Annotated in this window: 55 protein-coding genes, 1 tRNA gene and 1 pseudogene (1 of these 57 running past the window's edge); 15 read left to right on the top strand and 42 right to left on the bottom strand. The window is 42.3% G+C overall.

Features of this window, described 5'->3' with window-relative positions:
• The 7 genes and pseudogenes from ECA1_RS14255 to ECA1_RS14225 all read right to left on the bottom strand — a co-directional run.
• Positions 1-61, bottom strand: the start of a protein-coding gene (locus ECA1_RS14255) for a GNAT family N-acetyltransferase (protein WP_060792847.1). It extends 212 nt beyond the left edge of the window; 61 of the gene's 273 nt are visible here — the first part of the coding sequence; the start codon lies at positions 59-61; the stop codon falls past the left edge of the window.
• A gap of 17 nt (positions 62-78) precedes the next feature.
• Positions 79-1,035 (bottom strand): alpha/beta hydrolase, encoded by a 957-nt coding sequence (locus tag ECA1_RS14250; protein ID WP_015510185.1) that lies wholly within the window; start codon positions 1,033-1,035, stop codon positions 79-81.
• 140 nt (positions 1,036-1,175) lie between these two features.
• Positions 1,176-3,899, bottom strand: coding sequence for a Cna B-type domain-containing protein (locus tag ECA1_RS14245; RefSeq protein ID WP_060792846.1), 2,724 nt, complete (start codon positions 3,897-3,899; stop codon positions 1,176-1,178).
• A 527-nt stretch (positions 3,900-4,426) separates the two neighbouring features.
• Positions 4,427-4,549 (bottom strand): annotated as a pseudogene (locus ECA1_RS17300) (hypothetical protein); the annotation flags it as partial.
• Positions 4,550-4,872: 323 nt separating this feature from the next.
• A complete protein-coding gene (locus ECA1_RS14240) occupies positions 4,873-5,157 on the bottom strand; it encodes a hypothetical protein (protein ID WP_060792845.1) in 285 nt (94 codons plus the stop codon).
• 2 nt (positions 5,158-5,159) lie between these two features.
• Entirely contained in the window at positions 5,160-5,534 is a 375-nt protein-coding gene (locus ECA1_RS17935; protein WP_236596117.1) for a hypothetical protein, read from the bottom strand.
• Between the two features lie 297 nt (positions 5,535-5,831).
• On the bottom strand, positions 5,832-6,398 hold the full coding sequence (locus tag ECA1_RS14225) for a recombinase family protein (protein ID WP_060792842.1): 567 nt from the start codon (positions 6,396-6,398) through the stop codon (positions 5,832-5,834).
• A 1,106-nt stretch (positions 6,399-7,504) separates the two neighbouring features.
• On the opposite strand from ECA1_RS14225, the gene ECA1_RS14220 reads away from it, so the two are divergent.
• Positions 7,505-8,419, top strand: a complete 915-nt coding sequence (locus ECA1_RS14220) for a hypothetical protein (RefSeq protein ID WP_060792841.1) — start codon at positions 7,505-7,507, stop codon at positions 8,417-8,419.
• Positions 8,420-8,435: 16 nt separating this feature from the next.
• On the opposite strand, the gene ECA1_RS14215 is transcribed toward ECA1_RS14220, so the two are convergent.
• The 8 genes from ECA1_RS14215 to rpoN all read right to left on the bottom strand — a co-directional run bounded on the left by ECA1_RS14215 (position 8,436) and on the right by rpoN (position 17,523).
• Positions 8,436-9,011, bottom strand: a complete 576-nt coding sequence (locus tag ECA1_RS14215) for a tyrosine-type recombinase/integrase (RefSeq protein WP_060792840.1) — start codon at positions 9,009-9,011, stop codon at positions 8,436-8,438.
• Between the two features lie 269 nt (positions 9,012-9,280).
• Positions 9,281-10,216 (bottom strand): tyrosine-type recombinase/integrase, encoded by a 936-nt coding sequence (locus ECA1_RS14210; RefSeq protein ID WP_060792839.1) that lies wholly within the window; start codon positions 10,214-10,216, stop codon positions 9,281-9,283.
• 139 nt (positions 10,217-10,355) lie between these two features.
• Positions 10,356-11,657 (bottom strand): surface-displayed alpha-enolase, encoded by a 1,302-nt coding sequence (gene eno, locus ECA1_RS14205; protein ID WP_005234360.1) that lies wholly within the window; start codon positions 11,655-11,657, stop codon positions 10,356-10,358.
• Positions 11,658-11,769: 112 nt separating this feature from the next.
• Positions 11,770-12,525 carry a triose-phosphate isomerase gene (gene tpiA, locus ECA1_RS14200; protein ID WP_060792838.1) on the bottom strand — a complete coding sequence of 252 codons (756 nt, stop codon included), beginning with the start codon at positions 12,523-12,525 and terminating at the stop codon, positions 11,770-11,772.
• A gap of 63 nt (positions 12,526-12,588) precedes the next feature.
• Positions 12,589-13,779 (bottom strand): phosphoglycerate kinase, encoded by a 1,191-nt coding sequence (locus ECA1_RS14195; RefSeq protein ID WP_005234355.1) that lies wholly within the window; start codon positions 13,777-13,779, stop codon positions 12,589-12,591.
• Between the two features lie 99 nt (positions 13,780-13,878).
• The gene (gene gap, locus ECA1_RS14190) at positions 13,879-14,880 is read right to left on the bottom strand and encodes a type I glyceraldehyde-3-phosphate dehydrogenase (RefSeq protein ID WP_008380858.1); all 1,002 of its coding nucleotides are present in this window, start codon (positions 14,878-14,880) and stop codon (positions 13,879-13,881) included.
• 40 nt (positions 14,881-14,920) lie between these two features.
• Positions 14,921-15,958, bottom strand: a complete 1,038-nt coding sequence (locus ECA1_RS14185; protein WP_005228675.1) for a sugar-binding transcriptional regulator — start codon at positions 15,956-15,958, stop codon at positions 14,921-14,923.
• Between the two features lie 245 nt (positions 15,959-16,203).
• Positions 16,204-17,523 (bottom strand): RNA polymerase factor sigma-54, encoded by a 1,320-nt coding sequence (gene rpoN / locus ECA1_RS14180; RefSeq protein WP_172462581.1) that lies wholly within the window; start codon positions 17,521-17,523, stop codon positions 16,204-16,206.
• Positions 17,524-17,574: 51 nt separating this feature from the next.
• On the opposite strand from rpoN, the gene ECA1_RS14175 reads away from it, so the two are divergent.
• Positions 17,575-17,646 (top strand) — tRNA-Arg (locus tag ECA1_RS14175).
• Between the two features lie 165 nt (positions 17,647-17,811).
• Here ECA1_RS14175 and rpoE read toward each other — a convergent pair.
• Both rpoE and ECA1_RS14165 read right to left on the bottom strand, forming a co-directional pair.
• Positions 17,812-18,420: a DNA-directed RNA polymerase subunit delta gene (gene rpoE / locus ECA1_RS14170; RefSeq protein WP_060792836.1), complete on the bottom strand. Its 609-nt coding sequence runs from the start codon at positions 18,418-18,420 to the stop codon at positions 17,812-17,814.
• A gap of 84 nt (positions 18,421-18,504) precedes the next feature.
• Complete coding sequence (locus ECA1_RS14165) at positions 18,505-18,942, bottom strand: YwiB family protein (protein WP_005228669.1); 438 nt, start codon at positions 18,940-18,942, stop codon at positions 18,505-18,507.
• Between the two features lie 223 nt (positions 18,943-19,165).
• Here ECA1_RS14165 and ECA1_RS14160 point away from each other — a divergent pair, with 223 nt between their 5' ends.
• Genes ECA1_RS14160 through yidA form a run of 3 tightly spaced genes read left to right on the top strand, consistent with a single transcriptional unit; the run spans position 19,166 to position 22,169 of the window.
• The gene (locus ECA1_RS14160; protein ID WP_060792835.1) at positions 19,166-19,987 is read left to right on the top strand and encodes a lipoate--protein ligase family protein; all 822 of its coding nucleotides are present in this window, start codon (positions 19,166-19,168) and stop codon (positions 19,985-19,987) included.
• Positions 19,971-21,341: an HD domain-containing protein gene (locus ECA1_RS14155; protein WP_010749809.1), complete on the top strand. Its 1,371-nt coding sequence runs from the start codon at positions 19,971-19,973 to the stop codon at positions 21,339-21,341. Before ECA1_RS14160 ends, ECA1_RS14155 begins: the two co-directional genes overlap by 17 nt.
• A 9-nt stretch (positions 21,342-21,350) precedes the next feature.
• Positions 21,351-22,169, top strand: a complete 819-nt coding sequence (gene yidA / locus ECA1_RS14150; RefSeq protein ID WP_060792834.1) for a sugar-phosphatase — start codon at positions 21,351-21,353, stop codon at positions 22,167-22,169.
• Positions 22,170-22,214: 45 nt separating this feature from the next.
• Here the strand turns inward: yidA and ECA1_RS14145 are convergent, their stop codons facing one another.
• Positions 22,215-22,658, bottom strand: a complete 444-nt coding sequence (locus ECA1_RS14145) for an NUDIX hydrolase (protein ID WP_060792833.1) — start codon at positions 22,656-22,658, stop codon at positions 22,215-22,217.
• 147 nt (positions 22,659-22,805) lie between these two features.
• On the opposite strand from ECA1_RS14145, the gene gloA reads away from it, so the two are divergent.
• A complete protein-coding gene (gene gloA, locus ECA1_RS14140; protein WP_005228659.1) occupies positions 22,806-23,180 on the top strand; it encodes a lactoylglutathione lyase in 375 nt (124 codons plus the stop codon).
• A gap of 87 nt (positions 23,181-23,267) precedes the next feature.
• Positions 23,268-23,981, top strand: a complete 714-nt coding sequence (locus ECA1_RS14135; RefSeq protein ID WP_060792832.1) for a gamma-glutamyl-gamma-aminobutyrate hydrolase family protein — start codon at positions 23,268-23,270, stop codon at positions 23,979-23,981.
• 71 nt (positions 23,982-24,052) lie between these two features.
• On the opposite strand, the gene ECA1_RS14130 is transcribed toward ECA1_RS14135, so the two are convergent.
• The 8 genes from ECA1_RS14130 to zapA form a co-directional block, all read right to left on the bottom strand.
• Positions 24,053-25,306, bottom strand: a complete 1,254-nt coding sequence (locus ECA1_RS14130; protein ID WP_005228656.1) for an ABC transporter permease — start codon at positions 25,304-25,306, stop codon at positions 24,053-24,055.
• On the bottom strand, positions 25,299-26,198 hold the full coding sequence (locus tag ECA1_RS14125) for an ABC transporter ATP-binding protein (protein WP_060792831.1): 900 nt from the start codon (positions 26,196-26,198) through the stop codon (positions 25,299-25,301). The genes ECA1_RS14130 and ECA1_RS14125 overlap by 8 nt, the downstream gene beginning before the upstream one ends.
• A gap of 17 nt (positions 26,199-26,215) precedes the next feature.
• A complete protein-coding gene (locus tag ECA1_RS14120) occupies positions 26,216-26,896 on the bottom strand; it encodes a DUF2812 domain-containing protein (protein ID WP_060792830.1) in 681 nt (226 codons plus the stop codon).
• Positions 26,883-27,209, bottom strand: coding sequence for a PadR family transcriptional regulator (locus ECA1_RS14115; RefSeq protein WP_015510192.1), 327 nt, complete (start codon positions 27,207-27,209; stop codon positions 26,883-26,885). The genes ECA1_RS14120 and ECA1_RS14115 overlap by 14 nt, the downstream gene beginning before the upstream one ends.
• A gap of 282 nt (positions 27,210-27,491) precedes the next feature.
• The gene (trxA, locus tag ECA1_RS14110) at positions 27,492-27,806 is read right to left on the bottom strand and encodes a thioredoxin (protein WP_005228645.1); all 315 of its coding nucleotides are present in this window, start codon (positions 27,804-27,806) and stop codon (positions 27,492-27,494) included.
• 96 nt (positions 27,807-27,902) lie between these two features.
• Positions 27,903-30,266: an endonuclease MutS2 gene (locus ECA1_RS14105; RefSeq protein ID WP_060792829.1), complete on the bottom strand. Its 2,364-nt coding sequence runs from the start codon at positions 30,264-30,266 to the stop codon at positions 27,903-27,905.
• A 78-nt stretch (positions 30,267-30,344) separates the two neighbouring features.
• Positions 30,345-30,899: a CvpA family protein gene (locus tag ECA1_RS14100; protein WP_016612652.1), complete on the bottom strand. Its 555-nt coding sequence runs from the start codon at positions 30,897-30,899 to the stop codon at positions 30,345-30,347.
• Positions 30,900-30,922: 23 nt separating this feature from the next.
• A complete protein-coding gene (zapA, locus tag ECA1_RS14095; RefSeq protein ID WP_005228634.1) occupies positions 30,923-31,363 on the bottom strand; it encodes a cell division protein ZapA in 441 nt (146 codons plus the stop codon).
• Between the two features lie 216 nt (positions 31,364-31,579).
• Here zapA and rnhC point away from each other — a divergent pair, with 216 nt between their 5' ends.
• Positions 31,580-32,506 (top strand): ribonuclease HIII, encoded by a 927-nt coding sequence (gene rnhC / locus ECA1_RS14090; RefSeq protein ID WP_060792828.1) that lies wholly within the window; start codon positions 31,580-31,582, stop codon positions 32,504-32,506.
• 89 nt (positions 32,507-32,595) lie between these two features.
• Here the strand turns inward: rnhC and ECA1_RS14085 are convergent, their stop codons facing one another.
• The gene (locus ECA1_RS14085) at positions 32,596-33,576 is read right to left on the bottom strand and encodes an ROK family protein (RefSeq protein ID WP_060792827.1); all 981 of its coding nucleotides are present in this window, start codon (positions 33,574-33,576) and stop codon (positions 32,596-32,598) included.
• Positions 33,577-33,734: 158 nt separating this feature from the next.
• Here ECA1_RS14085 and ECA1_RS14080 point away from each other — a divergent pair, with 158 nt between their 5' ends.
• From ECA1_RS14080 to ECA1_RS14070, 3 genes are read left to right on the top strand one after another with little or no spacing between them, the layout of a single operon-like run.
• Positions 33,735-34,127, top strand: a complete 393-nt coding sequence (locus ECA1_RS14080; protein ID WP_008380837.1) for a VOC family protein — start codon at positions 33,735-33,737, stop codon at positions 34,125-34,127.
• Positions 34,128-34,140: 13 nt separating this feature from the next.
• The gene (locus tag ECA1_RS14075; protein WP_060792826.1) at positions 34,141-34,782 is read left to right on the top strand and encodes a sugar O-acetyltransferase; all 642 of its coding nucleotides are present in this window, start codon (positions 34,141-34,143) and stop codon (positions 34,780-34,782) included.
• 19 nt (positions 34,783-34,801) lie between these two features.
• Positions 34,802-35,638 carry a histidinol-phosphatase HisJ family protein gene (locus ECA1_RS14070; RefSeq protein ID WP_060792825.1) on the top strand — a complete coding sequence of 279 codons (837 nt, stop codon included), beginning with the start codon at positions 34,802-34,804 and terminating at the stop codon, positions 35,636-35,638.
• Positions 35,639-35,757: 119 nt separating this feature from the next.
• Here ECA1_RS14070 and ECA1_RS14065 read toward each other — a convergent pair whose 3' ends face one another.
• The 4 genes from ECA1_RS14065 to ECA1_RS14050 all read right to left on the bottom strand — a co-directional run bounded on the left by ECA1_RS14065 (position 35,758) and on the right by ECA1_RS14050 (position 40,726).
• A complete protein-coding gene (locus ECA1_RS14065) occupies positions 35,758-37,482 on the bottom strand; it encodes an ABC transporter permease/substrate binding protein (RefSeq protein WP_060792824.1) in 1,725 nt (574 codons plus the stop codon).
• The gene (locus tag ECA1_RS14060; protein ID WP_005228609.1) at positions 37,475-38,689 is read right to left on the bottom strand and encodes a quaternary amine ABC transporter ATP-binding protein; all 1,215 of its coding nucleotides are present in this window, start codon (positions 38,687-38,689) and stop codon (positions 37,475-37,477) included. The genes ECA1_RS14065 and ECA1_RS14060 overlap by 8 nt, the downstream gene beginning before the upstream one ends.
• Positions 38,690-38,824: 135 nt before the next feature.
• Complete coding sequence (locus ECA1_RS14055; RefSeq protein WP_005234303.1) at positions 38,825-39,478, bottom strand: GntR family transcriptional regulator; 654 nt, start codon at positions 39,476-39,478, stop codon at positions 38,825-38,827.
• 54 nt (positions 39,479-39,532) lie between these two features.
• A complete protein-coding gene (locus ECA1_RS14050; protein ID WP_060792823.1) occupies positions 39,533-40,726 on the bottom strand; it encodes an NAD(P)-dependent oxidoreductase in 1,194 nt (397 codons plus the stop codon).
• Positions 40,727-40,820: 94 nt separating this feature from the next.
• Between ECA1_RS14050 and ECA1_RS14045 the strand changes: the two genes are divergently transcribed.
• Complete coding sequence (locus ECA1_RS14045; protein WP_060792822.1) at positions 40,821-41,444, top strand: DapH/DapD/GlmU-related protein; 624 nt, start codon at positions 40,821-40,823, stop codon at positions 41,442-41,444.
• 194 nt (positions 41,445-41,638) lie between these two features.
• The gene (locus tag ECA1_RS14040; RefSeq protein ID WP_060792821.1) at positions 41,639-43,177 is read left to right on the top strand and encodes an AMP-binding protein; all 1,539 of its coding nucleotides are present in this window, start codon (positions 41,639-41,641) and stop codon (positions 43,175-43,177) included.
• Between the two features lie 72 nt (positions 43,178-43,249).
• Here ECA1_RS14040 and menC read toward each other — a convergent pair whose 3' ends face one another.
• Genes menC through menB form a run of 6 tightly spaced genes read right to left on the bottom strand, consistent with a single transcriptional unit; the run spans position 43,250 to position 50,590 of the window.
• Positions 43,250-44,377 carry an o-succinylbenzoate synthase gene (gene menC, locus ECA1_RS14035; protein ID WP_060792820.1) on the bottom strand — a complete coding sequence of 376 codons (1,128 nt, stop codon included), beginning with the start codon at positions 44,375-44,377 and terminating at the stop codon, positions 43,250-43,252.
• 15 nt (positions 44,378-44,392) lie between these two features.
• Positions 44,393-45,232, bottom strand: a complete 840-nt coding sequence (gene menH / locus ECA1_RS14030) for a 2-succinyl-6-hydroxy-2,4-cyclohexadiene-1-carboxylate synthase (protein ID WP_060792819.1) — start codon at positions 45,230-45,232, stop codon at positions 44,393-44,395.
• Entirely contained in the window at positions 45,229-46,941 is a 1,713-nt protein-coding gene (gene menD / locus ECA1_RS14025; protein WP_060792818.1) for a 2-succinyl-5-enolpyruvyl-6-hydroxy-3-cyclohexene-1-carboxylic-acid synthase, read from the bottom strand. Before menD ends, menH begins: the two co-directional genes overlap by 4 nt.
• Positions 46,934-48,298 (bottom strand): isochorismate synthase, encoded by a 1,365-nt coding sequence (locus ECA1_RS14020; RefSeq protein ID WP_060792817.1) that lies wholly within the window; start codon positions 48,296-48,298, stop codon positions 46,934-46,936. The genes menD and ECA1_RS14020 overlap by 8 nt, the downstream gene beginning before the upstream one ends.
• On the bottom strand, positions 48,276-49,775 hold the full coding sequence (gene menE, locus ECA1_RS14015) for an o-succinylbenzoate--CoA ligase (protein ID WP_060792816.1): 1,500 nt from the start codon (positions 49,773-49,775) through the stop codon (positions 48,276-48,278). Before menE ends, ECA1_RS14020 begins: the two co-directional genes overlap by 23 nt.
• Positions 49,775-50,590 (bottom strand): 1,4-dihydroxy-2-naphthoyl-CoA synthase, encoded by an 816-nt coding sequence (gene menB, locus ECA1_RS14010; RefSeq protein ID WP_005228595.1) that lies wholly within the window; start codon positions 50,588-50,590, stop codon positions 49,775-49,777. Before menB ends, menE begins: the two co-directional genes overlap by 1 nt.
• Before the next feature lie 188 nt (positions 50,591-50,778).
• On the opposite strand from menB, the gene ECA1_RS14005 reads away from it, so the two are divergent.
• Both ECA1_RS14005 and ECA1_RS14000 read left to right on the top strand, forming a co-directional pair.
• Complete coding sequence (locus ECA1_RS14005; RefSeq protein WP_016612672.1) at positions 50,779-51,147, top strand: PaaI family thioesterase; 369 nt, start codon at positions 50,779-50,781, stop codon at positions 51,145-51,147.
• Between the two features lie 201 nt (positions 51,148-51,348).
• Positions 51,349-52,548, top strand: a complete 1,200-nt coding sequence (locus ECA1_RS14000; RefSeq protein WP_060792815.1) for an AI-2E family transporter — start codon at positions 51,349-51,351, stop codon at positions 52,546-52,548.
• A gap of 46 nt (positions 52,549-52,594) precedes the next feature.
• Here the strand turns inward: ECA1_RS14000 and ECA1_RS13995 are convergent, their stop codons facing one another.
• The 5 genes from ECA1_RS13995 to ECA1_RS13975 form a co-directional block, all read right to left on the bottom strand.
• Positions 52,595-53,539, bottom strand: coding sequence for an ROK family protein (locus ECA1_RS13995; protein ID WP_060792814.1), 945 nt, complete (start codon positions 53,537-53,539; stop codon positions 52,595-52,597).
• A complete protein-coding gene (locus tag ECA1_RS13990; protein WP_060792813.1) occupies positions 53,536-54,174 on the bottom strand; it encodes a GyrI-like domain-containing protein in 639 nt (212 codons plus the stop codon). The genes ECA1_RS13995 and ECA1_RS13990 overlap by 4 nt, the downstream gene beginning before the upstream one ends.
• Before the next feature lie 276 nt (positions 54,175-54,450).
• The gene (locus ECA1_RS13985; protein ID WP_060792812.1) at positions 54,451-55,131 is read right to left on the bottom strand and encodes an amino acid ABC transporter permease; all 681 of its coding nucleotides are present in this window, start codon (positions 55,129-55,131) and stop codon (positions 54,451-54,453) included.
• A complete protein-coding gene (locus tag ECA1_RS13980; protein ID WP_060792811.1) occupies positions 55,131-55,982 on the bottom strand; it encodes a transporter substrate-binding domain-containing protein in 852 nt (283 codons plus the stop codon). The genes ECA1_RS13985 and ECA1_RS13980 overlap by 1 nt, the downstream gene beginning before the upstream one ends.
• Before the next feature lie 12 nt (positions 55,983-55,994).
• Positions 55,995-57,446, bottom strand: coding sequence for an amidase (locus ECA1_RS13975; protein WP_060792810.1), 1,452 nt, complete (start codon positions 57,444-57,446; stop codon positions 55,995-55,997).
• Between the last annotated feature and the right edge of the window lie 225 nt (positions 57,447-57,671).

Below are 57,671 nucleotides of genomic sequence, written 5' to 3'. Positions count from 1 at the left end.
CTCCCACCTCTTTTTCTCCATCATACAAAGCAAAACGTTTATTTTCTTCTTTGATTTCCATTGCTTTCTTCCTTTCTATCAGACGATGTCTGTATTTTGTTTGATATTCTCAATGAATTGCAAAACGGTTGGCCAATATTCTGGTGCATCTTTCACTGCCTGTAAATGTCCCATATTCGCAAAGAGGACTTTTTGTTTCGGTCCAGCCGTTGCTTCCATTAAGGTATTGATCTCTTTTTCCGAAAGAAACGAATCTTTTTCTCCTTGTAAAAACAGCACAGGTAAATGGTTGCTGCCGACTTGTCGGGTCACCGAGATCTGCAAGAAGGGATAACCGACTAATTGTTTGCTATAGCGATTCGCTAAGCGCAAAAAGCGTTTGATCGGTAACCGAGAAAATTGCGGCAAGCTTGATCGGATCGCACTGTAAACGGACGTATAGCTGCTGTCTGAGATCAACCCAGCCACTTGCACAGGCATGACTTCTCCACTAGCCAGCAGCAAAGTCGCAGCCCCCATTCCTAAACCATAGAGGAAGATTTGTGTTTGTGGGTCTTTTTCCAAAATCTTATCGATCCACAAAAGCAGATCCATCCGATCTAGCCACCCTAAACCGATCTCTTTGCCTTCACTGCGGCCATGTCCACGTAAATCAGGAACTAAAACATTGTAACCGGCAGACCAGAATTTCTCGGCTGCCTCTTGACAATCTGCTTGTCCATCACTGCGATACCCGTGCAAGCAGATCACCCACGTTTTTGCACACTGATCAAAGACTTCCGCTGTTAGGATCAGATCATCGGCGGTCGTTACCGTACAATCCGAACCTTGTGCCCAAAAAGCTGAACTCTTTGTTGCGATCCGCTCTTTGTATGGAATCCCCAGTTTCTTTCTGCCTTCTTTTTCATACCATTCATTGTTTCGCATAATGATCGCCGAAACAAAATAGCGTACGCCCTTTTTCAAAACAGACGTGCGATAAACATAGTACACCAAAAAACCAAAAATAAGCAGTAGTAGCAATAGCCAAACCATAGGATCCCCCCTTCATTTTAGTTTACCATTTACAATGGATTTCAGCCAAAGTTTTGTCGCAGGTCTTAAATAAGTCCTATACTTTTAAAAAAAACTTTGCCCTGCTTATCTGTTAGAAGTCAGGGCAAAGTTTTGATTGGTTAACTATGTTTTCGTCGATAAAGCATGCCAACGCTTGTAACGAGTAAAATACTTCCAAGGATACTCCACACATAAGAAGAGCGCTCGTTTGTCTTAGGCAATCGTTTTTCAGTAGTCGCATGGTTTGCGTCATTCTTGTTGTCATCTTCCGGTTGTTTAGATGTATCTGGCTTTTTAGGTGACAACGGGACCTGCGGCTTTTTAGGATCACTCGGGGTTTTCGGTGTCTCTGGCCCTGTATAAGTGTTGACTAAGTTATAGCCATTTATTTTGGTGGTGTAATCTGGAACTTTTCCTTCTTGGATCCTGTAGGTATAGGCTTTTCCTTCGGCATCGTATTTTGGCAGATCGTCAAAGCGATAGGTCCAGTTGCCTTGGTTAACTGCTTTTACGATTTGTTTGTCAATCTCTTTACCGTTTTGCATTAAGTCGACAGTGATACTTTCTGGACGTGTGTTGAACTTGTTTTCGTAGTCATTCCATGTTTTCGTTCCTGATACTTTTGTCGTTTCAGTATTACGGTAGGTGTTGACTAGGTCATAGCCATTTACTTTGGTGGTGTATCCTTCAACGGGTGTTTCTTGAATTGCGTAGTCATAGGTCTGACCAGATTCGTCGGTTGTCGGTAGATCAGTAAATTCATAATGCCATTCTCCCTCTTTATTTTGGGTAACCGTTTTTGTTTGGAACACTTCACCATTTTGCAGTAATTGAACCGTAATGCTTGTCGGACGGGTATTAAATTTGTTGTCATAATCGTCCCACGTTTTGGTTCCGCTGACTGTCGTTGTATCAAGAGACAGCAGGTGATTCATTGCAGCTAATTTGATTATCGGTACAACCGTTTCATTGGCTTGAAGATCCCAGCGGTGGGTTTCCGCATTGACCAATACCGTATCAGCAATGATACTGCCGTCAACATTTTGGTGGACATCAACTGTATCACCAACAGCCAAAATCGTTCCTTGGAAGGGACTATTGATCGAAATCATTTGATTTTCTGGCTGATTAATAAAATTCCACAGGATAACGGCATCATCAAACGCTTCTGTTTCATGACTATTGCGCATCGTGCCATCTGTATATTCTAGTTTGATTTGCGACTTGATATTAACGGTACTTGCTCCTTCAGTATCCACATTGATGAGTACAGGAGACGTGCCTTTTGTTAGCCCTTTGATGGTAATGGGTGTATCTTTTTCTAATTCTGTTTTTGAAAGAGTAACGACTACCTTTTGATCTTCTTCATCAATAGTATCTGCCGAAAAGGAAATTGGTTTCTTGTCGATTAGATAACCATCTGGCGCTTCTGTTTCAACAAAGGAATAGTCCCCTTCTGGAAGATCCGTTTCGATTACTTGTCCATCATCATTTGTGACCTCTTCATCAACCTCTTTATGTGTCTTTTTATTTTGAAGTTCGTAAACACCGTCATCAAGCGGGTTTCCTTGTTCATCCGTTAAGGTCAACACAACCTCTTGCGTATCATTTTCAGCACGGGCGGTATTGATGACCCGCTGATTATTATCAGTAAAGTCTTTGGTTACACCGGGTGTTTGCGGATAGGCTCCTAGCCTTTCTGACGTCGCCTGTAACGTTGAAAATACCTTTTTAAAATCTATATACGGTTCACTTGCAGATTGATCTTGGAAAACTTCGGAAGTTTTCAAGTGATCCATTCTCTGTCCATTTACAAAAACGGCAGGTTGTTGATTTTGATCTGCTAAATCTACTGTGACTGATGGGCCAAAAACAACTTTGTTTTTTCTGCTATCAGTTCCTGACACAAAGGAAGAATTTGCGATCGTATTGACCTTTTGAATATAATTGATTTCTGTTGCCAACGAACCATCCTGAATACTGGTTCCAAAATTGACATTTCCATTTAGTTCTCCCACTGCTAAGTTTCCGTTCGTGTGGGTATTTAGCGTCGCATGGTTAGCAAAAATATGAAAAAACTGGGCTTCTCCTAGAAGTACGTCATCAACTTCTGGCACATCATTTTTAAAGCTGCCGCCACTTGACAGTTTTGAAGCTGCTGGTGCACTTGCTTGTGTATTAAGTGGTGATTCTATGGCTGTTGATGCGGTAGTTGACTCTGCTTGTGGTTGTGACTCGCTGCTTTTTGTTGCAGGCTGTTTTTCGGAAGCCCCTGTTTGTTCCTGACTGTCAGCAAGCACTGCTTCGGCACTCGTTGCTTCTGTGGATTCATTTTCAGGTAGAACAACTGCTACATCTGTTGAATTGATGATGTCTTCTTTCACTTGTCCATTTTCTTCCTCTGTTTGAAGAAAGGCGGATTTGATTGTCAATGTTTCAAGAGCTTTTGTTTGAAACGTTAGCGTCATTTGGCTAAAGGAGCTGCTAGTACTTTCTTCCATCAGCTGCTGTCTTTGCGGATCATATGTAAATGGCGTGCCGTTGCTTTGGATTGATTCTGGCAGAACCGTTTGTTCTCCTTCACTCAAACTGAATGCTAGTTGATTAGCAGCAGACTGCTGATTCTTTTCTACCTCGATCGTCCAAGTGATTTCTCCTGTGGTAGGATCTGGTAATGAGGTCACTTGCGCAGTGCCCTTTTCGTTTTGAAATAGGATTGTTTTGGGATTCTCCTCGGTGTCCGCATTGGCTGTGATGACTGATAATAAAGGCGCCAAATAGGATAACATAAGTAAGGACAGCATGAACATTGGGTAAGCTATTTTTTTCACATAAGTACACATTTCTCTTCCTCCAAACAACAAATTTTACTCAGGTGATTATCCTAATCGGAAAGAAGAAAAAAAGCAAAGCTAATGAAATTTCGATTCTGTGAAAAAAGTGAGAGAAACCATTGATACCTGTCTTTTGATTCCAAGCGAATTCGTGAAGATGAAATAGGATTTCTTTAAAATCAAAATGTAAAAGAATAATATTTTCATAAAAAATAGTCAAAATCGATAAAGATTCTTTTGATCGTGACCAAAGTCTTTTTGTTTCAACTCAACTAACCAAAGCCTTTGCCGCTCCTTCAACAAAATTTCACTTGTTAGAAAATATCATTTTGAAAATACCGATGAAAACTTTCATAAAACATCCATTTATTTTCATTTTATATTAAAAAAATTTTAGCAGATTCTTTAAAACCTTATGGTTATTTTCTGTCTATTTATAAGATCTCTTAACTTTTATTAAACAAAAAACTCTGATGTCGTGGCAGCTGATAAGAATCAGCCGCCCACAGAACATCAGAGCAAATCAATGAAATTGATTATTTATTTTTTAAGTTGTAGAAAGCTTGCAAGCCTTTGTATTCAGCAACTTCACCAAGTTGGTCTTCGATACGTAGTAATTGGTTGTATTTTGCAATACGGTCAGTACGTGAAAGAGAACCATCGAATAACGTTGCTTCGCAAGTTATTCCCTTTGATTTCACCAGCGGTTCGTTGCAACAGCACTTAAAATTTCCTTTTGTTCTTCTACTCAATGAATGCTGATAAATCAGCATTTTCAATCGAGAAATCATAAATACGTGGTCAGCTATCTACAATCTTTAGGCTGCATTTCTTATGTCTCTAGCATCTTATCAAACAATGTCTAGATTTTCCAGTATATAATGGTAGAAACATGAAATTTATTGTTTCTACTTTGCAATACTAGAAATTTTACATAACTGATTATTATTTCATATATTAGAGATTTAAACATTTCAAATAACTAGTTAATAAATCTTCTCTTATCTTTAGGAATTAAATTGATGAATAAAACTGCTGAAGGATAATGCTTTTGCATATATTCTATTACACCTAATACGTGTGCATCTTCAGAAGTATATAATTCCTCTTTTAATTGAGACATATCTATTTGAATACTTTCGCCTAGAAAATCCACTGCATCTGTAAATTCCTTGTCGGTATAGAAAGTATTGTAAAAATCTGAAAGTTGTTTACAAGTAACTACTCCATTTATCGTTAGTTCTATTAAAGCTTTCTGGATATTCAAACTTATCTACTCCAGTCTGTTTTCGAGAATACTTCTTTCAATTCCTCTAACGATTTTACTCTTTTAGATAAATCTGCATTCATACCAGAATCTATAAGCTTCTCTACTTCTTTATTTTTATTATTATTCAGATTCTTTCTCCCAGTCATTATATAAAAAATCACCTGAGTTAACGCATAAATTTCATGTTGAATAGTGTATTTATCCGCTCCCATAATTTTCAACTGTGGGTCATTTAAACTTCCTTGAAATTCAGTGTTTTGACGAGTCAGTATACTATTCCAGCAATAAATAAAAAAGAAATAAATAGATGTTGGAAAACAAAATCCAATACATGTATCAAAATGGTTATGACAATTACTAATAATACTATCCAACCAATGCAGCCACACCCTTTTTCTTTTTCGTCAGGTACTTCTATCATTTCTTGAAAAATCCTTCCGCCCTTTAACGCCATTATTTCAATCCTTTCTAACTATTATTCGATGTAAAAATTCAACGTTTTTGCCACAACAAAATAAGACCACCATATCAACTACAGAAATGTTGATACAATCGTCTTTTTTATGTATTTTATTTTTTTAAACAGTGTCGGTAAAAAACGTTGATTTATTGCCGGTAAAATCTTGCTTCCCTCCAATAATGTTACCCTTAGATTGATAATTTATCAAGTCTCATTTTCTGGACAAACCAGCTTTTTTAGCAATGTTATAAACAGTTTTCTCAGACACACCACATTTGTTTGCAATTTCTTTTAAAGATAGATGATTCCCCTTATATAAAACAATGATTTTCTTACGTTTACTTTGTTTTATTGGTGGTCTTCCCAAGGTCTTGTCAGTATTAGCTAAGGCTTCCTTTGTTCTGATGCTAATATTTTCAGCTTCAAATTCCGCTATTCCAGCTAAGACAGTATAAAATAATCGTCCACTTGCTGTTCTGGTATCAATCGATTCTTGAATACTTTTCAGATAAATTTCTTTCTCATTCAACTCTGACATCAGATTCACCAATTGTCGAGACGACCTGCTTAATCTTGCTAAATTATAAATAAGTAAAGTATCTCCCTTTTCTAATCGGTTCAATGCTTTCTCTAACTCCGTTCGATGTTCTTTTCTCCCACTAATTTGTTCAGAAAATAATTCATCTGGTTCATAGTTTTCTAAAGCCTTCCTTTGCACTTCCAATCCTAAATCTTGCGTGTTTTTACTTGTTCGTATATAGCCAATAGTTCTTGTCATACAAAGCTCCTCCTTCCCTTCATATTAGTGTAACGATTTATTTGTAGTATTAAAAATACCCTGACTTCTCTTAGAAGTCAGGGTAAATAAACAATACACAGAGATGATTTAAAATACTTCTCGTTAAGGTAATTTAATTATTACATCAAATATAACGATTGTCCAGCAATTAACTTATGCCTTTACTTTTCTATTATTTACCTTTAAAGTCAGTAGAAAACACTGTTATAGTAATGTTTTATAACCAATAAGAAACGCTAGGATTTGTAAAACAGTTTAAAATAGATATATTTTCGGAAAACAATAAAATAACTAATAACGGAGACTTTTTTATGACAAACGGAACAAGTCTTGGACTTTCAGTAGTTGTTATAATCATAACTAATCGGTCGTAATACCTCAATTGCTGTAAATCTTTAATCAAGTGTATCCCTGAGGACCATTTCTTTCATACTTTCACCTAGATTCTTTTTGATACCAAGATTATACAATTTCTACTTCCAAATAAATTATTTTTGTGTCTATAAATAATAAGTGTTACAGAATTAGAATACACAAAAATCTAAATAACACTAATTTATTAATCATACATCACTTTTATAGACAAGTAGACTTACACACAACACTCAAATTTCCAGTACTAAGAAACGGATGTTATAATGAAGGGGTAATGTAGGCGTGGGATAATTTTTAAAGGATACTTATAAGATAGATATTTTCGTAAACCAGGTATACTTTACTAAATTATGCCCCCCTTCATAACCCCTACATCTATTGATTTTCATACCTTACCTAATCCCTACATCAACCCTAAAAAAGAGGTTTTTTCAAAAAATCAAATGATAACAAAATGATAACTTTTGTGATAACTTTTTGAAAACTATGTCATTTATGAGGTGAATTCGGAGAAATTACAATGGAAACCTCCGTGAATTTTCCAAAACAGCTGCATAAGCAAAAAATGGAAAAATTTTCTATCTGAATACCATCACCAAATGATGGATAGAAATGAAAATGGATAGTTATGAGTGTTGGGTTACTAATGGATAGTTACGAGAATGGATACTTTTAAAAATAAAACAGATAAATTATAGGAGGGAGCGAACATGAACACACTTATTGTAAACAATCGGGCTATTGATTATGAGGAATTATTAGATATCATTGCTCAATCGAACGGAATATATGAAAACACCTTGATTAAGCTGTTACAATGCAATCGCATCAGCTTAGAGTCACGATTAAAGACCTTAAAAAAGAATAAAATAATATCTAGAGGAAAATTAAATAAACACTTCTATTATGTTAATAACTATGACTTGAAACATATGAAAGATTTAGACTTGCAGTCAATGGTCGTTCAATTTTTGGTTACAATTGGCTTGTATATCAATAAAATTCAAGTAATTGATTCACCATATAAAAACAAACAGCTCTATCTTTCAGTATATGCCTCAGGCAAATATAACTATAACAATGATAAAGTTATAAAAAAGCTTGCAAATATGCGAGTCAATCAATTAATTCATGAACAAGACAGAAAATATTTTGCCCATTTTATCGTCAACGAATTGACTAAATTCCCAATTAGAGTAGCTTCTTTTTCAGATATACTACAAGAAAAATACTATACAACTTCTATAGATACTGTAGATATTCTTGCACTACCTAATAAAGAATTTATCCCAGCAATACAATCCAACTTAGCAGATGTATCATTTAGAAATCTAGAAAATAATAGCACTCTCATTAGAAATGATATTTTGATTTTTCTGAATGATTCTAATGAACTTTGTTACTTTGTGAAAGAAAATAATCAATATAAGTTACAAGCAATTCCCTGTATAGTTGATTTCTTCTATTATTTAACCTTACACAAAAATTCTAAAGATGCCATTTATATTTCTGATAATAAAACTGAGTATGATAATGCAGATAACTTGTATTTTCAAAGTTATTTGAATAAGGAAAAGTATAATACTGTTCAATTAAAAAAAGACAAGAAAAAAGCACAATCTTAAATGATTGTGCTTTTACTTACTTAAATGGGTCAAAGTCTTCAAGCTTAGCTTTTATATCTTCCTCTTCAATCCCTGCATATCTAAGCGTAACTGCTTGGCTACTATGATTTAAAATCTTCATCAGCGTAACAATATCCCCTTTGTTTTGCTTTAAAAAGAAGTAGGAAAATGTTTTTCTAAGTGTATGTGTGCCAATATAATCTAACCCTAGATTATCTGCAATTTTCTGTAAGATTTTATAATACTGATGACTGGCTAAATGTCTACTACTATCTGTTGGACTTGGAAATAGCCACTCAGATTCCGCACTATGTTCTGTATTTAAATAATCAATAATGTTTGATGTTAATGATTTCAGATGAAGAGTTCTTTTTTTACCAGTCTTTATTTCAATAATTTCTGCTTGCGTCTTGTTTTTCACATCAGATACCTTCAGGTTCAATATATCTGAAATCCGTAACCCTGTCTTTATTCCAATTGCCATAATCAAACAATCTCTTTTTCCGTGTTTGCCCTTTTGTAATTCTTTTCCAAATTGAATTAGCGTTTCCTTATTTTTTATCGGTTTGACATTAATCATTTTTTGTCCCATAAATTACCTCCCTAAGATGCACTATTTATGGATACTTTTCTATAGAAATAGACTATAAGTATCCATCTCCCTATAAATCAAAAATAAAATATTGATAGAATAGGATTTATGGTGGATACTAATTATAAAAGTATCCCTGCTAGGGTCCTTTATAGCATCATAATTTGGAGGTTGCAAATTTGTAGAACACACAATCACAAGTGATTAAATATATGAAAATCAAAAGGAGAACACTATTTAAGCATTTTCTCCTGAATTTGACTACTAATTTAAAGTATACTACCCAAAGGACTTGTCTTTACCGCTTTATCTACTAGTTGTTCATCCGTGATACTACTGATATAAATTTTCGTTGTATCTAGTTTGGAATGCCCCAACATCTTACTTTTTGTAAAAATATCTTGACCCATCTGCAAATTCTTTACCGTCCAATAATGCCTTAGCGTATGGGGACTGCATCTAACAGTTGCCCTAACGCCTACCCTCTTACCTGTTTCTTTCAATATCAATTCAATATTCGTCACCGTTTTAATTTTTCTTCCTGTTTTCCCTAAAAATAGCTGTTCATCTAATTTCCTTGTTTTGCCGTGATAATTTCTAAGTGTATAAAAATTACTATCTCGAATCCTTCTATATCGAGTAATAAAATAATTTAATTCAGATGAGATTGGCACTACTCGCCATTTACTCCCCTTTCCTAATATTCGGATATAGTTTTCAGCTAAATCTGTATCCTTTAAATTTAATAGTTCAGATACACGTATACCTGTATCTGCTAAAAGAGCAATAATACACTTATTTCTTGCTCCTAAATAGGTATCAAATTTCCACACATTCAGCATATCCTTTACTTCTTTATCATTGAATGTAGTTAATAATGGCTTTGTTTCCTTTAATAACCTTATCGTTTCCAGAGGACTAACTTTGACTACTTTCTCAGCTACTAAATAGTTCCAGAAAGCTTTGTGAGTTTTTAAAATTGCATTTATATAACTACTTTTTAATTGGCAATCCAATAAAAAACTGATGAACAACTTATAATGAATTTTCGAAACATCTTCAATTAAAAGCGGTGAACTAATTTCTTTTCTGTAATAGTCTATAAATTTTCGATGATGTTGTTCATAAGACTCAATCGTTCTTTTTGAATAATTTTCCAATTTCAATTCTAACAAGTATTCCTTTACTAATCGTTCATAGTGCATAAAAAAATGCCCCTCTCATGTCATTAGTTGACATAAGAAAGGCACTTAGCAATAATACTAGAACATAAAAGTAGAAACACTTTTTACACTAATTTTATCATTTCTGAAAAATTGGTATAGCTGCTTTTACATTACCAGATTATTTATTTTTCAAGTTGTAGAATGCTTGTAATCCTTTGTATTCAGCAACTTCACCAAGTTGGTCTTCGATACGTAGCAATTGGTTGTATTTTGCAATACGGTCAGTACGTGAAAGAGAACCAGTTTTGATTTGGCCAGCGTTTGTTGCAACTGCGATATCAGAGATTGTTGAATCTTCTGTTTCACCTGAACGGTGAGAAACGACTGCAGTGTAACCAGCTTCTTTCGCCATTTCGATAGCATTGAATGTTTCAGTCAATGTACCGATTTGGTTAACTTTGATAAGGATTGAGTTACCGATACCGTTTTTGATTCCTTTTTCAAGGATTTCAGTATTTGTAACGAACAAGTCATCCCCTACTAATTGAACTTTGTCGCCTAAGCGTTCAGTTAATAGTTTCCAACCATCCCAGTCGTTTTCATCCATACCGTCTTCGATAGTGATGATTGGGTATTTGTTAACTAATTCTTCTAAGTAGTCAACTTGTTCAGCAGCAGTACGTTTTACGCCGTTTTCGCCTTCAAATTTAGAGTAGTCGTAAACACCGTTTTCGTAGAATTCTGATGATGCACAGTCAAATCCTAGGTATACGTCTTTACCTGGTTCTAAACCAGCAGCTTTGATTGCTTCTAAGATTGTTTCAACACCGTCTTCAGTTCCTTCAAAACGAGGAGCGAAACCACCTTCGTCACCTACTGAAGTTTCTAAACCACGTTTAGACAAGATTGATTTCAAAGCGTGGAATACTTCAGTACCCCAACGTAAGCCTTCTTTGAATGTAGGTGCGCCTACAGGCAAGATCATGAATTCTTGGAAAGCGATTGGTGCGTCAGAGTGAGAACCACCGTTGATGATGTTCATCATAGGAGTTGGCAATACTTTTGTATTGAATCCGCCTAAGTAGTGGTATAAAGGTACTTCTAGGTAATCAGCAGCTGCACGAGCAACAGCGATAGAAACACCAAGAATCGCGTTTGCGCCTAATTTGCCTTTGTTAGGAGTTCCGTCTAAAGCGATCATTGCTTTATCGATAGCCATTTGGTCACGTACATCGTAGCCGATGATAGCTTCTGCAATGATGTTATTTACATTGTCAACTGCTTTCGTTACACCTTTACCGCCATAACGAGCTTTGTCGCCATCACGTAATTCAACTGCTTCGTGTTCACCTGTTGAAGCTCCTGAAGGAACCATTCCGCGGCCGAAAGCACCTGATTCTGTGTAGACTTCTACTTCGATAGTTGGGTTACCACGTGAGTCTAAGACTTCGCGTGCGTAAACATCAGTAATAATTGACATGTTTTGTCTCTCCTTTGAGTTTGTTTTATCTTAAGGGGAATGCCCCTTGCGAACAACTTAATTGTAGTGAAAAAATGACGATTCTGCAAATGTTATTTTCATGAAAATGAAATTATTTTACAGCATCTAATAATGCTAGGAATGAATCAGCTTGCAAGCTTGCGCCGCCAACTAATGCTCCGTCAACATTTTCTTTTGCCATATATTCAGCAATGTTTTCAGGTTTTACAGAGCCGCCGTATTGGATACGTACGCTGTCTGAAACTTCTTTGCCGTATAATTTTTCAACGGTTTTGCGGACAACGCCACAAATTTCGTCTGCGATGTTTGCATCCGCTGATTTACCAGTACCGATCGCCCAGATTGGTTCGTAAGCAATCACAAGATTACTTACTTGACCGTCTGTTAAACCGTCTAAGCCAGCAGTGATTTGTCCTTCGATCCACTCCGCTGTTTTGCCAGCTTCATAGGTTTCTAAAGATTCACCACAGCATAGGATTGGGATCATGCCGTTTGCAAAGATTGCTTTGGCTTTTTTGTTGATGTCTTCATCTGTCTCATGGAAGTATTCACGACGTTCTGAATGGCCAATGATGACATAGTCAACACCTAGATCTGCTAAAGCTGCTGGTGAAGTTTCGCCAGTAAAGGCACCTTCATTTTCCCAGTAACTGTTTTGAGCAGCAATTTTTAATTCTGTTCCTTCAGCAGCATTCACTAATGTTTCTAAGAATAAAGCTGGCGAACCGATCACAGAGTCAACTGTATCGTTGCTAGGAATTTTTGTTTTGACTGCTTCAGCAAATTCTTTTGCTTCTTTCGCAGTTTTGTTCATTTTCCAGTTTCCGGCAATAATTGGTTTGCGCATGTTCTGGCACTCCTTTTCGTTATCAAGCGTGCAAAGGAGATCCTTTGCACGGCTTGTCATTGATTATTTATCGTTGATCGCAGCTAGGCCAGGAAGTGTTTTTCCTTCTAGCAATTCAAGGCTGGCACCGCCACCTGTTGAGATGTGGGTAAATTTGTCAGCAAAACCTAATTGTTCTGCTGCAGCTGCAGAGTCACCGCCACCGATGATCGTTGTTGCATCTTCAAGGTTGGCAATTGCTTCACAAACACCGATCGTACCGTTTGCGAAGTTAGACATTTCAAACACACCCATAGGTCCGTTCCAAACAACTGTTTTTGCGCCTTTTAATGTTTCAGCAAACAAAGCGATAGTTTCAGGTCCGATATCTAAGCCCATTTGTCCTTCAGGAACATCACCAGTATGTTCTTCTGTTGGGACATCATTTGAAAATTCAGCAGCAGTGATTGAATCAACTGGTAATACTAATTTATCGCCAGCTTTTTCGATCAATTCTTTTGCTAATTCTACTTTGTCTGCTTCCACAAGAGAATTACCGATTTCCATACCTTTTGCTTTGTAGAACGTATACGTCATTCCGCCGCCGATCAAGATTTTGTCTGCTTTAGGAATCAAGTTTTCGATTACGCCGATTTTGTCAGATACTTTTGCTCCACCAAGAATCGCGATCATTGGACGTTTTGGTTCTTCGACTGCTTCACCGATGAATTTGATTTCTTTTTCCATTAAGAAACCAGCAACTGTTGGGATACCTGTTGAAGCGATCCCTACGTTTGAAGCGTGTGCGCGGTGTGCGGTACCAAAGGCATCATTTACAAAAACATCGCCTAAAGAAGCCCAGTATTTACCTAGTTCAGGATCGTTTTTGCTTTCTTTTTTGCCATCGATGTCTTCGAAACGAGTGTTTTCAAAAACAACGACATCGCCATCTTGCATGTTGTTGATCGCTGCTTCTAATTTTTCGCCACGGGTTTCATCCACGAAAGTTACTTCTTTGCCTAACAATTCGCCTAGACGTTTCGCAACTGGCGCTAAAGATTTTCCAGCTTTATCTGCTTCTTCTTTCACACGACCTAAGTGTGAGAAAAGAATTGCTTTTCCGCCGTTTTCGATAACATAATTGATTGTTGGTAATGCTGCTTTGATCCGTGTATCGTCTCCGATCACTCCATCTTTCAATGGAACGTTGAAGTCCACACGTACAAGAACTTTTTTATCTTTTAAATCGATATCTTGAACTGTCATTTTCGCCATGAACAGATTCCTCCTAGCATAATTGTTAAAAAAAGCGGAGAAGCGCGATGCTTCCCCGCTTTCTCTTGCGATGGTTTAAATTAAAGTCGTTCGCAACTCTTATAGGTTAGCGAAGTATTCTAAAGTACGTACTAATTGTGCAGTGTATGACATTTCATTGTCGTACCAAGCAACAGTTTTAACTAATTGTTTGTCGCCAACAGTCATAACTTTTGTTTGAGTTGCATCAAATAATGAACCGTAAGTCATACCAACGATATCAGAAGAAACGATTTCGTCTGTGTTGTAACCGTAAGATTCGTTTGAAGCTTCTTTCATTGCTGCATTGATTTCATCAACAGTTACTTCTTTGTCAAGAACAGTAACTAATTCAGTTAATGAACCAGTTGCAACAGGAACACGTTGAGCAGCACCATCTAATTTGCCGTTCAATTCTGGGATTACTAAGCCGATCGCTTTAGCAGCACCAGTTGAGTTAGGCACGATGTTTGCAGCAGCAGCACGGGCACGGCGGAAGTCACCTTTAGGGTGTGGTCCGTCTAGAGTCATTTGGTCACCTGTGTAAGCGTGGATTGTAGTCATTAATCCTTCAATCACACCAAATTTGTCGTTCAATGTTTTCGCCATAGGAGCTAAACAGTTTGTTGTACATGAAGCACCAGAGATAACTGTTTCTTCACCTGTTAAAGTTTCATGGTTTGTGTTGTAAACGATTGTTGGAACATCGTTTCCACCAGGAGCTGAGATAACTACACGTTTTGCACCAGCTGTTAAATGTTTTTCAGCAGCTGCTTTAGAAGTGAAGAATCCAGTACATTCTAACACGATTTCAACACCTAATTCGCCCCAAGGCAATTCTTCAGGGTTGCGGTTAGCTAAAACTTTGATTTCGTTTCCGTTCACATTGAATGAACCTTCGTGAACTTCAACTGTACCGTTGAAACGTCCTTGTGTTGTATCATATTTTAACAAGTGAGCTAACATTTTAGCGTCTGTTAAGTCATTGATAGCCACAACTTCGATTCCTTCTACTTCTTGGATACGACGAAATGCTAAGCGTCCGATACGTCCAAATCCATTAATACCTACTTTAACTGTCATTTAAGATTTCCTCCTTATGAAAATCATAAAAATATTTATTTTAAAGGGTTGCCCCTTTTAAAATCTCATTTGCGCAAGCTTCATCGGTGATGAGCCAGGTTTGTTTTGGTGCATTTTTCATGTATGCATTGACCGCTTTGGCTTTTGATTGTCCGCCAGCGACCGCAAAAATGATTGGGACTTTTTGCAAATCTTTTAATTGAAGTCCGATGCGAGGAACTTTGTAAACGACCTCACCTGCTTCGTTAAAGAAATACCCAAAGGATTCTGCAACTGCATTTTTTTGTTTCAACATCAGAATTTCTTGTTCTGACATTTTTCTTCGAGCCGCCATATGCAACGCCCGTCCAATACTATGAATAACACAATTTGCTTGACTTATCAAGTTTAAGACATCAACGATGGCGGGTTCTTTCAAGAGAAACTCGTAGGTGTTCATGCTTAATTGTTCTGGTACAAACAAGGAGCGATAATCGCCATTTGTCTGCATCGCCATTACTGAGCTGACTGAATTTGCTTGCACGTTGACTGATTCTCCGATACCGCCACGGGCTGGAACAAACAAGTTATGACGTTTGGCGGTTTCCAAATTGCCCAATTCCTCGGCAACTTTCGCCATTGTCGTCCCTCCCATCACTGCGATGGTGTTTTTGCCTTCTGGCAATAAGAGATCCAACGATTCATTCAGCAACTGACCAAATTCAGCAATCACTTTCGGTTGTCGATCACCATCGCCGCTCGCAATCAAACAACGTTCGATGCCAAAGGTCTCTGATAATCGTTTTTCGATTTGGTGCATTCCGAACAGCTGATCCATCAGTGCACCGATCTTTGTGTACACTTCTTCTCCATAGGCGGTCAATTGCATGCCGCTTTTTGAAGAGTCGATCAGTTTTAGCTTTTTAAGGATATCTGTTTCCGTCCTCAACACGCGTTCCGTCATTGATAAACTTTCCGAAAGTGTCCGGCGGCCAACGGGCTGCATCCAATAAATATTTCTTAAGATACGGTAACGTTCTTGGAGTACAGCGAGAATATCCGGGGTGATTGCCTCAATCAATTTTAATTCATCGAGCATTTTATATCCTCCCGTTGGACAATTTTCGTCCTACAATGACTTAAAATGACCCATCGATTGCAAAAAAAATTTAAATCTGTTTCCTACACCAATAATAGTAGCACTTATCGCCTTGATACGCAACTATTTCAGTCACAAAATCTTGCTTTTCATAAAATCGTCAAAAATGAAAATGAGGAAAGGATCGATAAAAAAAGGAAAGGCTTTGCTGCCTTCCCTACTCATCGTTAATAGTAAGTTTTGCTTTACTCGAATCGTTTCCGCTTGGAAGAACCAGGGATATTCATGGCTTCACGATACTTTGCCACCGTTCGTCTAGAAATATCGATGCCTTGGGCTTTGAGGGCATCTGTCAACTTTTGGTCTGACAATGGTTTGTTTTTATTTTCTTCATCGATCAGTGCTTTTAGCTGCTGTTTGATCGATGCCGTCGTCAGGTCATCACCGCTTTCTTGCGTCGAAACTTTCTGTCCAAAGAATAGTTTTAATTCAAACACCCCAAAGGAGGTCTCCAAGTATTTCCCATTGACTGCCCGGCTGACCGTTGATTCATGAATCCCTAACTCTTCGGCAACTTCTCTTAAAACCAATGGCTTTAATGGACGATCTGGTTGAGTGAAAAACTCCTTTTGCCGTGCAACGATCTGCACGCCTACACGATAGATGGTATCGCCTCGTTGTTGCAAGGTCTTCTTTAGCCACTCGAACTCTTGGGCTTTATTGTCTAAATAACTTAAGACCTCCGGATCACCGCTTTGCTTCAATTGGTCAAAGTACTGCTGCTGAAAGCGAACCTCTGGTAAGGCGCGTTTGTTTGATTTCACGATCGGTTGTCCTTTTTCAACCGTCACTCGCAGGTCAGGAACGATGTAAAGCCCATCCGTTGACCCAAACGCAGCCCCTGGTGTGGGGGTCAATGTTTGAACATAATCAAAGACCTTTTGGATCTCAGTTAAGGGAATCTGCAGCGCTTTGCTGATTTTGTCCCACTTGCGCTCTGCCATTTCCGTAAAAAATTCTTCTAAAATGAGATAGGCCATTGGCGGCGCATAGTCATCTCTTTCCGTTTGCAGCATCAAACACTCTCTTAGATCACGGGCACCGACGCCTGCTGGATCTAGCTGCTGGATCAAGGTCAAGGCATCGAGCATTTGGATCGGGGTCCCACCAACAAGCTTTCCAGATTCTTCCAAGTCAATCGTCAAAAAGCCGTTTAAATCAATGTACTCGACTAAAAATAAAACGATCGTCCGCAAGAAGGTATCTCGGTAGTTTAAATGCACTTGATCGATGAGGTATTCGAATAAAGACGTATGCTGGTCAGGGATCTGGCTTAAATAATCCATCAATTGTTCTGATGAGCCGCTGCTCTTGCTTGGTGTGATGGGCGAATCATATTCCCCCAGATCAATCAATGGATTTTCTAATGCTTGGTTATCTATGAAGGACAATAATTCGTCTGCAGAAAATTGCAGCACTAGGATTGATTGCTGTAATTTCTGCGTCATAGCAAGCTTTTGCGTCTGTTTTTGTTGTTGTGAAAATTGCTGTTGAAATTTCATCATTCTACCTCTTGTTTTTTTCACTGAAATTGGTTAAACTAATATTTGTGCTTCGCGCCTTTAGTGTAGTGGATATCACGTAAGATTCCGGTTCTTGAGACGGGGGTTCGATTCCCTCAAGGCGCGTTTTTTCTTTTCGTTACAAGTATACTCGATTCAAATCAATAATTCAAAAGCACTTAGGGACCGCTGATGCGGTTCCTTTTTTTATTTGTATCTATGTAAGAAGACGAAATCGTCCTTCAGCGATTAAAAGCTGCTTGCAGCCCAAAGGCGAAAAAAAGAAGAGGATTACTCCTCTTCTTCCTCTTCATCCGCAAAATCATCTTCATCATCGTCATCGATAATGGTTAGATCTTCCTCAATGCTGTCAGGTAATTCTTCTTCATCATCGGTGCTATTGTCGGCGCCGATTTCTTGCAAGTCTGAATTGTATGCCGAGATTTCTTCATCCTCGTCATCATCATCATCAAAGAGATCATCTTCTTCGTCATCTGACAAATCAGTATCCTCAGGATCATCATCGTTATAATCGATTGCGTCTTCATCATCGTTGATAAAGGCATTGACTTTTTTACGTTTGCGACGACGTGGTGTATCTTCATCCTCGTCTTCGATGCCATGGTTGACTTCTTCATCGATCGAATCAATGGCGTACCATGAACGTAAGCCCCAACGATTGTCGCCTAAAGAAATAAAACTACCGTCGATATTCAAGTCTGTATAAAACTGCGCCAATGAATCACGAATCTCGCTGTCTGAAGTTTCAAGATAGTTTTGAATTTGGTTGACCAAATCAGAAAAATCCATCACGTCACCGCGCTGCTCTAAAATCGCATGGGCAACTTCAATCATCGACAATTCGTTTTTATTTACACTTTCAAATACATTAATTTCCAAACGGGACACGTCCTTTCACAGTCTACTCCTAATCATACAAAATTACGCCTCAAATTGCAATTTTTTCTTTCAATTTCCCTTTGATCAAGCGGTAAATTCTAAAGATAGTTTGTATTCGCCGACTTTGTCAGCAGCCATGAACAAGTCATAATCGATATCGATCTTTCCCGAATATGGACGGTCTTTCAAGCTAACGTGCAAATGATTGGTGAAGGTGTGGAACATCATCAAGCCATACGGGGTTTGGTAGCTCGTCTCTAAACGTTCCTTATAAGAAAATTTCAAGCGCATGCGCATTTCCCCTGAGCGAATCAATTGAATCAATCCGTCTGGCATGATTTTCATCGTGACGGGAACGTCGGTACCGTCTGGCTGGATCTCTTTGTAACGGATATATAAGGTATCACCGATCTTGACTGCTTGTCCTTGCAGATCAAACAGAAAGTTCTCTGTTTCCCCTGCTTGTCGTACATTGGTTGTTAAATGAATCGAGATTGGGATTCCTTTTGATAATTCTTGCATGTACGTGTGCCTCCTTTGAAGATTTCAGTTTCATTCTTGCTTTTTTTCATTCGTTTGTCAATCATTTCAGTTGATTCTCCTTGGTCTATTTCTTCATTGAAAATAAAAAAGCGAAAACAAAAGCAAGTTTTCATTCTTTTCTCCAAGTAATTTTCCAAGAATCGTATATAATAAGGATAACAGGTATTTTTAAAGGAGTTTAACCGATTTGACTATCTATATAATGGATCAAACCTTACCACGTATCCACAATCCTTATGAGCCATTTGCCTTCACCGATGTTGCCACCGAAGCTGCTGGCAAACAGGAACAAGTTTATTGTCATTTTTGGCAGTTGTCCGATACGATGATTTTAGGAATGAAAGATACCAGGTTGCCTTTTTTGACAGCTGGTCTGCAGGTTTTGAAAGAAGCTGGCTATGCCTCGATCATCCGCAACTCAGGCGGGCTTGGGGTCATCAATGATGCCGGTATTTTGAATGTCTCCCTCATTTTCCCTAAACATTTGGCTGCCACTACGGATGCAGCCTATGAAATGATGGCGACATTGTTGCAAACCGCCTTTCCTGAGCGGACGATTTTGGCTTATGAAATTGCTGACTCGTATTGCCCAGGCACCTATGACCTGAGTATTGATGGAAAAAAAATTGCTGGTACAGCACAACGACGGATCAAAGATGGCGTGGCTGTCATGATGTATCTGAGCATCAATGGCGACCAACCAGCCCGCGGTTCTCTCGTTCGTCGTTTTTACCAAGCAGGTTTGAAAGAGCGCTTTGGTAAAGATGGCTATCCAGCCGTCAATCCTGCGAGCATGACCACTTTAGAAGCAGCCCTCGGCCGTAAGTTTACCACACAAGAGGTGATTGACCGCTTGCAAAAAGCCCTGCTTTCCTTGATCACAGACCAATCTCTATATCCGCTTAAATCACTGGATCAATGGCTTTCAGAGAATAACCTTAGCGAACAAATGCAGCAACGCTTAGCTGGCATGGAAAAGCGAAACCAACCAATAAAGGAGTTTAGCGATGAGCCTACCATATAAATATCAAACCTTAGCGATAGAAAAAGTGTTTCGTGACCCTGTTCACAACTATGTCCATGTGCAGCACCAAGTGATTTTAGACTTGATCAATTCCAAAGAAGTGCAGCGTTTGCGACGAATCAAACAACTAGGGACTGCTTCTTTCACCTTTCACGGAGCAGAACACAGCCGCTTTTCTCACTCCTTGGGGGTTTATGAAATCAGCCGCCGCATTTGCGATATTTTCCAACGCAATTATTCGATTGAAAAAGTTGGACCGAACGGCTGGGATGATAAGGAGCGTTTAGTGACCTTGTGTGCAGCATTGCTTCATGATGTGGGCCATGGTCCATACTCCCACACCTTTGAGCATATTTTCCATACAGACCATGAAGCCATCACAGTGGCGATCATCACTTCTCCTGAAACGGAAGTTCATCAGATATTGAACCGAGTGGAGGCTGGATTTCCTGAGAAAGTGGCAAGTGTCATCACTAAAACCTATCCAAATCCCCAAGTCGTTCAAATGATTTCCAGTCAAATCGATGCTGATCGGATGGACTACTTGCTGCGCGATGCTTATTTTACCGGCACTGAATACGGCACGTTTGATCTGACCAGAATTTTACGAGTGATTCGTCCGTACGAAGGCGGTATTGCTTTTTCTATGAATGGCATGCACGCTGTGGAGGACTACATCGTCAGTCGTTACCAAATGTATGTGCAAGTTTATTTCCATGCGAGTTCTCGAGGGATGGAAGTGATCTTAGCCCACTTGCTGGATCGTGCTGCAGAACTTTATCAAGTGGATCAGGAAATGTTTCAAAGCCATTCGCAACTGCTTCTCCCATTTTTAAAACAAGAATTCACTTTAGATGAATACTTGAAACTCGACGATGGCGTGTTGAATACCTACTTTACCCAATGGACGGAAGAGAATGATCCGATCCTCAGCGATTTAGCCAAGCGGTTCTTAAATCGTAAACCGCTAAAATCCGCTCGCTTTGACGATGAGACGCAGTTGCCGATGATTGAAGAAATGCAGGGACTGGTGGAAAAAGTCGGCTTCAATCCCCGCTACTATACTGCCATCAATTCAAGCTTCGATCTGCCTTATGATTTTTATCGACCAACTTCTGGTAAGCATCGGACACAGATCGAATTACAGGAAAAAGATGGTTCCCTTGTAGAATTATCCCAAGCCAGTCAACTTGTTGCAGCCTTAGCAGGACAAACCCAAGGTGACCAACGCTTTTATTTTCCAAAAGAAATGATTGACCCCAACATCCAAAATCACTATGATTTATTTGGAGAGACGTATCAAGAGTTTGCCAAGCACATTCGCAATGGTGCTTTGATCAAACCAAGCCACTAGGAGGAACTTATGAGTATCAAACTGATCGCCATCGATATCGATGGCACCCTGCTGAACAACGACCGCAAGATCACTCCAGCAGTTTACAAAGCATTAAAAGACGCAGAAGCACAAGGCGTGCGCATCGTTTTGTGTACGGGACGCCCCTTAACTGGTGTCCAAGATTTATTGAAGGAACTAGACTTATTTACGGACAATGATTTCGTGATTACCTACAACGGCTCTTTGGTTCAAAAAACCAAAAATCAAGAGATCATCTCTGAATTCGGCTTGTCCCAAGATGACTATCTCTTTGTTGAGATGACTGCGAGAAAATTAGGGGTTCACCTTCATGTAGAAACTGAGGATACCATGTATACCGCTAACCGCGATATCAGTCCTTACACGATTTATGAAGCCTTCTTAGTCAACATGCCATTGAAATATCGGACACCAGAAGAAATGACTGCTGACTTGAATATCATCAAAATGATGATGATCGATGATTCCGAAATACTGGATCAGATCATCCCACAATTGCCGAGTAGTTTGACCGACAACTACAATGTGGTTAAAAGTGCTCCTTACTTCTTGGAAGTCCTAAATAAACAAGCCCATAAAGGAGCTGCTGTCAAAAAATTGGCGGAGCACTTAGGCATCAAACAAGAAGAAGTCATGGCGATCGGCGATAATGAAAATGATTTAACCATGGTGGAATATGCTGGTATCGGTGTGGCGATGGCCAATGCTACTGAAAACGTGAAAAATGCCGCAGATGTCCTAACTGCTTCAAACGAAGAAGATGGTGTGGCAGAAGTAATCAACAAGTATGTTTTAGCAAATAACTAAGTGTAAAAAAAGTCAGGTTTCCATTTTATCGGAAGCCTGACTTTTTTATTTTGCCAACCACTGTTCAACTGCCCATTTATGGCTGCCGCGTTTCAATCGTTGGATCGCTTCTTCTGGCGTGTGCCATGACAACTGATTGGTTTCTTCTGTCGGTTCACAGACTTTTTTCCATTTGGTCATTAAATAGAAATAGCCGGGGTGATGGTAAAACGTGTCGCGATGGCGCGAATAGAAGTATTCAACTGCCTCCCCTAGATACTCAGCGATCTCTCCTTCAAATCCAAGTTCTTCTATTAATTCTCGCTGGATCGCTTCTTCTTTGCTTTCATTTGGTTCAATTTCACCGCCTGGTAAAAAATAGGCGCCGTTGGGTGCTTGCACCAAGATCACTTCATTTTTTTCATTTGGAAGAACGACATACGCCCCGTAGCGTGATTTGTATGGTTTTCCCGCTTCTTTTTCCCCGAACACAATTTCCTTTTCTGGCATGATTCCCTCCACCAACACTTTCTTTCCATTTTACCCTATGCCAATAGTCTGGACAAGCTGGAAATAACGCTCGGTTGTCTTTTATTCGTTACAAAAAGAGAAAATATGTTATCATACAACTATCAAGATCGAAAGGATGATTTACCCATGAAAATGGCTCACACATGTGTCCGCGTCAAAGACTTAACGGCTTCTCTAGATTTTTATCAAACTGCCTTTGGTTTTGAAGAATCTCGCCGTCGTGATTTTCCTGAACATAAATTTACTTTGGTTTACTTAACTTTGCCTGGTGATGATTACGAGCTAGAGTTGACGTATAACTATGACCATCCTGGCTATGAGTTAGGCGACGGCTATGGCCACATCGCCATCAGTACCGATGATCTAGAAGCGCTTCATGAGAAGCACCAAGCTGCCGGATTTGACGTCACTGACTTGAAAGGACTACCAGGGACTTCTCCATCTTACTATTTTGTGAAAGATCCTGATGGCTACAAAATCGAAGTTATTCGCGAAAAATAAAGCGAAGGTGATCGAAAAAAGGACCTCGTGTCCTTTTTTCTTTTTCGATTCATTTCGATTCATTTACTAGTAGAAAGGTTTGATCAAATGAAACCCATTATCGGCATCGCTGCCAATGAACGACCAATGATTGAAGAAGCAGAACATTGGTTGTCCTATACACCCAAAAATTTTGTGACCCATATCCAACAAGCTCAAGGCATTCCCCTATTATTACCAATGGGTGTCGTGGAAGATGCTGCGACTTACATCAGCAAAATCGATAAACTCTTGTTAGCCGGTGGTCACGATGTCTCCCCTGTTCACTATGGCGAAGATCCTCATCCCTTGATTCAAGGTATTCATCCTGATCGTGATGTCTTTGAATTGGCATTGATCAAAGAAGCAGTGGCTCAAAACAAACCGATCTTTGGAATCTGCCGCGGCATGCAGTTACTCAATGTCGCATTTGGCGGGAGTTTGTACCAAGATCTCTCTTTGATCGATCACCCAACGATCAAACACGTGCAATTGCCGACGTTCTTTCAATTCCCTACACATCGGGTAAAAATCAAGGCAGACAGTCGTTTGGCTGCTCTTTTAGGCACAACCTATCACGTCAATTCTTTTCATCACCAAGCGGTCAAAACAGTTGCGGATGATTTCAACGTGATTGCCACCGCTCCTGATGGTGTCGTTGAAGCCATTGAATCCACTGCCTATGGCGCACCGATTTTAGGCATTCAGTGGCATCCTGAGCTAGCCGCTCACAAGCTGCCTTCTGAGCAATCGATCTTCAACTTTTTAGTGCAGGAATTCTAAAGTCTTGCCCCTTGTTTCTAGATTTTAGCGAATAAAAAACGCCCGATCACGAAAAGGATCGGGCGTTTTGCTTATTTCTCGTTTTTCATTAACACTAGTGATTGTTTCAACGTTGCTAAAATGCCATTGTCGTTATAGATCAAGACATTTGATTTGTACATTTTTGCAGAAACCAGCATCAGGACAATTGTGGTAACAGCAAGAATCCCTACTGAAATCAATGCACCGCCGATACCCACTGTATCATTAGCAAGCCGTACTGGCATAATGAAGGAAGATAAAAATGGTACATAGGAAGTTACTCGCAAGACCACGTTATGAGGATCCATACCGCCTAGCACGATTCCAAGCATATACCCGCCTAATGAAAGATATGTTACTGGAATGATGGCTTTCGCCGTATCTTCTGCTTTGTTCACTAACGACCCGCAAAGGGCTGACAAGACCGAGTAGATCAAAATTCCTAAGAAGACGAAAACGATCGCAAACACCAGGAAGGGACCAAAAATGCCATCTGTCGAAAAGTTTGCCAACAAGTCTTTTACCATTGGGTTATCCTTGATCCAGAAATAGCTCCCGCCAAAAATCGCAACATAAGCAACTAGCTGGGTCGCTGCAACCATGATTACACCAGTCAATTTGGCATAGTAATGGATTTGCGCCCGTGTACTAGACAAAATGACTTCCATGATGCGTGTTCCTTTTTCAGAAGCGATCTCTTGTGCAATGATCTGTGCGTAAGTAATGATAAAGAAAAAGAGGATGATTGTTGCGATCATACTTACTAGTGATTGCATCGCGGTATTGTCTTCCCCATAAGTCATTTCGCCATCTTCACCGAAGGAAACTTTTTGACGATCAAGCGGTGCGACTTCACTAAGGACTGCCACTTGCTCAGCAGTCAAGCCAAGCTCACTAGCTCTATAGGAAGACTGCAACCCCGTCAATAACTGTTGGATCGTCAGCTCTAATGCTTGCCCCATTGAGGACTCGCTTAGTAATTCCCCTTGGAGCGTATCCCCTGAAGCAGTAATAAGTAACAAAGCATCAGCATCTTTGTCTGCCATCTGTTGCTGCCCTTGTTCTTCGCTGTCAACAATTTCAAATTCAAAATCATCGCCGCTTTGGTCCACAAAGGTCTGCGCAATGGCTGGTTCATTCGCATAAACGGCAATTTTGTCGACACTGTTCATACCATCAGCAAAATAACCAATGAGATAAAATGCCCCCGTTGCAATAAATGGCACGAGAATCATAATCAAAAACGAAATTGATTTGATATTTTTTTTATAAACATCTAATGCGATTACCCAAAACTTACTCATTTATTTTTCCCGCCTTCCGCTTAAAGATTTCTTCTAACGTTGGCGGTTGTTGATTGAACATAGGGATATAACCATCCGCCGTTGCTAAATCAAATAAGGTTTTTCCTACTGCAGGATCAGCAATCGTAATATCATAGCTGCCATCTTCTCTGGCAAGAACTTCCTCGACACCTGCCACTGCCAAGAGCTGTTCTTTCGTCAAGTTGGATTCTAAATAGACTTTCGTCCGCCCAAAGGATTCACGAATTTCATGAACTTTTCCGTTTAAGACGGTTTGACCATCCCGCAGCATAATCAAGTGATCGCAGATTTTTTCCACATTATCCATATTATGACTGGAGAAAATGACACATGAGCCATTTTTTTTCAGTTCAATGATCCCATTTTTCAACAGTTCTGCATTGACGGGGTCTAACCCACTAAATGGTTCATCTAAAATCACCAATTTTGGTTCATGGATCAACGTTGAGATCAGCTGAACTTTTTGCTGATTTCCTTTTGATAGCGATTTGACTTTATCGGTTTTCTTGCCTTTGACTTTAAATTTGTCCATCCAATAGTCGATTTTTGGTACGATGTCTTCTTTCTTCTTGCCTCGTAACCGCGCGAAATAGATCAATTGATCTTCAATCGTTACTTTTGGAAACAAGCCGCGTTCTTCTGGCAGATAACCAATAAGATTGTATTCTTTTTCACTAATTTTGTGGCCATCCCACAATACTTCCCCTTGATCAGCTTTCAAGAAATCCAAGATCAATCGGAATGTCGTCGTTTTACCAGCACCATTTTGACCAATCAAGCCCATGATCTGTCCATCATTGATGGTAAAGGACAATTGATCGACTGCTGTATAATCGCCAAATGTTTTTACTAATTGTTTTGCTTCTAACACATGCTCACCTTCCCTGTCTAATAAAATATATCACTAAAGAAAAAGCCGATACCGGCGCCAATGATCGCTCCGACAAACATCAAGATGACGGTATCGCGGATCACTCGTTGACGCTTCGCCAGTTTCTCTGGTTCATTGTAATAACTTGCTCGATTTTTATATAAGAATTTCATCAGGATCGTGGTTAATCCTACCCCAATCGGGATAAACACCAGCCCCGTAATCAAACCTAGTCCAAAGGACCAAAATGGATTTGTGCGAATATTGAAATAACGGATTAGAAAATAAATTGCTGCTAATATCACTAAACTGATCACCGAAAGTAGAATCGATTTTTTCATTAAATACCGAGTTTCATTATCGATCCGTTCTTGATAGCTTTCTTGGTCACTGAAAATCGCAGGTGTGTCAGGAGACGCTTTAAAATAAAAATAGCGATCTTTATAGTTGCTGATATAAGTCCAGCCTCCTGCTTGATACATCGCTAAGTAATCAACGATCTCAGAGGGCTCTCCTTCGAAAAAGTCTACTGCATATTTGGTCGTTTCTGGGTCTCCTTTGATAAACTTCAAAAACCCTAACCGATTCATCTTCACAAAGTGCCACCCTGACGACGCTTGTTTTTGCAGACGAACCATTTCCTTTTCTGGGTAATAGGCTACACCAAGTGAAAGAAGGTATTTCTTATTGATGCCCATCTTGCTCTCCCCCTAACGCTTCGAAAACCTGTTCTCCGATTTGGTAAAATAATTTGCGCCGTTGAATATCTTTCTCCAGAACTTGTCTTCCTTCTGGTGTAATCTGATAGATTTTTTTTCGGTCAACGCTCTCCTCTAAATCGATCCACCCCTTTTTCGTCAGCTTCTTTAAAATCGTATACATCGTTGCGGGACCAATCTCAAACGTCCCTTGGCTTAGCTCATGGATCTGTTTCATGATGAGATACCCATGTTTCGGCTTTAAAAGCGCTAATAAAATCAAATAGGTTGAATCTGTCAATGCCTCATCCATTTGATTCCTCCGTCCCACTAGCTATATCACTTAATGATATATTATCGAATGATATAACCAGCGTCAATCTTTTTTTTCTGATCTGCTAACATTGCTGGAGAATGACTGCTTTCTTAATGTTCATTCTCACTTTTCTCGTTAGCAATTGAGTGAACCCCAACAGCAGTGCATGGAACAAAGAGTAGAAGTTAGAAACGTCAAAGGCATTCTTCAAAGACTTTGTCCCCAAAATAAAAAAAGCAATAGCCACTTTCGGCTATTGCTTCAAAAACGTTTCTTCTATTACATATGTTCCGCAACTAAAGCTTTCAATTGATCTTTTGTATGCACCCCAATTGCTTTATCAACGACTTGGCCGTCTTTTTTCAACAACAAAGTTGGAATAGACATGATCCCGAATGAAGCTGGTGTTTCAGGATTTTCATCCACATCCATTTTCACGATCTTCAATTCGTCTTCCTCATATTCATTCGCTAATTGTTCCAAGATCGGCGCTTGCATCCGACATGGACCACACCAAGTTGCCCAAAAATCAATAAGGACTAAGCCTTTATCGGTTTCTTCTGAAAAAGTTTTATCAGTAATTTCTTTTGCCATCGTACTTCCCCTCCATTTTTAAAACTAAAAAAAGTATACCACGTATCGGAAGTTTTTTAAAATCGTCTGCTTACAAAAGGTAAGGGTTCTTAAAGGTTAGTTAAACTTCACAATGGTCGCCCCATTGCCCCCTTGATTTGCTGGCGCAAATTCAAAACTTTTCACCGAGCGATGGTTTTTCAAATAATCGGTAATCCCTTGACGCAGCGCACCGGTTCCTTTTCCGTGGACGATCGTCACTTGCGGATAACCTGCCAAAATCGCCGCATCCAAATATTGATCCACTTCATTGAGGGCTTCTTCGTACCGCTTGCCTCGTAAATCCAACTGATTGACCACTGGACTGCTGTCAGCAGAACGAATCGTATTGACGATACGCTGTGTAGGCTCCTTCACTGGCGCTGCTGGTTGGAGATCTGTTTCTGGCAAATTCATTTTCAAAATACCGATTTGGACTTGCCATTGATTTTTGCCTGCTTTTTTCAACAAGACTCCTCGCTGCCCATAAGAAGTTACGAGCACTTCGTCTCCTTCTTTCAGCGTCTTGGCTGCCTTGGCTTTTTGCAGAACCTTGTTTTTTTGCAGATGTTCTTCTTGCTGTAGACCTGATAATTTGGTGCGCGCGTCGATCAGCTCGTGTTCTTTGACCTTCGTTTGACCGCCGGCTAACTGCATTTTACGAATATCGGCAATGATTTTTTCAGATTCTTCTTTGGCTTCTTCAACGATCTGATTGGCTTTTTGACGAGCTTTCGCCAATTCTTTTTCACGTTCTTCAAAGAAATAACTATAGGCTGCTTCTAGCTCTTGGTGCAAGCGGGCCGCTTCTTTTACATGATGACGGACTTCAAGATACTCGGTTTCCGTCATTTTTCTTCGATTTTCTAAATCAGCGATCATTTCATTCAGGTCTTGGCTTTCTCCATCCATGATCTCTTTGGCTTGATCAATGATCGTCTCTGGCAAGCCAAGTCTTTTCGAAATTTCAAACGCATTGCTTCGTCCTGGAACCCCGATCAACAAGCGATAGGTCGGACTTAAGGTATCAACATCAAATTCCATAGAGGCATTGATCGTATTGGATCGGTTATAGCCATAAACCTTCAATTCAGGATAATGGGTCGTCGCCATGACATAAGCCGACTTAGCCCCAAGTTCGTCCAAAATCGCAATCGCTAGTGCCGCCCCTTCTTGAGGATCGGTTCCTGCGCCTAATTCATCAAAGAGAACTAAGCTTGTCTCGTCGACTTTTTTCAACACTTCAACGATCGTTGTCATATGAGAAGAAAAAGTCGATAGACTTTGCTCAATGGATTGTTCATCCCCAATGTCCGCAAAAATCTCATTGAAGACACCCATTTGGCTTTCTTCTTCTGCCAAAATTGGTAAACCAGCTTGGCCCATGATCTGCAATAGCCCTAATGTTTTTAAGGTGATGGTTTTCCCACCGGTATTCGGCCCAGTAATGACAACGGCTTGATAGTCTTTTCCAATCGTAATATCGTTAGGAACGACTTTTTCTTGATCGATCAATGGATGACGTGCTTGCTTAAAAAAGACATGGTTGTCTTGATTGATCGCTGGTACGATTGCCTTCATCTCTTTTCCAAAACGAGCCTTGGCATTCATGAAATCCATGATCCCGATCACATACGCATTATGGAGAATCTCTCTTTGATATGGGGCTAACTCTGCTGACAATTCTGCTAGAATACGTGTAATTTCATCCCGTTCCGCAATTTGATGCTGGCGCAAACGGTTATTTTGTTCCACTACTTGTTTCGGTTCGATAAACAAGGTTTGACCAGAGGAACTTTGGTCGTGGACTACCCCGCCGAAAACACCTCGGTACTCTTGTTTGACTGGAATCACATAACGCTCATTTCGCATGGTTACGATCGTATCACTTAGATACTTTGCATTGCCACCTCGGACGATGCCATCCAATGTCTCGCGAATCGTCCGTTCTGCTCGTCGGATCGATTGGCGAATTCCACGTAGTGCTGGAGAGGCATCATCTGTGACTCGGCCATCCTCATCGATAGCTTCTTTCAAGCGTCGATTCAAGGTTGGCAAAGACACCAACTGTTCTTCCCAGTGATACAAGCGGGAAAATTCAATCTCGCTTTCAGACAAATCAGCAAAAAAGCGTTTCAATTCCTGCGTAGTTGATAAGACACGGGCAACTTGTGCCAACTCAATGCCATTTAAATCGGCGCCAATTTCGATCCGTTTCATTTGGGGACGAATATTCTCAATCTTTGGTACAGGGATTCCGCCTCTTAAACGTTGGATCTTGATCGCGTCTTCTGTTTCTGCTAGCCAAGAGGAAATGACTTGCGCATCACTTGATGGCGCAAGCTTTGCTAAGGCTTCTTTTCCTTGGGCTGTTACAATATACTGACCGATTTGACTCTTTACTTGTTCAAATCCTAAAACATCAAGGATCTTAGTATTCATTCTTTTCTCACCTGCTTTGTTTTAACTTTTTGTTCCTAAGAAAAAGGCAGAATGGCTCTGCAACCATCTGCCTGCTTTTTACCCAATCACATCTGTGATCCACAATCGATAGAAGTAATCTGAGAGAATCGGCGACCGATCAACGATGAAATTCGCAGTTCCGCTCGTTTCAAACAGATTTTGAATCGTGGCAAACGGGATCATTGAGAGAATCATGAAAAACATGTACAAATTGATATACATCAAGATAACATTCAAAACACCCGCAACTGCCCAGTCATAACCACCTAAAAAACGTAGGCGTTTGTAACGCAAACTGTCTGCAAAAATCACTAATAGTTTGGTGATCAGCCAACCAGCAAAGAGCACCATCACAAAAGCGATGGCCGCATAATAGGCTTTGTCTAAATCTAAAGCCAGTTCCATATCGTAGTATTTTAACTTTGAATCCGCCGTTACTGACATATAAGGAACATAGAGCTCAATTTTTTTCGCAATTTCTTGGTAATTCGCAACTGCAAAGAAAAAAGAGAGCAAATAGCCCAAAACTGAGACCAATTGTAAACTGGTTCCGCGCCGCGCGCCGCCATAAAAGGCTGCCAACAACAAAACCAAGACAAATAATCCAATCATTTAGGAATCCTTTCTACGCCGCACTACCCATGGGCTGTCTTTTCTTGAATTTTTCGTTTCCTTTGTTCATTTAAGATCTGTTGTGCTTCCACATGATTATGGATCTCCACATCACTGCGACCTGTCTCATCGAGAACTTTCCGTGCTTCGGATTCGATCGCTTCGATCCGCTTGATGCGATTCTCAAGCTCCGTTGCTTTAATGGCTTGTCCCCGCAACTCGTCCACTTTTTTTTGTAGGACCAACAGCTGTTCTTGTTTTTTCAGCTGGTCGGAAACAGCGTTGATCGCTAATAAGATCGACGCTTGTTCTTGATCGGTTTGTGGCGATAATTGCATGATCTCAAGCAGTTGGTCATTGACCAATCTTGTCACCATATCCATGTGTTCTTTGCTTTCGCGTCCAATAATCGTGTAACTTTGATTCGCGATAACTGCTTTATAGCGTTTCTTTTGCTCCGTCATAGGAATATTTCCTCCCATTGCTTACATTCTGCTCTATTCTATCACTTATTGAACATGTGTCGCAAACTCTTAACTATTATACGTGATTTTCTTATGAATTTCCATGCCAATCGTTTGTTTGCTGATCGTCTTAGTAAAAAAGAATAAGAAGTATGGTAAAATCTTAAAGTATCCTTTTGTCTACCTAAAAAAAGACAAAAAATCAGGAGGAATCAAATGAGTACGATCGTTATCAAAGTACCAACTTCAACTATCCAAAAGATGCAGCAATTTTACCAACGAGATTTACTAGCTAAGAAAGTTCCTTATACCGTGTTTGTCGCCAAAAAAGGGCCAACGACGATCACTGCTTATACGTCAGGAAAAGTCATGTTCCAAGGAGCGACTGCTGAAAAAGAAGCTTCCTTATGGGGCGATACGGCAAGTGCTGTACCAGATAAGAAAAAAGCGACTGTTTCATCCACTGCGTTGCCAGCAGGATTTAGCGAAAAAAGCGTCGTCGGCAGTGACGAGGTCGGTAATGGCAGTTATTTCGGTCCTTTGGTGGTCTGTGCCGTCTATGCAAAAAAAGAGCAATTACCACAGCTGAAAGCTTTAGGAGTCAAGGACTCAAAAATGCTGACAGATCCAGAGATCCGTAAGATGGCGCCGAAAATCAAAGAATTGGTTCCTTACCAATTGCTCACTGTCACGCCCAGAAAATACAACGAGATCCAACCAAAATACAACACGGTCCGAATGAAAGTTGCTTTGCATAATCAAGCCATTCGTTTGCTTTTGCAAAAAATTGCTCCTGAGACACCAGATGCCATTTTGATCGATCAGTTCACGAGCGAAAAAAATTATCGCACCTATTTAAAGTCGGAACAAGCAGCGGTCACTGAAAAGCTCTATTTTGCGACGAAAGGGGAACAATATCATCTAGCAGTAGCGGCAGCCTCTATTTTATGCCGTACAGTCTTTTTGGATGAATTAGATGCAGCCTCCAAAGAAGTCGGTATGCGTTTGCCTTCTGGCGCCCACGCAGCTGCTGACCAAGTTGCAGCAAAATTACTGCAGCAAGGTGGCATAGCACTATTAGGCCAATATGCCAAACTGCATTTTGCGAATACCAAAAAAGCACAGAAACTCGCCAAGCTGTGAGTTATCGTATTTTCAAAAAAACTGCCGCTACTTCTGAATAAAGGAAGCAGCGGCAGTTTTTGTCCTCAGTACCAGTTGAATGCTGGGAATCAAAGCCCTAAGCCCGCTGCTTCGATTCCCATCGTGATCAACCCAGCCAAATAATTTTCTGAAAACCGATCGGAAAAGTGTAATTTTGGCAAGACGCCATATTGAAACACTGCTGCCAGCTGCTTTTCCAAAAAGGAGCGCGACACGAGCGCCTGCCATTCAGAGGGCAAAAACAAAATGACTTGATGCGGGTCCGTCACTGCCACGATCGCTTGAAGAGTGGCAGTCACTTGTTCTGGGATCGCCTCTGTTGCCAAAGGGTAAGAAGCCGTGTAGAGATGCGGCAAATGCTTGATTTCGCCACTTAAATGGTTGGCTCCTTTAAAGAGCTGTTGGTCGATGACCAGTCCCGCACCTGGCGGATAATTTTTCGGAAAATAAATGCCAGCCACGATTTTTTTCTCTTCTTTGAAATGGAATACCGCTGCATTCACGTCATTCTCAATAAGCGTTTTTACCGCGATCTCCTTTTCAATCAATTCCCCTAGCGCCATGTCCTTAAATGCTGGAGCATCCATGATCTTCAGTCTTCCAGCAATTTCCACACCAGGAATTCCCACGACTGCCAAGCTGATTTTCGGGTATTCCTGTTTTATCTGACGAATCACTTGCAAGAACTGCGGCAATCGGCCCTCTGCTGACTGCTCATGATGCAAAATGTTCCCGATGAGATCGACGACTGAAAAACGAATCACGATCTGCTGGTCTTCTTCGATAAATTGAATGATCAACAACAGTGTCCGTTGCGCATTGTACTGGTAAGCCGCAGCTTGACGTCCTCCCGTTCGTTGCGGTTGATCCGTCGTCAAAAGCAACTGCTTTTCAATCAATTCAGGAAGCAGCTTGTTGATCGTTACCACGCTTAATTGAGAGGCATCTGCCAGTTGGCGCTTGGTCATAGGCGCTTGCTGCTGTTTTAGCAAATCCAGCAATACTGCCTGATTATGTAATTTAATGGTTGTTGGCTGATAAGCTTTCATTTTTCTCCCCCTCAACGCTCCTATTTTAACAGATAAAAAGCTGGGAATATACCTTTATTAATTTTGTTAACAAAGGTATAATAGAAGCAACTTATTAAACAAAGTTTACTAAGTTCAAAAAAAACGATTTATGTTGCTTATTAAAGGAGTTGTCGATAATGAAAATTGAACACATCGCACTATATGTCAATGATTTGGAAAAAATGAGGACATTTTATGAAACCTACTTTCAGGCGGTCAGCAACCAAAAATACCATAATCCGAAAACAGGCTTTCAGTCCTATTTTTTGACCTTTGATTCTGGAAGTCGGTTAGAATTAACGACCAAGAAATTTTTAAGCCCTCGTGTCAGCGAGAGCTTAGGCTACACTCACCTTGCGATTGCAGTTGGTGATCAAGCTGACGTCGATCGATATGCTCAACGGTTTGTTGAAGATGGCTACCCTCTTTTAAATGGTCCTCGTACAACAGGCGACGGCTATTATGAAGCAGTTGTCCAAGACCCCGAAGGCAATTTGATTGAATTAACCACCGACGATTTACCGTCTTAGAAAGGATTTTGCAATGAAAGAAGACTTTGATTATCAAGCGATGTTGGCTGGTCAATTGTATCAAGCTGCTGGCATTCTCCCTGAGAATGGCTCAGCAGAGGGAAAAAAACGTGCCCAGGAAATCAACCATTTACCAGTCGATGACCGAGAAGGAATCATCGCCAAAGAAAAAGCACTCTTTGGCAAATTTGGGCAGCATTGCTTTGTCCAACCACCCCTTTTTGTTGATTATGGTCGCCATGTTGAGATTGGTGATCACTTTTATGCCAATATGGATTGCATTTTTTTAGATGTCAATAAGATTCTGATTGGTGATCATGTGATGGTGGGACCACGGGTCAGCTTCTATACCGCCGGTCATCCAATCGATTCTGTGGTCCGCAGTCAAGATTTGGAATTTGGCCTACCGATCACCGTCGAAGATTACGTTTGGATCGGGGGCAATAGTACGATTTTACCAGGTGTCACGATCGGCAAACATGCCATCGTCGCTGCTGGTTCCGTCGTCACAAAAGATGTGCCGCCGAATACGATCGTCGGCGGCAATCCAGCCAGTGTGATCCGTGAGATTCAGCCGGCTGACAAAGAGCATTGGGAAACTGCCGCCCAGCTCTATCATCAAAAACGAGCAGACTGGCAGAAGCAGCAAAAATAACGAAACAAAAGGAGACGCCATGATTTTTACAGACTATCACGTTCATAGTGATTACAGCGATGATTCTTGGTATTTGATGGAAGATGTAGTCAAAGACGCCATTAAACTAGGCTTAGCAGAAATCTGCTTTACCGATCATGTGGATTATGGAGTCAAAGAAGACTGGCAAGCGACGGATACGTACCTCGTCGGAGCCAATAAAGTCGTAAAAAATGTCTACTACGACTTGTATTTTAACGAACTGGCAAGATTAAAGGAAACATACAGTGACCAAATCAAGCTAAAAACTGGGCTGGAATTTGGGATGCAAATGCACACGATCCCACAATTTACCCGTCTTTATCATTCGCATCCCTTTGACTTCATTTTACTTTCCGTTCATCAGGTAGACGATCAAGAATTTTGGACTGGAGAATTTCAAAAAGGACGCAGCCAACAGGAATGCTACGAGCGCTATTATGATGAAATGTATCAGCTAGTCACGACATATAAAGAGTATTCCGTCTTAGCCCATATGGATTTGATTCGTCGTTATGTAGATAAAGAGAAGGACGCTTTTGAACAAACGAAAGAACAAATCGCAGAGATCTTGAAAGTCGTGATCAAAAATGGCAAAGGCATTGAACTGAATACCTCTTCCCACCGTTACGGAATCAACGGGTATACGCCATCGATCGAGATCCTCAAGCTTTATCGTGACTTGGGGGGAAGCGTGCTAACCATCGGCAGCGACAGTCATAAACCAGAGCAGCTCGGGTTTCAAATCAAAGAGGGACAAGATCTTTTACGATCATTAGGATTTACTGAACTCTGTACGTTTGAACAGATGCAACCGATTTTTCATCGTTTTGCTTAACCTGCACAAAAGCTCGATCTTTTGCAAAAATCATCCCCTCGTCTTTCGTTATGAACCTAAGTATTTTTAATAACAAAAAGAACGACCGCTTCAATCTGCGGTCGTTCTTTTTTTAGAAATTAGTTCGTCCAAGCAGCAACTTCTTCTGGGTGATTGGCTACCCAATCTTTGGCTGCATCTTCGGCTGACGTTCCGTCATTGATTGCTAACATGACTTCTTCCATGTCTTCTTGTGTCCAGTTGAAACGATCAAGTACTTCGTAGACTTCTGGCATGTCATCTGCTAATCCTTGGCGTACAACAGTGTTGATGCTTTCTGCTTCACCCATTGTTCCTTCTGGATCATCCAGATATTTCAGATCATATTTCGCAAACATCCAATGTGGAGACCAGCCAGTAATAACGATCTCATCTTGGTTCTTGATGGCTTGGCCTAATGCCACTGTCATCGCTCCTGAAGAAGAGGTAGCGACATTCCAATCTGAAAGGTTGTCATACGTTGCAACTGTATTTTCCGCTGCATTTACAACACCAGCGCCTGGTTCGATACCAGTGATGGTTTTTCCAGCTTCGTCAGAAAGGTCTGCGATGGAATCTACATCCATATAACTTGGTACAACGATCCCCAGTTTTGCCCCCTCTAAGTTAGGACCTAAGTTTTCAACTTGGTCTTGGTACTGTTCATACTGGGATTGATGCGTAGATGGTAGCCAAGCAGCGACCATCCCGTCAACTTCCCCTTTTGCCACCGATTCCCACATGATGGCATTATCCAAAGGCGTCGTATTGACTTCGTAGCCCATTTGCGACAAAACTTCTGCCACCACATGGGTAGATGCAACTTCCGTATCCCATTCGACATACGCCAAGTTCACCGTGCCTTTGCTGTCAGAAACATTTCCAAAGGCAAACGATGCTCCAATCAAAGCAACGACTACCGCTGCAGCAATTCCGCCAAAAAGACGTTTTTGTTTGCGACTTGTCTTGCTGGCTGCTTTTTGATGTGCCGAACGATTCAAATTCTGGGTAAAGCGATCCATGATGATCGCCAAAATAACTAAGGATACCCCACTGACAAATCCGTTACCGACTTGTGCTCGTTGCAAGGCGGACAAGACGCCGCGCCCTAACCCAGGAGCACCGATCATTGACGCGATCACGACCATTGATAATGCCAGCATCGTGGTTTGGTTGACCCCAGCCAAAATAGTGCTTTTGGCTAGTGGCAATTCTAATTTGATCAGTTTTTGCCAGCCAGTCCCACCGAAGGAATCAGAGGCTTCCACCAATTCACGAGAAATTTGGCGAATCCCTAAGTTCGTCATCCGAACGGTTGGTGGTAGAGCAAAGATCACTGAGGCGAAGACCCCAGGAACCATCCCGATCCCAAAGAAAGCAACCGCAGGAATCAAATAAACGAAACCAGGCATCGTTTGCATAAAGTCTAAGATCGGCGTCACGATACTTTGCGCTTTTTCGCTTTTCGCCATTAAGATCCCTAGTGGAATCCCAATGATGATCGAAACCAAACTCGACAACAAGACCAACGTCACGGTGTTCATCAAGTCTGTCCATAACCCTTGGTTATAGATGAACAGCAACCCGACAAAAGTAAAAGCTGGCAAGCCGAATTTTTTGCGTGAAACGAAAAAGGCAGCAGCCGTCAATAAGACGATCATTAATAACGGTGGTACAAACAGTAATACATTTGTAATAGCGTCCATGATAAATTGTCCGAAAGACTGTAAGGCTGAAAACAATCCACTGAAAGTTCCTGTTAGCCAATCAGTAAAGTTTTCGACCCAATCAGCCACCGGAATCGTATGTTGTAAGAAATTATCCATTTGTCACTACCCCTTCCTCTGCTTGAGCGGCTGAATCAGTCTCAGCCAATGCTTCAATCACACTTCCGCGGATCACGACTCCGATCAAGCGATCGTTTTCTACCACGGCTAAAGGTGTAGGCGAATCATAGATCAAATTGAAGATATCCGTTACCAGCATATCTTTATCGATCTTTTTAACATTTTTATCAATAACTTCCTTCAAGGTCAGATTGTTTTTCCGTGCCTCACGAGCAGACTCGGCTGTCAGGCTTCCTTTTAGGTGACGACGTTTGTCGACGGCTAACAGCATGCTGACTTCTTCTTTCCGCATCCGGTTCAATGCTACGCTTGGTCCATCGATCTCGATGTTCGTCGTCAATGCTGGGACCATGATGTTTTGCGCAGTCAAGACTTTGGAACGATCGACATCTTCCACGAAATCACGCACGTATTGGTTGGCAGGATTCGTCAAAATATCTTCTCCTGTACCGATCTGCATGATCTGACCATCTTTCATTAAAGCGATCCGGTCACCGATCCGCAAGGCCTCGTTCAAATCATGGGTGATAAAGATAATCGTTTTTTGAACATTGGCTTGCAATTCTAAAAGTTCATCTTGCATTTCACGGCGAATCAGCGGATCTAATGCTGAAAAGGCCTCATCCATCAAGAGGATCTCTGGATCATTGGCTAACGCACGGGCAAGTCCCACACGCTGTTGCATCCCTCCAGACAGCTGGTCAGGGTATTGGTCTTTAAAAGAAAGCAATCCTGAGTTTTCTAACGCTTTTTCCGCTTTCGCTGTTCGTTCTTCTTTCGAGACCCCACGGACTTCTAATCCGTATTCTGTGTTCTCTAAAATCGTCCGATGAGGGAAAAGGCCAAAGCTTTGGAAAACCATGTTGATTTTGTGACGACGAACTTCTCGCAGTTCTTCTTTACTCATTTTGGCAACATCCACGCCATCTATGTAAATATCTCCGCCAGACGGCTCGATCAATCGATTCAATAGGCGAATCAATGTTGACTTCCCGCTTCCAGAAAGGCCCATGATGACGAAAATCTCGCCTTCGTTGACTTCAAAGTTCACATCATAGACCCCGACGGTGGCACCTGTTTTTTCTAAAATCTCGTTTTTGCTGCGTTGTTCTTTGACCATGGCAAGAGCTTGCTGCTTTTTCTTACCGAAGATTTTGGTTAAGTGTTCCACTTTAACTTTACTCAAATGATTAATACTCCTTTTTCTGAAAAATTTCACGAAAGTGACCATACTATCTTAACAAGATGTGGTCACTTTGTCAAAAAAAATTTCCCACTGCTTTTTCTTTTGCAAAAAAAGCATGGGAATCAGGAAAAAGAATTACGCTGAATGGTCCGTTGGATAGAAGAAATTGGTCATGCGCTGCAACGCCAATTCATTCCCGACAAAATAAATCGTATTGCCTGCACTGAATTTCGCATAAGGTCCTGGTGACAACAACAATTCTTCGGTTGTTTGGATCGCGATGATCGTCGCCCCTGTGGCTTGCCAAATATTCAATTCATTGATACTTTTTTCCAAATGCTGCGCCTGTTCCGTCAGCTGAAGTTCAAAAGGCACAAACGGACTCATATGGTGGACCTTTTTGGTTTGCTGCACTAACGTGTTCAGCAAGTCAGAAAAATTATCCAGCTCTTGCTGCTGCCGCTCCACACTGTCTAAAATATCTTGTCTAATTTCTTGGATCGACTGCACATCTTGGTATTGTTCCACAAAGGCCTGTGCTTTTTCCTTTGAAGCAATATAGGCGCCGCTGCCATGACGGACGTCCATGATTTCTAAATCAACTAATACATTGATCGCTTTGCGGGCTGTTTCAGGAGAGACATTGAAATTGCTGGCTAACGTTGAGCGTGCATGGATCTTTTGCCCAACTTGGTAGCGATTTTCAACGATTCGTTCCGCGATCGCTACGGCAATCTGCTGATAACGAGGCAAAGCGACCTTCTTTTTATCTTGAAACTTATTCGTCATGATGAACTTCCTTTACTTTTTTTTCATCATAACAAGAAACATTGTTGGTGGCAACTATTCACTGGTTCGCGAATTTTTGATCAAGCGGGCACGAATGATCGCTGTTTCTTGCTGTATCTGCTGCTGTAGATCTTGCAGCAGTGTTTCATTTGTCTCATCAAGATCAATCAAAGTATAGGCAACTCCGGCTTTTCTCTCACTCGCCAAATTATCGATATCCACGCCTGCTTCAGAAATGATCCGCAATAATGGGGCAAAAGCACCAGGCTTGTCGTGATAAAACAGCGCTAAGCGATACGGTGCCATAAAAGGCAACTCTGCATGGGGGAAATTGACCGATTCTTGAATCGTCCCAGCGCGTAAATAGGCATGCATGCGATCAAAAACTACGTGATCCCCCTTTTCCAAGGCATTGGTAGTACTGCCGCCGATATGCGGATAACACAACACTTTCGGTTGTCCGATCAAGCCCGCACTAGGAAAATCAGTGATGTATTGTTTGAGCTGATTTTTGGCTAATGCTTCTAAGACGGCTGCTTCTTCCACGATTTCCCCGCGACCAAAATTCATCAACACTGCATTTTTTTTCATCTGCTGAATCGTTTGTCGGTTCAGCATGCCGTGGGTCTCTTGACTTAAAGGGAGCAAAACCACCACAAAATCTGATTCGGTCAACAGCGTTTGCAGGTCACTGACTTGTTCGTAATCTTGGGCCGCTTTTTTCGTACGGGCATAGCCGAGGACTTCCATCCCTAGCTGACGACAGGCTTTTGCCACCCGTTCACCGATCTCTCCTAAGCCTAAAATACCGATGGTTTTTCCAGCTAATTCTTCGCCGATCACTTCTTTTCGCCGTTCTTCAGCTACCTTCAACACATCTTCTGCTTCAATTTGACCTGACGTTAGCTCTTCTTGCAAATCGGCTACTGTCTGGATGGCTTTGAATAAGGGGCGGACGCTGAGAAATAAATTGGATAGCACCAACTCTTTGACTGCATTGGCATTGACACCAGGACTATTGAAAACTACTGTGCCATTTTGAGTACACCGTGCCAAATCGATCGTATTGGTGCCTGTTCCTGAGCGAGCGATCACAGCTAATTCTGGTGTGATCAATTCGTTAGGAACCGTTGAACTGCGCACAAACAGCGCCTCTGGGGCCGCTTGATTTTTTAACGCGTATCCTTTTTTGATTGCTCGCTTAGCTATCGTTTCGGTCATCTTATCTAACTGATAAATCGTCTCCATAAAGCAGACCTCCTTTTGTCTTTAGTGCGTATTAGTCAAATAGTACAAAAAAGTGCGGTAAAATGATAGCAATACGCAAGAGAGGATGATTTCTATGCACCTATCGATCACAAATTTTCCAGATGAACAGCCGATCGTTGGCAAAGACTCGCAGCTTCAAGACACAACTTTAGGAGACTATGTCGAAATTGGCGAAGCCAATCACATTGATCATTCTTCCATCGGCAATTATACCTATACGGGGCAATATTGCTTTATTCAGAACAGTCAATTAGGACGTTTTATCAGTATCGCAGCGATGGTCCGCATCGGCCCTACCAATCATCCCTATGAACGCCCTAGTCAGCATCTTTTTGCCTATAATGGCGAAGGCTATGGATTTGCGCCAAAGGACGAGTCCTTCTTAGAAAAACGCAAAGCAAAAACGACCGTCATTGGCAATGATGTCTGGATCGGCCACGGTGCCGTGATCCAATCTGGTTTGACCGTCGGTGATGGTGCCGTGATCGCCTCAAACGCAGTCGTAACCAAAGATGTGCCGCCTTATGCGATCGTCGTCGGGGTTCCAGCAAAAGTGATCAAATACCGCTTTGATCCAGAAACGATCACTGCTTTGCAAGAAATCGCTTGGTGGAATTGGAATCGTGCAGAATTAAAAGCACGCTATTTAGACTTTCGCCTCCCAATCGAAGATTTTGTAGCAAAATACACCCGTTGATTATGCACTTTTTCCGCTTAGCACGAGGAATGAATGATAACACATCACAGTCATTCATTCTTCGAAAGTCTTTGCCCGGATGATTTTTTAGAAATAAATAAAAAACACAAAATATCTATTGTATCGAGGAATTCCTGTGCTAAAATGGAGAAATCAAATGAAGTTTTTCACGAACTTTTAAAGGAGTGTTCTATTTGTCCATTTTAGACTATCGTCCATTGAATCTATACACCAATTATCGAGAAGCTGCTGAGACGTTTCCTGACACCCCCATCATCCATGATGAAGTGTTGCCAGCATTTCCTGAACTTGGCTATCGTAGTACCTACCGTTCGAGCCATGAAATGATTTTAAAGCGTGCTTATCAACTTGCCTCACTTGGCGTGCAAGCAGGAGATAAAATCATTCTGTATAAATCTTCAAAATTCGATACCTATTTATTAGCAACGGCTGCTTCTTACCTTGGCGCAGTGCCTGCTATGATCTCTTACCATTTCCCTGCTGAAACCATCGAAGTGTTTGTGGATCGCTTAGAAGATCCATTCATCTTATTTGATGAAGAAACCGAAGGCCGCGTCGCACAAGTGAAAAATAGCAGTACTGACAAACAGATCGCTGTTCGTCATTTGCTGCAGCAGCCAGCGGAACCACTGGAACAAACTGAATTACCGGTGGATCAAATTTCCTATATGACCCATACTTCTGGAACGACGGGTATTCCAAAATTGATTTGTCATTCAGCAAACTCCATGGGCTGGCGGACAAAATGGCAAAAAACGATCTTCACCAAGATCGATCGCACCAAAGCTGACTCTGATTTAATTGCGTTCCATATTTCACCGGTGCACTCCCGCTTCAACATCGGTATCTCCTCCTTGATGGCGATGGGCTTCCCGATGATGCCATTAGCCAATGCCAACGGCGCTCATGTCGTAGGCATGTTAAAAGAATACCCACCGATCGCTTTGGAAACTCATCCAAACAATTTTGTCCAATGGAGCTTTGTGGCAAAAGAACAACCAGATGCTTTTGCTAATATTCGTTACTATCACTCAACCTTTGATGCTATCAACAATCAAACAATGGCGACTTTTTTAAATACTTCAGCAACAAAAGAAGCACTCTTTTTACAAGTCTATGGCCAAAGTGAGTGCGGGCCAATGATTCTAAAAGCACATACCTTAGAAAGCATCACTACCAACGATGCCCGTGATATGGGTGTCGGTCTGGAGGACTTAACGAGAGCGCGGATCGCCGATGCCGAGGGCAACGAGCTGCCAGCCAATACCGATGGGCACATCCATTTCCTTTCAAAAGGACGCGCGTTGACCTATTATAAAGAAGATCAGCGTTTTGCTGACAATGTCTATGGCGCTTGGTGGGACAGTGGTGATTACGGCATGATGGATGATCAGGGACATCTTTACTTAAAAGACCGTCAAGTGGACTTGATCAAAAATATTGAAAGCAATCTTGCCTTGGAAGACCTTTTGCTGGATCATTTAGACTTCCTTGCCGAAGTCGTGATCGTTCGCGACAAAGAAAACTCACCGCAACCAATCATTGCTTTAGCACCAAATCGTCAAATGGATTGGGATGCTTGGTGGAAAATGGTGGAAGATCTCCCTCACCTCAATCAGCCAATTTTACGCGACTACGAAGATATCCCACGAACAGCAACCATGAAAGTCCAACGACTACAAATTGAAAAAGAATTCAAAAACGCAGAATAACGCAAAAGAAACGGCCAGCAGATTTCCCTGCTGGTCCTTTCTTTTGTTTTTACTGTTTTTTCTTTGCTGATGTTATTCTTTCGCTGATCGTTTTCTTGAGTAGATACATTCTTTAGGTTGCCCATATTGACTTAGCTTTGTTTCTGCTAACGTGATGCCAAAGCCCTTTCCATCAGGTACCAGCAGCTTGCCTTCATGCAAAGTTGCAGGCTGTGTAATGACATCATCATAAAAGTAACGATCAGAAGCGGAAAGATCCCCAGGAAAATGGAAAATATCTTGACTCGCAAATTGCAAATTCATGGCTCGTCCCACACCAGACTCAAACATGCCGCCTAACCAAACGAGTAGTCCATGGGTTTGACATCGATCAAGGATTCGCAAGGCTTCGGTGATCCCACCGACACGGGGGATTTTCAGGTTGATCGCACGGCAGCTGTCCAGGGCTGCGACGGTATCGACGTCTTCTGCCGTTCGAATATCTTCATCCAAACATAGAGGCGTCTTCATCTGCCGCTGTAGCTGACTGTGCCCCACCAGATCTCGTACCTTAAGTGGTTGCTCGATCATCACCAAGCCTAAGTCATCAAGTGCCAAAATGCGTTCTGGCTCACTCTGATAGGCTCCGTTTGCATCTGCCATCAAAAGCAATTCTGGAAAGGCTTGTCGAATCGCTCGCAAGGGTACCAGATCTTGCCCAGGCTTGATTTTTAATTTGATTCGTTGATACCCTTGGGCGACATAATCGGCAACAAGAGCCACTAGTTTTTCGACAGAGTCTTGTATGCCAAGACTAACGCCAACAGCGACACTCGGTCGGGTTGCGGTATAAAGCTCTTTCACACTTTGATGCGTTTGCTTGCCATATAGATCCCAAATCGCTGTTTCCAAAGCCGATTTTGCCATGTAGTTTCCTTGGACCGTTTGAAACAGCTGCCAAACTTCTTGCGGATGCTCGATCTCTTGGTCAATCAATAATGGGATCAGTGCTGTTTCAATCACTTGTCGAGCAGAAAAGAGGGTTTCTTCAATGTAATCTGGCTGCTCAAAAGCGACCAATTCACCGATGCCCATCGTTTTATCCTCTGTCGTCACCAAATAAAGATCAAAAGCTTTTTCTGTTAATTGTCCATAACTTGTCACAAAGGGTTGTTTGAGGGGCAAGCGACAGGCGATGCGTTCAATTTTTTCAATCTTCATTGCGTTCTCTCCTTGTCAATCAGCTGACTGTGGCCCCGATCCTTTTACAAACCATTGATCGATTTCATGACGAACCTGTGTCGGCTGTTCTAAATGGATACAATGTCCAGCATTAGCAACGACTTTGATGGTCATCTCTGGTTGCAGCTGCTTCATTTGGTGGGCGATTTTACGAAACTTTAAATCTTTTTCCCCCGCTAAATAAAGAATTTCACAAGCTAGCTGCGGAAGTGCCGACCAACAGCTTGGCTGTTTGCCAGTACCACCGTAAACCAAGCTTACTGCCAAGCCAAATTTGTTTTGCTGCAAGCGTCCTTGCCGTACAGCAGCCTGCTGCGCTAAAGGTAGCTCCTTTTGACTAGCAAACAACGGCAGTTCTTGCCAGTAATCGACAAAATCGACCAAAGGCTCCCTTAGTAAGCGCAACGCTAAGCGACGATCGTGCCGCTGACGAGCGAGTCGTTCCGCTGGATCAGCTAACCCAGGTGAACCACTCTCAAGCAAAAGATGGGTCACTGCCGTTGGTTCCATGACCGCCCAGACAAGTGCGATTCGCGCCCCCATCGAGTAGCCATACAGGCCATAACGTTCAATCCCTAACTTCGCTAAAAGGTGTGCGAGATCCTCCACCAGTAAAGGAAGTTCATAACGCATGGGATGGACATAAATCGATGAGCGTCCATGTCCAATCAAATCGATTGCCAATACATTGTAAGAACCTTCCTCTGCAAAAACCGGTCGAAAGCTTTCCGAAGAACCCGTGAAGCCATGCAATGCCACAAGGGTTGGTAAGGATGATCGATACGGCTGCAGCCACTGATAAAAATAACTGACGCCATTTATCGTGTCCTTCATTGCTGCGCTCCTGCCTCGCTAAACTGCTGTTGGAGTGCTTGCCAAGTGTTGACCGGATCTTTTTGCTCACCCTTCACTTCGATTATTTGAAAGCGCGGCTGTTGACTTGTTTCCGCTAAAATCGTTTGAAACTCTAGCAAAGAGGTCGGTGTGTGCCAATCTGCCTCATATAAGGCCGCCACTTTTTGAAACTCAAGATCTAACGGAGTACCAAAGAGCGGGACAAAGTCGTTTGGTTCTAAGGTGTTTTGTGACAGAAAGGAAAAGATCCCACCACCGTTATTATTCAGTAAAATGATCGTTACTGGCAATTGATACTGGCGCAGTAGTTGTAGGCCGTTCATATCATGGTACAACGCTAAATCACCAATCAACAAGTAGGTAGGCTTTTGACTGGCGGAAGCAATCCCAGCTACGGTCGAGACAAGGCCGTCGATCCCATTGACGCCCCGATTTCCATACACTCGATAAGTGGAGGAAGTTTTGCTGCCGTAGCGATCAAAGAAACGGATCGCATTGCTGTTTGCCAAAAGAATTTGCGCTTCTTCAGGTAGACATTGTTGGAGCATGCGCACAGCGCTGCTCTCATCCCATTGTTGCAACTGGGGACTTGCAGCAATCACCTGATCTGCCCGCGCTTGAAGTGCTTGCCATTGTTGTTGCCACGCCGTATGTTTGACGATCGGCAACTGGGTGATGGCCGCCACGAAGGCGCTGATCGCTGCTTCGATCAAATAGTTTGCCCGATGCAGCTGATCTTGCCACTGCCCTGATGGATCAACAAAGAGCCACGTCGTCGTATCGGCTGCTTTGTTCAACCATAATAGGACATTTTTGGTGACTGGTAAGCGACCAAAACGCACGACCACTTCTGGTTGGAAGGCAGAAGTCAATTGTAGGAAAACAAGATCGGCTTGACTGATAAATGTTCCTACTTTGGTACCGGCTGTCGCCAGATTGGTCAATGGATCGCCGACGATCGGCCAGCCTAATTTCTCCGAAAAAGCCAGCAACTGCTGCGCTTCTTCGATCGTAAGGCTTTCTCCAGCAATCAGAATACCTTTTTTCTCAAAGTAAGGGGCTAGCTGGGTGATCATCTCTGCTGACAGCTCTTGTTGTGGTGCCAGATAGCTCACGTCTTGCTGCATACTGCATTGGCGACTAAAGTCAGGCAACAGCGGCTCCCGTAATGGAAAGTTGATTTGGACAGGGCCTTTCGGCTGTTTTTGCGCTTCGATCGTGCAAGTTGCAGCTTGCCAAAAACTATAACGCAACAAAGCAGGATCGTTTTCTGGCACCGTCATCTCTACCATCTTTTTGACATGAGAGGCATACAAATTCTGTTGATCCATTGCCTGTGGCGCCCCAACGCCCCGCAGTTCTGGTGGGCGATCAGCCGTTAAGACGATCAGTGGCAAGTTGGTAGCTTCTGCTTCACAAACAGCTGGATAATAATTGGCTGCTGCAGTTCCAGAAGTACACAGTAAGATCGTTGGCTGGAGATCAACTTTGGACATCCCTAAAGCAAAAAAAGCAGCCGAACGTTCATCGACAGCCACCGTACAGGTGATCTCAGGATCACGATGCAATAGTAGCGCCAATGGCGTGGAGCGTGAACCGGGACTAATGACTGCTCGCTTCGCACCCGCTGCTTTTAGTCCTTGGATCGCCGCTAGTAAATAGTCTGTCATGACTGTCTGGTTATTCATCTCCTAAGATCCCTCTCCTCATCGGTTGAAATTTTAACCGTGTTTCTTGACGTTCGGATTCCGCATCTGAATCGGCAACGATCCCACAGCCCGCATACAGCGTTGCTTGATTGCCGCTAAAGAATCCTGAGCGGATCGCCACAGCAAACTCGCCAATATCTTCTTGAATACCCAACCAACCGATCGGTCCACCGTACATCCCTCTGCTGGCTGGTTCATGGGTACGAATCCATGAGACGGCTGCTTCTTTCGGTTCTCCCCCCAATGCTGGGGTCGGGTGTAGTTTTTGTACGGCGTTCAGAAAGTTGACTCCTGCCTTTCTTTGCCCTGCTAAAGGAACAAACAAATGCTGAATGTCACGATTTTTGATCACGGAACGGGCTTCTGATTGAAAGCCGTCAGCTAACAAAGTGTCCAATGCTTTTTCTAAGCGATAGACAACTACTTGATGTTCATGGGTATTTTTTGCGTCCGCTAAGAGGGCTTGTGCCAGTGCCTCATCTTCTTCTTTGGTTTTGCCTCTTGGTGCGGAACCTGCGATACTTACCGTTTCAAATTGATCGACAGTCGCTTTTAGCAAGCGTTCTGGCGTCGCACCAGCAAAAACATGGCCCCCATGTTCGATGGCAAAAAGATAGGTATTCGGCTGCTGTTGCGCCAACCGTTGCAACACCGCAGCACTAATGATCGACTGCTTCGTTTCTACCTTCATTCGTCTTGCCAGAACCACTTTTTTCAACGGTGTTTCAGTTGAGCGAATGGCTGCCACTGTCTCTTCGACCGCTTGCAGCCATTGGGGCACATCTAGTTCCTCTTGTGCCTGAAAAGCAGGCGTTTCTGCTACAAGACTCTTGTCCGAATTGGCCTGCAACCAGCTTGCGACTTTTTCCTGTAAGGCAGCGACTTTTTGTTGTCGTTGTTCCTCGGAAGAAGCGGCTACTGTATAAACGACGCCACACTGATCTCCAGTTTTGCTGACCAGTATTTCTGGCAACGCAAAGAGACCAGCACCTAGCTCAGCCCAATCCTGACTGACTTCTGCCTGTTCATCAAAAGCAAAACCGCCAACTAACTGCGCCTGAAAAGGTGCCTCTGGTTGATAGTGGGCTTGCTTTAAGAGAGAGCGGACTTCTGAAAAGTCTGCAAGTTTGGGTTGCGAAAAAGTGGCTAACCAACCCAACCCTACCATACTAGTCGTTTCATCAGGAGTACGCCAGAAATAGCGTTCCCCTCGATATTCTTGTGCCGCTGCATAAAGAGCCAGTAAGTCACACCTTTCTATAGGTTGATACTCACTCAAATAGGTTTTCCCGGCAGCGATCGCTGCCTCATAATTACTTGTTGATTTGCTGTTCAATGTAGTTCACTCTTTCTTCACTCAGCAATAGCCTTTTTAAAACTTTACCGCTTGCTGTGCGCGGCATTTCTCGCACGTGATAAAAACGGCGCGGAAATTTATAGTGGGCGATCTGCCCTTCTAACGTATCCAATAAAGCTTGGAAGTGGATCGGTTCATTTAACGTTAAATAAGCCGCGACAGATTGTCCCCACTCCTCGTCTGGTTCCCCCACCACAGCTGCCTCTTTGACCGCTGGATGCTGCAACAAGGCTTGCTCCACTTCTGCGGGATAGATGTTTTCTCCACCAGATATGATCAGTTCGCTTGCACGACTGACTACATACAAAAAGCCCTCTTGATCAAGATAACCTAGATCTCCTGTGGCAAACCAGCCCTCTTGGTCCCACTGCTGTGGACTGCGATCGTTCAAGTAACGAGTCGTGATCGCAGGTCCTTGCAGTTGGATTTCTCCGATCGGCTGGGTATTTTCAGCAGTCTGGTGGTCTGCCATTTTCCCATCAGTCGCAATTCGTAAATGGACACCTTGCAGGGGAACCCCAGAGGCGCCGATTTTTTCAGAAGCTTTTTCTGGCGGCAATGCCACCACTTGTGAACAGGTTTCTGTCATCCCATAGGATTGAATCACAGAAAGCTGATTTTGCTGGCATTTTTCCAATACACTTTTGGCAATCGGACCGCCGCCTAGCAGGATATAACGCAACGAATCAAAGCCTTGTTGGGGCACCAAGGGCAGCAAATCTGTCAACATTTTTGCCACCAGAGAAACGATCGTCCCTTTCCCTGCTTCAAGGTCTTTTGCCATTTCTCCAGCATCAAAGCGCTCATACAAACGAACACTCATCCCAAGTCGCAAGGACCGTAAGAGAATTGATAACCCACTGATATGATACAGCGGAACTGCACAAAGCCAACAATCCTCGCTAGTGATGGCTAAGTTTTTTTGAGTCGCTTCGGCACTTGCTAGATGATTCCCAAAGGTTTGGGGCACACCCTTGGGATTGCCAGTCGTACCAGAGGTATACATAATTGAAGCCACTTGCTCTGCTTGATAGATTGCTTTATTAGGAACAAACGAAGGAACAACAGAACCGATAAAAGCCTCCGCCTGTTTGATCGCTTGTCCAAAGGTCAAGCTGCGAACATCCGAAACCGCAGCCTGATCCGCCGTGATCACCCAGTCGCAGTGGGCATCTTGCAATTGGAAGGAGATTTCAGCGGCTGTCAATCGCGTATTCAGCAGCTGGACTTCGATCCCCAACTCCCATAACGCAAGGATCGTAAAGACCATTTCAGGGGCGTTATTGCTAAAAAGAGCTACCCGGTTTGGCTGATCAACGAATTGGGCTTGATAATAAGCAGCGTAAGCATAAACCTCTTTTTGCAAGGCAGCAAACGACCAGCTTTTTTCATGCCAATAAAAAGCTGGTCGTTCTGGATGAAGTTGTGCTTGCCTTTGCAGCCAACTCCCAGTCATTATGGGAATTTAGGGAATTGGTCGAAGTCTGGTTGACGTTTTTCTTTAAACGCGTCACGACCTTCTTTGGCTTCATCCATCGTGTAATACAATAAGGTCGCATCGCCAGCTAATTGCTGAATACCAGCTAATCCGTCCGTATCGGCGTTCATTGATGCTTTGATCATGCGTAACGCCAACGGGCTCTTTTGCAGCATCGTTTCTGCCCATTCCATCGTTTCATCTTCTACTCGATCAAGAGGAACGACTGTATTGATCCAGTTCATCGCCAATGCTTCTTCGGCGGTATATTGTTTTGTCATGAACCAAACTTCCTTGGCTTTTTTATGACCGATTGTCCGTGCAAGATAGCCCGAACCATAGCCACCATCAAAACTACCGACATTTGGTCCTGTTTGACCAAATTTAGCGTTATCAGCGGCGATCGTTAAATCACAAACCAATTGTAAAACATTTCCGCCGCCGATCGACCAGCCTTTGACCATGGCGATCACCGGTTTTGGTAACGTGCGAATCAAGCGCTGCAGATCCAATACATTTAAGCGAGGAACCTGATCTTCCCCAACATAGCCACCGTGACCACGGACTTTTTGGTCTCCGCCTGAACAAAAGGCTTTATCGCCGGCGCCTGTCAAAATAATCACGCCGATGCCTGGTTCATCGCGACTGATCGAAAATGCATCAATCATTTCAAACACCGTTTTTGGTGTAAACGCATTGTGGACTTCTGGGCGGTTAATCGTGATTTTCGCCACTTTTCCATGTTGTTCAAACAAAATTTCATCGTACTCTTTTAAGGTTTTCCATTCTCTCATTACTTGTTCCTCCTCAATTCACATAGCTCTATTATACACATATCTAGTCGCTTTTCGTTAGAAATTGCTTTGGTTAAGGGAATTTCTTAAGACTTCTCCCCCTGTTGCCGACTTTCTGAGAACTTCGGCTATTTCTACCAAAACTCGTGCTATAATCATGGTAACTTTCTTAGAAAAAGGAGCAAAAAATGAACTTACTAGAAGCCTTAGAAATCGAAGTAGAAGCAGCAACAGCCGATTTTGTTCGTTTACGGATGCCAATCAAAGAACAGCACAAACAGCCTTTTGGTCTCGTTCACGGTGGCATTAACGGCGTTTTGATCGAGACTGCCTGCAGCATCGGCGCCAATCAAGCTTTGGCTCAAGAAGAAGCCTTCGCCGCCGGCATTGACCTACAAGTCAACCATCTAGCCGCCGCTCAAGAAGGAACCCTGATCGTAGAAGCTAGTCCTGATCGTATCGGCGCTCGTATCCAAACTTGGCAAGCCACTATTTGGTTAGCTAGCGGGTTAAAAACTGCCGTTGGTCGCTGTACCTTGACGACAGTGCGCAAATAATTCTTTTCGCTCCTGTGTTGTAAACACGGGAGCATTTTTGGCCTGCTTTGAAGAAAGGTGCCACCAGTTAACCCCTTATCAAAGGTATTCTTTCATTATAAAGATATTGAGAATATGAGCGTAGTTTTTTCAAAAGGTACGTTGTTTTTTTACAGAATAGGGGTCTTTCGTTATAATGTAGCTAAGAAAGCGAGGCTTATTATGAAAAATAACCGATTGATCCACTTTTTAGGCGGCAAAACAAGCTATTATGTCTTAGGACTGATTATCTTGTCGGCAGTTGCTGTCTTTTTGCTAAATCAGATTTCTTTTTTATTTACACCCTTTTCAGCCATACTTACAGCTATTATCCCCCCCTTTTTATTTGGGCTGATCCTTTACTATCTGTTTAACCCGGTGGTCGATAAATTGGAATCGAAAAAAATTCCCCGCAGTGTTTCGATTGCTGGGATCTATCTTTTGATTCTTTTGTTGATCGTCTTTGCTGGTTTCCAGCTTTACCCGATTTTGGAGCAGCAAACCACCGATCTGATCAACAGCTTACCAAGTTTGGTCAGTGACTTTGAGAAAAACGCGACCGCCTTTTTAGAAAATACCCCGTTTCAAGATGAGATGGCACAAATTACAGACACATTGCAAAATATCACCAACAACATCATGAGTTTTATTGGGGACTATTGGGAAACTGGTGCTGCTGGGCTCAGCAGTTTGTTTTCAACGATTTCGACCTTGTTCATCGCTTTGTTTACGGGACCGATCATTGCCTTTTTCTTATTGCGCAACCCCAACAAGTTTTATTTTTCGGTCCTCTCATTAGTGCCACCACGTTTTCGCAAAGACTTTAATGAAATCGTCAAGATCTCTGACATACAAGTCGGTGCCTTTTTGAAAGGACAAATCATTTCTTCCTTAATTTTAGGGGCGATCTATTGGGTCGTTTTCCTCTTAATCGGCTTAGAGTATGCCAGTATTCTGGCGATCGCCGCTGGTCTGCTTTGCATCATCCCCTATATTGGTCCTTTTATCGTCTTTTTCCCGGGACTTTTCATTGCCGCACAAGACTCCACCGGGATGTTGGTTAAATTTTTGATTGCTTGGTTTGCTGTACAGTTGCTTCATGGGGATTTAGTCGTGCCCCGTGTGATGGGTGACCGATTGAAAATTCATCCTATTACGATTCTGGTTGTTTTATTAGTGATGGGTGATTTGATGGGGATCGTTGGGGTGATTTTCGGGATCCCAATTTATTGTCTGCTAAAAGTTCTTGTCGTTTACGTGTTCCGCAAATTCAAGCAGCGCTATAACCGCTATTACGGTCAAGAAGGCAAATACTTCCACAGTGCCTTCACTAGCAAAGATTACCTAGGTGACGAAGACAAAGACACCAAGAAAAAAGCTTAAAAAAACTGTCGCGAATCGTTGGTTCGCGGCAGTTTTTTGGTCTATTTTATTTCATCTCATGTTCCAAAAAGAAATGATAGAGCGCCCCTAATAAGTTGGCATCGTTTTGAAATTTGCACGCTTGGATCTCCGGCTTCGTCAAAGTCTGCTGCAAAATCGGTAAACTAGCTAGCAGTTGCTGATACTGACGGTCGATTTCTTCCACCACGATCGCTTGGGCACTGATGCCCCCGCCAATCACGAAGCGCTCTAAGTCGATCACGGCTTGAACATTGAGCATGACACACGCGATTTCTCGGCAATACGCTGTAAACAGCGCCCAGACCTGTGGTTGTTTCTGATTGATGGCGTCAAAAACTGCTTCACCATCCGCAAGATCAGCTAAGCCTAGCAGTTGGGCGCTGCGACGAATCATGGCGACCGCTGAACCGCTAAAACCTGCCAATTGCTGCAGGGTCAATCCCTGATTGACTGGTTGCTCAGCGTTTTCTTGAGTGTCACTTCTCTTAGTGGCATTTAGTAGAAAACTTAATTCCCCGGCTTGAAAATGTGCACCTTGGATCAGTTTTCCCTCAACGATTACGCCACCGCCCAAACCAGTATCTAATGTTATGGCAGCTCCGTTTTGAATCCCTTTAAGGTTTCCTAGCCACCATTCAGCTAATGCGGCTGCTTTGCCATCGTTGGTCACAGCCAGCGGCATTTGATACTTTGCCAGCAGCTGTTTTAAGGAGACCCCATCTAAAAAAGGCAATGCCCCGCCAAACGAGATTGTCCCTGTCTCTGGGTTGACTTTTCCCGGGGTACTAACCGCAATGCCCCGAATGCTTCCATGAACGTCCTGAACGATCGTTTCAATCCCCGTCAAAAATTCCGCAAGACTTTTCGGCGTATCCATCCGTCCTCGCGTCAGAATATTCCCCGAACGATCAATGACAGCCGATTTGATTTTCGTGCCACCGATGTCGATGCTTAAATAGTTTTTATTCACTGAATCCCACCTTCTACTTCTACTGCCCATCGCAGGACGGTTTTGGCTTTATCTGGTGAGACTTTTCGCGGATCAGACAAATAGATTTCTCGATGCTGGAACGTGTCCATCGTTGGACGGATCACTAACTGTTCTTGTTTTAACAGCTCCTTCATTTGCGCAAATGTTTCCGCTTCAGTATCAAAAGAGCCTGTATGCATTGCTTGCAGACACAGTCCTTCTTCATAACGTTCAAAGATGAGCTTCTCTAGATTTGGATTGTCTTTCTTCTCTTTGACGGCCAAGAGCTGTTCTTGAAACAGTGTTTCCGTGACTGGTTCTGGTTGGCGAATCATGATTTTGTAGATCAATTCTTCTTTGTTGACGGCACCGTCTGGCTTTTTCAGAGAGGTCCACACACCTTCTAAAGGAAAGACCGTGTATTCAAAGGGTTCATTGCCAAAAGCCCCTTTTTTTAACCCCATCCTGAGTGAATAAGAAATCGTATATAAAGCGGCGATCTCTTCGCTGAATTCAGGTCGATTCGGATTGCCGCTGCCGCTTAAACTGATAAATTGATACGTTGGCACCTCGATCACTGTTGGTTTTTTGGGAAGATAGAGCTCTTTTTCTAGTTTGCGCCATTCATACTTCATAAGGACCCTCCTCGATTTGCTTTTCTTTATTTTACCATGAATCACTTGAGCCGACCGAATGAAATATAGGCTGTTTATGTGAAGGAAAATAACTTGGTCAGCACCATTTTCATACTGAAACTAGTTTGACATTACAGAAATTTCTCTATCTTCCTTGCCTTTGCTCATTGTTTTACTATGGCAATCTCCTTTCTTCTATCTTTTCAAATACAAAAACTGCAGAAATCAATTCAAGAAGAGAGTGATTTCTGCAGTGATCGAGCCTCGGCTCTTTTTTTATTGTCTTACAGCCTCATTAGCGGCAAAGCGTTTTGAAAAATGTTGTTCTAATCGCTTTTGCCCGGCTTCAATCAAAATGCACAACAGCCAATAGATGATGGCAACTAGCACATACATGGACATATAATCAAAGGTTCGTCCGCCAACGATCTTAGCTTTTTGAAAAATATCAGGAATCGTGATCATTGCTGCCAAGGAGGTTCCTTTCAACAAATCCATTGCCACATTACTCAATGCCGGTACAGAAATACGAAAGGCTTGCGGCAAAATAATCAGACGCATCGTTTTCGTAAAGGATAACCCTAACGCATAGGCAGCATCAAATTGCCCACGATCCACACCAGCAATTGATCCTCGGTAGATTTCCCCGATAAATGCGCTGCTGGTCAATGTAAAACAGATGATCGCAGCACTGAGCGCCGACAATTGATAAGGCAAGCCAAAATACAGTAGGAACAACAAGACCAACGCTGGGACGCCTCTTAGAAATGAGAGGTAGCCCCGCACGAACCCTCTAATGAATGGATTTTCCAACATCCCTAAGAAGGTGAGTGTGATCCCTAATACGTTGCCTCCTAGAAACGAAACGACAGCAATGCCGACCGTATAGGACAAGCCCGACAGCAAATAGGGCAATGACTCCCACATCAACGGCAAATCAAGGGTTGGAATATACATTAGTCTGTTTCAACCGTTTGGATCGCTTGATCAGATTTTACTGAAATATCGGTTTGAAAATACGTTTCCGCAAGTTCTTTTAAACGGCCGTCTTCTTTCATTTCTGCTAAAACAGCATCCACTTTTTCCTGTAATGCTTGATGATCTTTCACGAATAAGAAGCCCGTTTCATTCGGATTAAAGTAGACATCTTCCAAAATTTTTACAGGGATATCTGGCAAAGCAGCGACTGCCATTTTTTGCAAATAGTAATCATTCAAGATCACATCCGTTCGACCATTCGCAACATCTGTCAAATACTGATCATTCGTTGCGTTGTCGTAAGTCACTAATTCTGCCCCATAGGATTCCGCTAAGCGCATGTAGCTGGTATTCGGTTCACCAGCAGCTTTTTTGCCATCCAAATCTTCTAAAGAAGCAATCCCAGAGTCATCACTTTTTCGCACGATCATACTATCGAACGAGTATTTGATAGGCGTTGAGAGACTGAATTTTTCCGCCCGTTCATCCGTCAAACCAAAATCGTTGGCAGCAAAATCAGTTTCTCCACGTGTTAAAGAAGAAACTTGTCCATCGACATTGTACTCTTTAAATGTGATCTCTACGCCTAATCGCTTGGCGACTTCTTTTGCCACATCGACATCATAGCCCACTAATTCATTTTCATCGTTATAGTAAGACGATGGATACAAGGTTCCCGAAGTAGCAACAACCAATGTTTTGGCTTCTTCCACCTTGCTTAGACTGGTGTCTTCTTCCGTTGGTTTGCTGCAGGCACTTAACAAGACTCCCGCAAATAAACCTAAAAAGCCAACCATTGCAACGATTTTCCCTTTTCTAACTTGTTTCATAATATCCTCCTCTTAGTCTCCTTGTTTTGGCAACAGAAATCGTTGCTGTGTTTCAAATAAATAGCCGACTTGGAAAAGTAGATCTTCTCTGCCTTTAGACGCCATAAATTGGATCCCTAGCGGCAACCCTTCCTCGCTAAGAGCAGTTGGCAAGCTGATGGCTGGCTGCCCCGTTAAATTGGCTAATTGAGTGTAAGGTGTCAGAGCATAGCTCTTGGCAAACATTTCTTCGATCAACTCACCCGCAGCACTTTTTCCAAGCGATTCGATCTCATGCAGTCTTTGGCGAATGCTATCGCTTTGTAAGGCTTCCTCAATCAAAGGGGCTGGATAAGCCGTCGTCGGGGTCAAAAAGAGATCATAGGTTGAAAAGACTTCTTCCATTTTTTCTGCCAATTGATCCCACCACTGCAAGGCAAGAACGTAATCGGCGGCAGGCAGTTTTTTGCCATATTGGTAAAGTGCCCAGGTCATCAATTCCATCTCTTCCCGTCTGACCGGTACTTGACGAGCAGCATTGATCTCAGCAAACATCGCAGCTGTTTCGCCGCCATTCATGGCGTAATAGGTGGTCATCATTTGCTGACCAGCCACTGGATAGCCCACTTCAACGACTTCATGCCCCTGCTTTTCTAAAAATGCGGCTGCACTTCGGACTGCTTGGATGGCGGTTTCAGACACTTGGCCACCGGTCGGCGATGCGATAGTAAAAGCAACCTTCAACCGCGTTTTTTGACTCGCTTGCTGATGATGCCATTCTACTTGCGGTGCCTGATAAGGGGCAGTCGGCTGTGACGTCCGCAACGCATAAAACAACTGTTCCGTATCACGCATGGAAAGCGTCAACGCAAAGTTGATAGAAGCGCCTTGCCAGCTGCGCCATTCACTAGGACCCACTGGCATCGTGCCACGGGTTGGCTTCAAACCGATCAATCCGCTAAAGGATGCTGGAATGCGGATCGATCCGCCGCCATCACTGGCACCCGCAATCGGAAACATCCCCGAAGCCACTGCCGCTGCCGCACCACCACTGGAACCACCAGCTGAATAGGCAGGATTCCACGGATTACGTGTAGGCCCATACAATGTTGGATCAGTGATATTTTTGAATCCAAATTCTGGTGCATTGGTTTGCCCTAACGGCACAAAGCCTGCCTCTTCTAAACGAGAGACAAAATGTGCCGTGCGGCTGGCTCGTGCTTTAGCAAACAGTTTGGCTCCTGACGTTGCTGGCCACCCTGCTTTGGTTTGGCCGAGTATTTTTAACGGCATGGGTTGTCCCCCAAAAACCGTTTTTTGAAGATGCTGCTCGTAATGCTGGATCGCTGCTTGCGGATCAAATGTTACAAGCGCATTCAAAAGCGGATTTTGTTGATTGACTTTTTCTTCGATCATCGCCACCCGCTCTGCAAAACTGATTTTTCCTTGCCGCAATTGTTCCGCCCAATAGGTCGCATCTTGCATGCTTGCCCCTCCTTTTCCTCAAACCCTCAAACAATTATCTAAACTGTAACACATGAAAAATTCTTCTTTATATAGACTACAATATACCAAACACTAGGAAATCTTTCAACAAAAATAGAACAGTTTTTAAACCTGTATCATATCGTTATCAAACGTTCCCATCTTTTTACTACCAGTTGTCGACCAACGCTTCTTCTTAGCTGTCCCCATCATTACCTAACAAAA

This window comes from Enterococcus casseliflavus NBRC 100478, assembly GCF_001544095.1.
GTDB classification, from domain to species: domain Bacteria; phylum Bacillota; class Bacilli; order Lactobacillales; family Enterococcaceae; genus Enterococcus_D; species Enterococcus_D casseliflavus.
The sequence above is the reverse complement of the archived record's forward strand: the minus strand, read 5'-3'. Positions and strand labels throughout refer to the sequence as shown.

Bases quoted from the DNA above. Each gene is read 5' to 3' on its own strand.
- ECA1_RS14250 (WP_015510185.1), bottom strand. From the start codon at position 1,035: ATGGTTTGGCTATTGCTACTACTGCTTATTTTTGGTTTTTTGGTGTAC.
- ECA1_RS14245 (WP_060792846.1), bottom strand. From the start codon at position 3,899: ATGTGTACTTATGTGAAAAAAATAGCTTACCCAATGTTCATGCTGTCC.
- ECA1_RS14225 (WP_060792842.1), bottom strand. From the start codon at position 6,398: ATGACAAGAACTATTGGCTATATACGAACAAGTAAAAACACGCAAGAT.
- ECA1_RS14220 (WP_060792841.1), top strand. From the start codon at position 7,505: ATGAACACACTTATTGTAAACAATCGGGCTATTGATTATGAGGAATTA.
- ECA1_RS14215 (WP_060792840.1), bottom strand. From the start codon at position 9,011: ATGGGACAAAAAATGATTAATGTCAAACCGATAAAAAATAAGGAAACG.
- ECA1_RS14210 (WP_060792839.1), bottom strand. From the start codon at position 10,216: ATGCACTATGAACGATTAGTAAAGGAATACTTGTTAGAATTGAAATTG.
- eno (WP_005234360.1), bottom strand. From the start codon at position 11,657: ATGTCAATTATTACTGATGTTTACGCACGCGAAGTCTTAGACTCACGT.
- tpiA (WP_060792838.1), bottom strand. From the start codon at position 12,525: ATGCGCAAACCAATTATTGCCGGAAACTGGAAAATGAACAAAACTGCG.
- ECA1_RS14195 (WP_005234355.1), bottom strand. From the start codon at position 13,779: ATGGCGAAAATGACAGTTCAAGATATCGATTTAAAAGATAAAAAAGTT.
- gap (WP_008380858.1), bottom strand. From the start codon at position 14,880: ATGACAGTTAAAGTAGGTATTAATGGATTTGGACGTATCGGACGCTTA.
- ECA1_RS14185 (WP_005228675.1), bottom strand. From the start codon at position 15,958: ATGCTCGATGAATTAAAATTGATTGAGGCAATCACCCCGGATATTCTC.
- rpoN (WP_172462581.1), bottom strand. From the start codon at position 17,523: ATGATGAAATTTCAACAGCAATTTTCACAACAACAAAAACAGACGCAA.
- ECA1_RS14165 (WP_005228669.1), bottom strand. From the start codon at position 18,942: ATGCAAGAATTATCAAAAGGAATCCCAATCTCGATTCATTTAACAACC.
- ECA1_RS14160 (WP_060792835.1), top strand. From the start codon at position 19,166: ATGGATCAAACCTTACCACGTATCCACAATCCTTATGAGCCATTTGCC.
- ECA1_RS14155 (WP_010749809.1), top strand. From the start codon at position 19,971: ATGAGCCTACCATATAAATATCAAACCTTAGCGATAGAAAAAGTGTTT.
- yidA (WP_060792834.1), top strand. From the start codon at position 21,351: ATGAGTATCAAACTGATCGCCATCGATATCGATGGCACCCTGCTGAAC.
- ECA1_RS14145 (WP_060792833.1), bottom strand. From the start codon at position 22,658: ATGCCAGAAAAGGAAATTGTGTTCGGGGAAAAAGAAGCGGGAAAACCA.
- gloA (WP_005228659.1), top strand. From the start codon at position 22,806: ATGAAAATGGCTCACACATGTGTCCGCGTCAAAGACTTAACGGCTTCT.
- ECA1_RS14135 (WP_060792832.1), top strand. From the start codon at position 23,268: ATGAAACCCATTATCGGCATCGCTGCCAATGAACGACCAATGATTGAA.
- ECA1_RS14130 (WP_005228656.1), bottom strand. From the start codon at position 25,306: ATGAGTAAGTTTTGGGTAATCGCATTAGATGTTTATAAAAAAAATATC.
- ECA1_RS14120 (WP_060792830.1), bottom strand. From the start codon at position 26,896: ATGGGCATCAATAAGAAATACCTTCTTTCACTTGGTGTAGCCTATTAC.
- ECA1_RS14115 (WP_015510192.1), bottom strand. From the start codon at position 27,209: ATGGATGAGGCATTGACAGATTCAACCTATTTGATTTTATTAGCGCTT.
- trxA (WP_005228645.1), bottom strand. From the start codon at position 27,806: ATGGCAAAAGAAATTACTGATAAAACTTTTTCAGAAGAAACCGATAAA.
- ECA1_RS14105 (WP_060792829.1), bottom strand. From the start codon at position 30,266: ATGAATACTAAGATCCTTGATGTTTTAGGATTTGAACAAGTAAAGAGT.
- ECA1_RS14100 (WP_016612652.1), bottom strand. From the start codon at position 30,899: ATGATTGGATTATTTGTCTTGGTTTTGTTGTTGGCAGCCTTTTATGGC.
- zapA (WP_005228634.1), bottom strand. From the start codon at position 31,363: ATGACGGAGCAAAAGAAACGCTATAAAGCAGTTATCGCGAATCAAAGT.
- rnhC (WP_060792828.1), top strand. From the start codon at position 31,580: ATGAGTACGATCGTTATCAAAGTACCAACTTCAACTATCCAAAAGATG.
- ECA1_RS14085 (WP_060792827.1), bottom strand. From the start codon at position 33,576: ATGAAAGCTTATCAGCCAACAACCATTAAATTACATAATCAGGCAGTA.
- ECA1_RS14080 (WP_008380837.1), top strand. From the start codon at position 33,735: ATGAAAATTGAACACATCGCACTATATGTCAATGATTTGGAAAAAATG.
- ECA1_RS14075 (WP_060792826.1), top strand. From the start codon at position 34,141: ATGAAAGAAGACTTTGATTATCAAGCGATGTTGGCTGGTCAATTGTAT.
- ECA1_RS14070 (WP_060792825.1), top strand. From the start codon at position 34,802: ATGATTTTTACAGACTATCACGTTCATAGTGATTACAGCGATGATTCT.
- ECA1_RS14065 (WP_060792824.1), bottom strand. From the start codon at position 37,482: ATGGATAATTTCTTACAACATACGATTCCGGTGGCTGATTGGGTCGAA.
- ECA1_RS14055 (WP_005234303.1), bottom strand. From the start codon at position 39,478: ATGACGAATAAGTTTCAAGATAAAAAGAAGGTCGCTTTGCCTCGTTAT.
- ECA1_RS14050 (WP_060792823.1), bottom strand. From the start codon at position 40,726: ATGGAGACGATTTATCAGTTAGATAAGATGACCGAAACGATAGCTAAG.
- ECA1_RS14045 (WP_060792822.1), top strand. From the start codon at position 40,821: ATGCACCTATCGATCACAAATTTTCCAGATGAACAGCCGATCGTTGGC.
- menC (WP_060792820.1), bottom strand. From the start codon at position 44,377: ATGAAGATTGAAAAAATTGAACGCATCGCCTGTCGCTTGCCCCTCAAA.
- menH (WP_060792819.1), bottom strand. From the start codon at position 45,232: ATGAAGGACACGATAAATGGCGTCAGTTATTTTTATCAGTGGCTGCAG.
- menD (WP_060792818.1), bottom strand. From the start codon at position 46,941: ATGAATAACCAGACAGTCATGACAGACTATTTACTAGCGGCGATCCAA.
- menE (WP_060792816.1), bottom strand. From the start codon at position 49,775: ATGACTGGGAGTTGGCTGCAAAGGCAAGCACAACTTCATCCAGAACGA.
- menB (WP_005228595.1), bottom strand. From the start codon at position 50,590: ATGAGAGAATGGAAAACCTTAAAAGAGTACGATGAAATTTTGTTTGAA.
- ECA1_RS14005 (WP_016612672.1), top strand. From the start codon at position 50,779: ATGAACTTACTAGAAGCCTTAGAAATCGAAGTAGAAGCAGCAACAGCC.
- ECA1_RS14000 (WP_060792815.1), top strand. From the start codon at position 51,349: ATGAAAAATAACCGATTGATCCACTTTTTAGGCGGCAAAACAAGCTAT.
- ECA1_RS13990 (WP_060792813.1), bottom strand. From the start codon at position 54,174: ATGAAGTATGAATGGCGCAAACTAGAAAAAGAGCTCTATCTTCCCAAA.
- ECA1_RS13985 (WP_060792812.1), bottom strand. From the start codon at position 55,131: ATGTATATTCCAACCCTTGATTTGCCGTTGATGTGGGAGTCATTGCCC.
- ECA1_RS13980 (WP_060792811.1), bottom strand. From the start codon at position 55,982: ATGAAACAAGTTAGAAAAGGGAAAATCGTTGCAATGGTTGGCTTTTTA.
- ECA1_RS13975 (WP_060792810.1), bottom strand. From the start codon at position 57,446: ATGCAAGATGCGACCTATTGGGCGGAACAATTGCGGCAAGGAAAAATC.